Raw genomic sequence first — 56,548 nt, forward strand, 5'->3', positions numbered from 1 at the left:
AACCACGTAGCCGCCAGTGATCGCCACGCTGCCATGTGCCTGCGCCATGCCCCGACCATATAGGACCGACGAGGGCGATTCGCAAGCGCGCAACGCCGCCAGCGGAGAAACGTATAGTCAAAATGTCCAGTGCGCGTCACTTAAGGACATTAGATAGAGTTATGGATACATTGACGACAAGCGGCGCCGGCCTGTGAAACCGGCCCGCATGGCCTGCCCGGATGACAGGTGAGCCACTGCTGGGCAGGTGTCTCGGACGTTGTCGAAGCGACAGACGGGGTTGAGCATGGGCAGGTCAAGCGCGGTTTCGGCGCTAGTCGTCGGGGAGCACGGCGCACCGATAACCGACGTGGCCGTGCGGCAGGACGCTCGCATGCTGGCCAGCGCGTCCTTCGACGGCACCGTGCTGGTCTGGGACCTCGTCGAGCCCGCAAGGGCACTGCCCCGCGCGGCCCTGCTGCACCGCCGCCTGGTCAGCGGGGTGTCCTGGAACCCCAGGCACCTCGATCTGCTGGCCTCATCCTCGGCCGACAAGCTCGTCATGGTCTGGGATATCAACCAGACCAGCCGGCCGCTCTGCGTGCTGGGCCGGCACACCGAAGACATCAACTCGGTCACCTGGCTGCCGGACGGCCGGCGGATGGTGTGTGTCTCCGAGGACGGCGTCGCGTCCCTGTGGGACGCCCTGGCCAGCCGCTACCTGGGCGACGTGGCCTCACACGCCTCGCAGTGCACGGGCGTGTCGATCAGCGACAGCGGCCTGATCGCCACGGTCGGCAAGGACGGAGGGACCACCCTCAGCAGGGTGGTCGAGGAGGCTAGCGTGCTCAGCCTTGCCACCAGGAGCTATGACGAGTCGATCGAGTCCTGCTGCTGGTCGCGATCAGGTGACCGGCTCGCGATCACCACCGAGACCGGCTGGGTCTACGTCCTGGACTCCGCGCTAGGTGACGTGGGCGCCTTCTGGGTGTCGGCCTCGGCGGCCCGCAGCGTCGCATGGCGTGACAAGGACCGCGAGCTGGTCGTGGGCGACTACGACGGGCGAATCCACTTCCTGGACTCGGTCACCGGACGCGCCCGGGCCGTGCATGACAATCCGCAGGCGTGGCCAAGGTCGCTCTCCTGTGTGGGTGACGTCGTCGCGGCCGGCAGCATGGGCAGCATCCCAGAGCTGTTGAGCGTCAGCTGAGGTCCCAGCGGCGCCGCACGATGTGAACCGGGGTCGGCTTGCCCTCTTGCTGGGCGCGCAGCACCCGGCGCCGGGCCAGCAGCCACCAGCGCACCGTCTGCGCCAGGCCGAAGGCCTGCACCGTGACCGCCACGGCGAAGGCGAGCCGGTAACTGCCCAAGCTCGCCGAACCCCGTAGGTCCAGCGTCCAGCCCACACTCAGGCAGGCGACGATCGCGGCCACGAAACCGGCCACGTTGACCACCCCGGTCGCGGTGCCGACGATCGCCGGGCCGTTGTAGTCACGCGCCAGCGCGAAGCCGATCGAGGAGATCGGGCCGCCGGCGGTGGTCACCAGCACCAGCGCCAGCAGCAACCAGTACGGCATCGGGTGCGAGAAGGCGGCCAGCACCGCGTACCAGCCCAGCACCGTCAGCAGGTTGACGCCGATCGCCAGCGGCACCCGGGTGGCCGGGCGCCGGCCGATCAGGTAACCGATCGGCGGCCCGATCACAATGGCCAGCAGCACGCTGAACAGCAGCACCGCGCCGGCGGCGTTGCGGCTCAACCGCTGGCCCTCGACCATGAACGGCACGCCCCACAGCACCCCGAAGGCCAGCGAGGTCGACATCGACGCGAAGTGCAGCCAGAAGCCGACCCTGGTGCCGGCCAGCGACCAGGCGGCGTTGACCCGGCGGCCGACGCTGAGCAGCGAGGCCAGCAGCGCTGTGCCCTGGCGCGAGCCGCGTGGCATCCGGGGCGCGCGGGGCAGCAGCAGGTAGACCGCGGCCCCGCTGACCAGGGACAGCAGCCCGGCGCCGAGGAAGGTCGGTGTCCAGCCGACTCCGTGCAGCAGCGCGGTCAGCGGCAGGGTCGCCACCAGGTTGCCGATCTGGCCCAGCGTGCCGGTGATCGAGACCACCACCGGATACCGGTTCGGCGCGAACTGCCCGGCGGCGAACCGCAGCACGGAGACGAACGTCAGGGCGTCGCCCAGGCCGAGCAGCGCCCTGGCCAGCAGCGCCACCGGGTAGCTCTCGGCCGCCGCGAACAGCAGCTGGGCGACTCCCATCGTGCAGGCGGCCACCACCAGCAGCCGGCGCGGGCCGTAGCGGTCGACCAGGATTCCGGTCGGAATCTGCATCCCGGCGTAGATCCCCAGCTGCAGCAGGACGAAGACACTCAGCTGGCTGGCGCTGATGCTGAACCGGTCCGCTGCCTGCAGGCCGGCCACGCCCAGCGACGTGCGATGGAATACCGCCGCCAGGTACACGGCCACGGCGACCGCCCAGCCACGCAGCGCGATGGCGCGACGCCGCCGCGCGGTTGTCACGGGCGCACCCCTCAGCAGATGACCCGGCCGTCGAGCACGATCCGGCGCGGCTCGTACAAGGTGGCCAGCTCCGTCCGCGGATCGCGGTCGAACACCACCAGGTCGGCCGGCGCACCCTCGGTCAGACCCGCGAATCCCAGCCACTGCCTGCCTTGCCACGATGCCTGGGCGATGACGTCGGCCTGCGGAATGCCGGCCTGCACCAGAGCGGTGATCTCCTCGCGGATCAGGCCGTGCGGCAGCGAGCCACCGGCGTCGGTTCCGGTGTAGATCGGCACGCCGGCTTCGAAGGCGTCACGGATGCGTTGCCGGGAATCGCGGTGCAGCGCCCGCATGTGCGCGGCGTAGGCCGGAAACTTCTCCTGCGCCGCGCTGGCGATCTCGGGAAAGGTGTCGATGTTGATCAGCGTCGGCACCACCGCGATCCCCCGGCGGGCGATCTCGTCCAGCAGGTCGGCGGTGATCCCGGTGCCGTGCTCGATGGAGTCGATGCCGGCCTTGATCAGCCCCGGCAACGCCTGTTCGCTGAAGGTGTGCGCGGCCACCCGCACGCCGAGCTCGTGAGCGCGGGCGATAGCCGCCGCCAGCACGTCATCCGGCCACGTCGGCGCCAGGTCCCCGACCGAGCGGTCGATCCAGTCGGCGGCCAGCTTGATCCAGCCGTCGCCCCGAGCTGCCTGGTGCTCCACCTCGGCCACCAGGTCCTGCGGTTCGACCTCGACGCCGAGGTCGCGGATGTAGCGGCGGGGACGGGCGATGTGGCGCCCGGCCCGCACCAGCCGCGGCAGGTCGGGACGGCGCTGCACGCCGGTGTTGTCCACCGGTGAGCCGGCGTCGCGCAGCAGCAGGGCGCCGGCGTCGCGGTCCAACAGCGCCTGCTCGACCTGGCCCTCATGGTCGACCCAGCCGTCGGTGGTGACGCCGATATGGCAGTGGGCGTCGACGAAACCGGGCAGGATCCAGCCCCCGGTGGCGATGGTCTCGGCGCCGGACACCGGCTCGAAGCTCAGCCTGCCGTCGATGATCCAGGCGTCGCGCTGCTCCTCCTCCGGCAGGAAGACCCCACGCAGGTGCAGCGCGCTCATCGGCGCCGCCGCCGCTTGGCGGTGCCGAACAACGACCGGGTGATCTCGCGACCGAGCACCGTGGCCGCCGACCGCGCGAAGGACTTGAACGCCGTCGAGCCGAGGACGTCAGCGACCGCGCCGCCCGCGCCCGGCTGCGGGGAGTCCGCCGGCGTCCGGTCGGCCGGCCCGGCGCGCCCGGCCGGCTTCTGGCCGGCTTCTGGCTCCTCTGGCTGGGCAGCAGGCTCGTCCGGCTCCAATCGGGCGGCCAGCTTCTCATACGCCGACTCGCGATCGATCGACGCGCCGTACTTGGCCAGCAGCGGCGAGCCGGCGACCGCCTGAGCCTGATCGGCCGGGTCCAGCTGGGCCATCAGCGAGCGCGGAGCCCGCAACCGGGTCCAGGCCACCGGCGTCGGGGCCCCCCGCTCGGACAGCACCGTGACCACCGCCTCGCCGATCCCGAGCTGGGTGAGCAGCTCGGTCAGCTCGTAGTGAGCCGTCTTGGGGTAGGTGCGCACCGCCTTGGCCAGGTCGCTGGCGTCGTCGGGGGTGAAAGCGCGTAGCGCGTGCTGCACCCGGTTGCCCAGTTGGCCCAGCACGCTGTCGGGCACGTCAGCCGGCACCTGGGTGACGAAGAAGATCCCGATGCCCTTGGACCGGATCAGCCGGACGGTCTGGGTGAGCTGCTCCAGAAAGGCCTTGGAGGCGTCGCTGAACAGCAGGTGCGCCTCGTCGAAGAAGAACACCAGCTTCGGCTTGTCGAGGTCACCCACTTCGGGCAGCTCGGAGAACAGCTCGGCCAGCAGCCACATCAAGAAGGTCGAGAACAACCGCGGTTTGTCCTGCACCGCCGACAGCTCCAGGGCCGAGATCACGCCGCGGCCGGCCTCGTCGGTGCGGATCAGGTCAGCGGGCTCCCACTCTGGCTCACCGAAGAACGCCTCGCCGCCGTTGTTCTCCAACGTGATCAGCGACCGCAGGATCACCCCGGCGGTGGCCTTGCTCAGGCCGCCGATGCCGGCCAGCGCGTCCTGGCCCTCCTCCGAGGTCAGGTACTGGATGAGCGCCCGCAGGTCCTTCAGATCCAACAGCGGCAGCCCGGCCGAGTCGGCGTAGTGGAAGATCAGCGCCAACGAAGACTCCTGGGTCTCGTTCAAGTCCAGGATCTTGGCCATCAGCAACGGGCCGAAGGACGTCATGGTGGCGCGTACCGGCACCCCACTGCCCAGTCCGCCCAGTGCCAGGAACTCCACCGGAAAACCGGTCGGCTGCCAGTCGTCGCCGGTGTCGCCGGCGCGTGCGGACACCCGGTCACCGGGCTGGGCCGGTTGAGCGGGGCTGGCCAGGCCGGACAGGTCGCCCTTGATGTCGGCGGCCACCACCGGCACACCCGCGGCCGAGAGCTGCTCGGCCAACAACTGCAGGGTCTTGGTCTTGCCGGTTCCGGTCGCTCCGGCGATCAGTCCGTGCCTGGTCAGCATGCTTAGTGGAATGCGCACCCGGTGAGAGGGATAGGCCGCGCCGTCCAGCACCACCGACCCCAGCTCCAGCGCCGCTGCGCTGAAGGCGTACCCCGCGGCGATGTCGGCTGCGGTCTCGGTTGGCGGCTCGACCATGCGGCACTCCCCGGCGCTGGACTTCGACGATGGCGACCGGTCATGGTCACTGAGGCAGCCTAGCTCCGGCTGCTCCACAGCCCGGGCCACGGGCCGTCGGAAGCGGTGCGAGCCGGCTCAAGGCAGCCTGAGGCGATACCACCGTTTCCAACTGCCGCGCAATGGGTGCAGGTAGGCTGCAGCTGCAGGACCTCGACGCCGCGGGCGTCGCGAGACAGCATCCACGCGGTACTCCAGACCAAGCCCGAACCGGGGGGCGAGCGAATGCCGGACCGTCGATTGTGGCGTCTTCTCGTCACCATCACGATCCTGGACCTGTTGATCGTCGTGACCGGGCCCCTCGTCCTGCTGATCGACCGCGGCCCTCAGTCCGACGGCCCTGGCGGCCTCGTGATCGGGGCCTCGCTGCTGGCTGTGGTGGTGCTGCCGCTGCAATGCCTCGCGCTCTGGAAGGTGCTGGCCCACCAGTTCGGCGAGCAGCGCCGGCTTCGCCAGTTGTTCCGGCGGATCGACGAGGTGATCCGCGCCGGTGACCTGACCATCGCCTTTCAACCCGTGGTCAACGCCCACGACATGCGAGTGGTCGGCGTCGAGGCGCTGGCCCGGTTCGGCGGCGACCCGCTGATCACGCCGCGGCAGTGGTTCAGTGACGCCGAACTGGTGGACCGCGCCCTGCAGCTGGACCTGCTGGCGGTGCGCAGCACGCTTGAGGCCGCTGCCGGCCTGCCACCGGACGTCTACGTCGCGGTCAACGTCTCTCCGGCCACCTTCGCCAGCAACGCCCTGCTCGGTGTGCTCCGCTCGACGCAGATCCGGCCTGACCGGCTGGTGCTCGAAGTCACCGAGCACTCCTCGATCGAGGACTACGCGCCGCTGATCGAGGCCCGCATGCGGCTTCGCGAACACGGCATCCGGCTGGCGGTGGATGACGCCGGGGCCGGTTATGCCTCATTCCGGCACATCGTCGCGCTCGCGCCGGACATCATCAAGATCGACCGGGCGATCGTCTCGGGAGTGGACCAGGACACCGCCCGCAGCGCGCTGGTGGGCGCGATGGTGACCTTCGCCCGCGGCTCCTGCGCCACCGTCGTGGCCGAAGGGGTCGAGACGGCCAGCGAGCTGGCCTGCCTGGCCGGCCTCGGGGTGGACACCCTGCAAGGCCACCTCACCGGCATGCCGACCAGCGCCCCGGCCGACTGGTCGAACTGGGGCAACTCAGCTCCTACCGCCAGCAACCGCTGAGCGGGCAGGCGCGCCGTCGGCGACCGCTGAGCCGGCGGGCGCGCCGTCGGCGACCGCTGAAGGCCGGGCAGCGACCGCTGAGCCGGCGAGAAGGCCGGGCAGCGACCGCTGACAGGGTCAGGCCTTCGGGAACTTGAACTTGGAGATGTCGGGCAGCTCGGTGCCCGGCGGCAGCCCGGGGATCCCGCCTGAGCCGAAGCCGCTGGCTCCCAGGCCGCCCGGCAACCCGCCGGGGAGTCCCCCGGGCAATCCAGCCGGCATCCTGGGCTGGCTCGGGCCGCGTCCGGCCTGCTTGTTCTTGCCCTTCTTGTTCTTGCGGTTGTTCTTGTTGCTGTTGGCCCGCCGGGCGCCGGGCATCCCCATGCCACCGGTCATCTTGGCCATCATCTTGCGGGCTTCGAAGAACCGGTCGACCAGGCTGTTGACCTCGCTCACGGTGACGCCCGAGCCGTTGGCGATCCGCAGGCGGCGGGAGCCGTTGATCAGCTTGGGGTCCTCCCGCTCGGCCGGGGTCATCGACCGGATGATGGCCGCGGTCCGGTCCAGGTCCTTGTCATCGACCTGGGCCAGCGCCTCCTTCATCTGACCGGCGCCGGGCAACATGCCCAGCAGGTTGCCGATCGGGCCCATCCGCCGGATCGCCTGCAGCTGCTCGAGGAAGTCCTCCAGCGTGAACTGGTTGCCGCTGGTGATCTTGGAAGCCATCCGCTCGGCTTCATCGGCGTCAAAGGTCTTCTGGGCCTGCTCGATCAGGGTCAGCATGTCGCCCATGCCCAGGATGCGGGAAGCCATCCGGTCCGGGTGGAAGACGTCGAAGTCTTCGAGCTTCTCGCCGTTGGAGGCGAACATGATCGGCTGGCCGGTCACGTAGCGCACCGACAGCGCCGCGCCACCGCGGGCGTCGCCGTCGAGCTTGGTGAGCACTACGCCGGTGAAGCCGACGCCGTCGCGGAAAGCCTCGGCGGTGTTGACCGCGTCCTGGCCGACCATGGCGTCGAGCACGAACAGGATCTCCTGCGGCTGCACCGCGTCGCGGATGTCGGCGGCCTGGCGCATCAGCTCGGTGTCGATGCCCAGCCGGCCGGCCGTGTCGACGATGACCATGTCGTGCTGGGAGCGCCGGGCGAATTCCAGCGAGTCGCGGGCGACCGAGACCGGGTCGCCCACCCCGTTACCAGGCTGCGGCGCATAGACCGCCACCCCGGCTCGCTCACCGACCACCTGCAGCTGGTTGACCGCGTTGGGGCGCTGCAGGTCACAGGCCACCAGCACCGGGGCGTGGCCCAGGTCGGAGAGGTGGCGGGCCAGCTTTCCGGCCAGGGTGGTCTTACCGGCGCCCTGCAGGCCGGCCAGCATGATCACCGTCGGCGGGTTCTTGGCGTACTGCAGCCGCCGGGTCTGGCCGCCCAGGATCGTGATCAGCTCTTCGTTGACGATCTGGATGACCTGCTGGGCAGGGTTGAGCGCCCGGCTGACCTCCTCACCGGCGGCCCGCTCCTTCACCGCCGAGATGAACTGGCGCACCACCGGCAGCGCGACGTCGGCCTCGAGCAGCGCGATCCGGATCTCACGGGCCACCGAGTCGATGTCGGCCTGGGACAGCCGGCCCTTGCCTCGCAGGCCGGTGAAGACCTTGTTCAGCCGATCAGACAGTGTGTCGAACACGCGAAACCCCTCGGACTGCTCGTACGGCGGAGGCCGGGCGCCACTGGCCCGGGGAACCTAGGGCTTCAGGTTACGTGACCCACTAGCGCTGGCTGCCCTGGCCGCTAGAGCAGGCCGCGACCGCCGTCGACGTAGATGACCTGGCCGGTGACGTAGCCGGACTCCTCGCCCGCGAAGAACGCCGCGGTGTTGGCGATGTCATCCGGCACGCCGCCGCGACGGACCGGCACCGAGGCCGCCACCGCCGCACGCATCGTGTCGATGTCGGTTCCGATCCGTTCGGCGGTGGCCTTGGTCATGGCGGTCTCGATGAAGCCGGGCGCGATGGCGTTGACCGTCACCCCGAACTGGCCCAGCTCGATGGCCAGCGTCTTGGTGAAACCCTGCAGGCCGGCCTTGGCGGTGGCGTAGTTGGCCTGGCCGCGGTTGCCCAGCGCCGACGTCGAGGACATGTTGATGATCCGGCCGTAGTTGGCGGTGACCATGTGCGCCTGGGCCGCCCGGGTGCACAGGAAGGCGCCCTTGAGGTGCACGTTCATCACCGTGTCCCAGTCCTCCTCCGACATCTTGAACAGCATGTTGTCGCGCAGGACGCCGGCGTTGTTGACCAGGATGTGCAGGGCGCCGAACTCGGCCACCACCGCCTCGACCGCGGCCTGCACCTGGTCGGCCTTGCTGACATCGGCGCCGATGCCGATGGCGCCGCGGCCGATCCGCTCGGCGGTGGCCGCCGCGGCGTCGGCGTTGAGGTCCAGCACCGCGACCCTGGCGCCGTCGCCGGCCAGCCGGGTCGCGATCGCCTCGCCGATGCCCTGCGCGCCCCCGGTCACCAGCGCCACCCGATCCTGCACTCCAGCCATGCTCAATCCTTCCCTTGCTCTTTCGCGCGAGCGCTCATCGCCCGTTCGCTCTGATCCCCGCTCGCTGGCGCTCGCTGCGATCCTCACTCGCTGGCGCTCGCTGCGATCCTCACTCGCCATCACCTGCTGTGGCGCCGCTGTGACCGGCCAACCGGGACATGCTGGTCAGCCAGCCTTCGACGTCGGCTGCCTTGGTTGCCCAGAATTTACCCACCTGCGGATGCGGCAGGACCAGGAATGCCTCGTTGGTCACAGCTTCCACGACGGCGTCGGCCACCTCGTCGACGCCGATCACCGGGCCGGAGGCGGCGACCGCCGCCGCGGCCGGGGACCCGGCGGCCAGGCCGTCCATCAGCAGCGGGGTGTCCACGCCCATAGGGCACAGCACGCTGACCCGGATGCCGCGGTCGCGGTAGGTGTAGGCCAGCCATTCGGCCAGCCCCACCGCGGCGTGCTTGCTGGCGGTGTAGGGCGCGTCGCCGGGCGCGCTGAGCAGGCCCGCGGCCGAGGAGGTGTTGAGCAGGTAGCCGCCACCGGCGGCGATCATGGCCGGCAGCACCGCCCGGGCCGCGTGCACATGAGCCATCACGTGCACCTCCCAGGCCCGCTGCCAGACGTCAGACGCCCCGCCTTTGGGTTCAGCGCCGCCTTTGGGTTCAGCGCCGCCCTCGAGCCCGGCGCCGCCCTCGAGCCCGGCGCCGGTCGCGACGCCGGCGTTGGAGCAGAACAGGTCGATCCGGCCGTGCTCGACCAGCACGTCGGCCACCGCTGCGGCCACCGCTGCCTCGTCGGTGACGTCCAGCCCGACCGCCGAGGCCCGGTTGCCCAGCTCGGCGGCGACCGCTTCGGCAGCGGCGAGGTCGCGGTCGGTCAGCACCACCGCGCGGGCGCCCTCGGCGACGAAGCGCCGGGCCAGGCCCGCGCCGATGCCGCTGCCGGCGCCGGTCACCACGATCACCGCGTCGGCGATCCTCACCGGCCACCCTCCGCGGCGCCGCTTTCCACGGCGACTGCCACCGACTTAGCCACGTCCGGCGACTGCGCCAGCCTGGCCGGCCCGAGCTCGGCGAGCACCGCGGCCAGGCCCTGCTGGTCAGCCGCCTCAGGGGTGGGCAGCACCGCGAGCACCGGGATCTGCACGCCGGCCTCGACGTAGCGCAGCGCCTGGTCACGGCAGCTGCGCGGGCTGCCGTGCAGCACCAGCTCGTCGACCACGTCATCGGGCACTGCCTGCGCCGCGCCGGCCCGGTCGCCGTCCTCCCAGAGCTGCCACATCCGCTCCAGCCGGGGCCCGCGGCCCAGCCACCGGTGGAACTCGGCGTAGGCGGGCACGTTGAGGTAGGTCGCGAGCAGTCGGCGGCCCAGCTTCCGCGCGTAGTCGGCGTCCTCTGTCGGGCACACGAAGATCCGCGCCACGACCCGGCTGGCCGGGTTGGCGATAGCGGTCCGGCAGCGGTCGACGTCGGTGGCGGCCAGCCAGTTCAAGATCGCGCCGTCGGCCTCTCGGCCTGCCAGCGCCAGCATCTGCGGGCGCAGCGCCGCGAGCAGGATGGGCACCGGCATCGGCGGCGGCTGCTCCAGCCGGAAGCCCGAGACGGTGAAGGTGTCGAAGTCGGCGCTGACCTTCTCGCCGCTCAACGCCCGGGTGACGAATCGCAGCACGTCACGGGTCCGGCGGTAGGGCTGGTCGAAGGCGACGCCGTTCCACTGCTCGACGATCACCGGGCTTGAGGCGCCCAGCCCCAGGCTGAACCGGCCCGGCGCCAGGGATGCCAGGGTCGCCGCGGACTGCGCGATCAGCGCCGGCCCACGGGTGAACACCGGCACGATCGCGGTGCCCAGGTACAGCCGGGGCTCCCACGCCGCGGCCAGCGCCAGCGGGGTGAAGGCGTCGGCGCCGGCGGTCTCCGAGGACCAGGCGTCGGTGAAGCCCCAGTCCGGCAGCGCTCGCACCAGCTCGGCGTGCGCGGCCAGGTCCAGGCCGGGCAGCGGCAGGGTCAGTCCCCAGCTGCCGGTCATGACCGGCCCGCCTCGGACGGGAAGAACCGCGCCAGCTCAGGCGCCGGCGGCGTGCGACTGCCCAGTTCGGCGGCGTTGTCCGCCGGTTGCGTCACACCGTTGGGCCGGCGCCAGGCCGGCGGCTCGTTGATCACCCGCAAGACCGTACCGCGAGGTCACTGAGACCTCGCGGCGAGCGCGGACCGCGTCTGGCGGGATCTGCCCCACTCGCCCGGAGGCCTCCGCTCAGCTGGTCGCTCAGCTGGCCGCATCCGGCCGCGGAGCGGGGCCGGCCGTCCGGGCCCGGTTGAGCTCGACCCTGGCCAGGCTGCGCAGGTGCACCTCGTCCGGCCCGTCGGCCAGGTGCAGGGTCCGCAGGCCTGCCCACATCTCGGCCAGCGGGGTGTCACCGGACACCCCGGCGGCGCCGAAGACCTGGATCGCCCGGTCCAGCACGTAGGAGGCCGCCCGGGGCGCGGCGACCTTGATGGCGGCGATCTCGACAGCGGCCTGCTTGACGCCGACGGTGTCGATCAGCCAAGCCGCCTTGAGCACCAGCAACCGGGCCTGCTCGATGGCCAGCCGGGACTCGGCGATCCACTCCCGAATCACCCCCTGGTCCGACAGCGGCCCGCCGAACGCCTCGCGCTCGCAGGCCCGGCGGGTCATCAGCTCCAGCGCCCGTTCGGCCATTCCCAGCGATCGCATGCAGTGATGGATCCGACCGGGACCCAGCCGGGCCTGCGCCATCGCGAACCCGCCGCCCTGCGGGCCGAGCAGGTTGTCGGCCGGCACCCGCACCCCGTCGAAGCTGATGTCGGCGTGACCGCCGTGCGGGCCGTCGTCATAGCCGTACACCGTGGTGGAGCGGTGCACGGTGACTCCGGGGGTGTCCAGCGGCACCAGGATCATCGAGTGCCGGGCATGCCGGTCGGCGTCCGGATCGGACACCCCCATCACGATCGCGAGCCGGCACTCTTCGCGCATCGCGCCGGTAGACCACCACTTTCGCCCGTCGATGACGTAGTAATCGCCGTCGCGGACGATCCGGGTGGCGATGTTGGTCGCGTCCGAGGAGGCCACGTCGGGCTCGGTCATCGAGAAGCAGGATCGGATCTCGCCGGCCAGCAGCGGCGCGAGCCACTGCTCGTGCTGGCGCGGGGTGCCGAACATCGCCAGCAGCTCCATGTTGCCGGTGTCGGGCGCCGAGCAGTTCATCGCCTCCGGCGCCAGGCTCGGCGCCCGGCCCGACAGCTCGGCCAGCGGCGCGTAGTCCAGCACCGACAGCCCGGCGCCGTACCGGTCATCGGGCAGGAACAGGTTCCACAGCCCGCGGCGGCGCGCCTCGGCTTTGAGCTCGGTCATCATCGCCGGAGTGCGAAACGGCGTGCCGGCGCGGCGATTCTGTTGCTCCTGCTGGTGAAACTCCGCCTCGGCGGGATAGATGACCTCGGTCAGGAAGGCCGACAGCGCGGCCTGCAGTTCTACCGAGCGGGCGCTGTGCTGAAAGTCCATCTAGAGCTCTCCGAGCTGTGAGTGGGCGGCGGCCAGAGTGGAATCGCGCAGCGCGCCGAAGATCTCAAAACCCTCGCCGACGGTCTTGCCCTGTGCGAAGCGGGCATGGATGCCCGCCGCGATCACGGCGAGCTTGAAGTAACCGAAGGCGATGTACCAGCCCAGGGCGCCGACGTCGATCCCGCTGGCCCGGGCGTAGCGACGCACCATCTCATCGGCGGAGAGAAACCCTTGTGAACTAGGGAAGTCCGGCATCACCCCGCCGGCGGCCCGGGCTTGCTCGTGATAGACGTAGAGCAGGCCGACATCGGTCAGCGGATCGCCCAGCGTCGCCATCTCCCAGTCCACCACCGCCTGGATGACGGCGCGGCCGTCGGTGAAGTCCCGTTCGAACAGGACGTTGGTGAGCCGGTAGTCACCGTGCACGATGCCGGCCCGCGAGGAGGTGGGCAGCTGCGCGCTCAGGCTCTGGACCACGTCGGCCTCCAGCGCGCTGCCTTCGGGAACCGAGGCCTGAAACTGCTTATGCCAGCGGGCCACCTGGCGTCGCAGGAAACCCTCGGCACGGCCGAACTCGGTCAGCCCGACCGCCGTCGGCTCGATCTGGTGCAGCGCGAGCAGGGTGTCCACCAGCGCCTCGGTGCTGCGCCTGGCCGCCGCCGGGCTCGGCAGCAGGCCGGGGTCATCGATCACCACCCCGTCGATGAAGGACATCAGGTAGAACGGCTCCCCCAGCACCTCGCGGTCGGCGCACAGCGCGATCGGCTCGGGCACCGGCACCGCGGAGCCGTGCAGCGCCGAGATCACGGTGAACTCCCGCGCCATGTCGTGCGCGGTGGGCAGCACGTGGCCCATGGGCGGCCGGCGCAGCGCCCACTGCGACGTGCCGTCGGTGAGCCGGTAGGTCAGGTTGGACCGGCCACCCACGATCGGCTCGGCGCTGAGCTCACCGGCTCGCAGGCCGGGCAGGGTGGCGTCGAACCAACCCGTCAGCTGGGACAGGCTCAGCCCGGGCGGCCCGTCCGGCGGGCTGGGGTGGTTGCTCACCCAGCCACTCTAAATCGGGTTGATCGGGCCAGACCGTTCGCCCCGCGTGGCCGCTGTCAACGCCTCAGCCGCTCAGCGCCGTCTCAATGGCCTCGGCGACCCGCTCCTGATGCGCTGGGGACAGCGACTTGCCGTCGGCGTCAGTGAGGTAGAACGCGTCGACCACGTGCGCGCCCAGCGAGGAGATCCGGGCCGAGCGGATGTCGGCCCCGGCCCTCTCCAGCGCGGCGGTCAGCCAGTGCAGCAGGCCGATCGCGTCCCGAGCCCGGACTTCCAGGACGGTGGCGTCGGTGGCCTCGTCGTCGAACCAGAGCAACCGGGGTGGCCGCTGGGCTGTATGCCCGGCGTCCTCAGAATTCCGGTAGGCCCGCTCCTTGACGCGCAACCGCTCATCCAGGGCCAGCGTGCCGGCCAGGATCCGGCGAAGGTCGGCGTTGAGCAGCGCCGGGTCGGGCAGCTGTCCGAACCGCGGCGAGACTGTGAACCGGTTGACCGCCATGCCCCGCACGGTGCGCACCTCGGCGGCCTGCACGTCGAGGGAGTGCAGCGCGAGCAGGCCGGAGGCGTTGGACAGCAACCCGGCGGCGTCCGGCGCCACCACCAGAACGTCGCCGCCCTCGATGAGCACCTCTGTCCCGCCGCGCCGGGCCAGTCGCAGCACCGCCTCCGACGGTGGTTGCGCAGGCGGCAGCTGGCCGCCGCCGAGCACCGCGCCGGCCCGCCGGACGAGCTGGCTGACGAGCGAGGCCTTCCAGTCGCTCCACGCCGCCGGGCCGGTGGCTCCGGCGTCGGCGATCGTCAGGCAATGCAGCAGTTCCAGCAGTTCGACCGAGTTCCCGATCGCCGTCACCACCGACAGCACGGTGGAGGGGTCTTCCAGGTCGCGACGGGTGGCGGTGTCGGGCAGCAGCAGGTGATGCCGGGTGAGGGCGGCCACGGTGGCGGCGTCGGCGGGGGTGAAGCCCATCCGGGTCGCGATCCGGCCGGCCAGCGCCGCGCCGGTCACCGAGTGGTCCCCGGGGTAGCCCTTGCCGATGTCGTGCAGCAGCGCGCCCACCAGGAGCAGGTCCGGGCGGGCCACCTCGGCGGCCAGCGCGCTGGCGCGCACCGCGGTCTCGATCAGGTGGCGGTCGACGGTGAACAGGTGCACCGGGTTGTGCTGGGCCTTGAACCGGACGTTCTCCCACTCCGGCAACAGCCGGCTCAGCAGGCCGTGCTGATCCAGCGCCTCCAGCGCCGACACCGCCTGGGCGCCGGTCCCCAGCAGCGCGACGAACTCATCCCTGGCCGCGGCCGGCCAGGGCTCGGGCAGCGCCGAGCCCTCGGTGGCCAGCCGGCTCAGGGCGTAGGCCGAGATCGGCAGGTCCGCCGTCGCGGCCGCCCGGGCCACCCGCAGCGTCAGCGCCGGGTCGGCCCACGGGTCGGCGTCTCGGGCCAGCACCACCTCGCCGCCCTGGGCGACGACGTCCTTGGCCAGCGGTTTGCGCTCTGAGAGGCCAGGGCCAGAGCCGGACGGCTCCCCCGGTCGCAACCGGCGCAGCAGCGACCGGGACGGCCGGCTGTGCGCGGCAGCCACCCGGCGCCAGGCCACGTCGGTGGCGTAGGCCAGCGTTCGAGCCGCCTCGTGCACCGCCCGCAGCGCCTCGTCCGGGCCCTGCAGGCCCAGCGCCCGGGCGACCGAGTCGCGGTCCTGGGCCCGCAGCACGTCGGCCGAGCGCCCGGACAGGCGGTGCAGCTCGCCCCGCACGTCCAGCAGCACCGTGCCGGCCTGCAGCATCGCCGGCGTCACGTCCAGCAAATGGGCCGAGGCGAGTGCGCGTAGTCCCACCCAATCGCGCAACCCGCCCCGGCTGTCCTTGAGATCGGGCTCCAGCAGAAAGGACGCCTCGCCCCGGCTGGCCCATCGGCTGCGGGCCAGCTCTTGCAGCTGCGCCACCTTCGACGGCGCGCTGCTGCGCCACCGGCTGATCGCCTGCTCGCGCACCAGCCCGGTCAGCGCGGGGTCCCCGGCGATGTGGCGGGCATCGAGCATTCCCAGCAGGGCCTTGAGGTCGTCGGAGGCGACCGCCAACGCCTGCTGCGGCGTGCGCACCGAGTGGTCCAGGCCCACCCCGGCATCCCAAATCGGGTACCACAGCGAGTCCGCGACCGAGGACAGCTCGGCCACCTTGCCGTCGTGCAGCAGCACCAGGTCCAGATCGCCGTACGGGGTGGGCTCACGACGGCCCAGGCCCCCCACTGCCAGCAACGCCACTCCCGGCGTCGGGGGTAGCAAGCCGCCCAACCACGAGTCGAACATCTCGGTCAGGCCGGTCCGCAGCCGCGGACCGGTCAGATCGGCCCGGGCCAGCAGCCGGGCCCGGTCGGACCTGATGGACCGCTCAGACCTGATGGACCGCGCCGACCCGGCGGGTCGCTCAGAGCGCGTCGTCATCCCGTTCGCCGGTCCGCACCCGCACCACGGTCTCGACCTCGGTCACCCAGACCTTGCCATCGCCGATCTTGCCGGTCCGGGCGGCCTCCACCATCGCCTCGACCACCTTGTCGGCGTCGTGCACCAGCACCTCGACCCGCACCTTGGGCACCAGGTCGACGGTGTACTCCGCGCCCCGGTACACCTCGGTGTGCCCGCGCTGGCGGCCGAAGCCCGAGACCTCGCTGACGGTCAGGCCCTGGACGCCGAGGTTCTCCAGGGCGAGCTTGACCTCCTCCAGCTTGAAAGGCTTGATGATCGCGGTCACCAGCTTCATGCCTGCACCCTCTCCCTGCTCGCAGCGGCTGCCGGGGCGAACTGCCCGCTGCCGGAGCCGGTCAGCGTACCGAAGTCATAGGCGGTCTCACCGTGGATGGACTGGTCCAGGCCGGTGGCCTCGTCGTCCTCGGTGACCCGGGTCTTCATCACCAGGCCGATGACCTTGGCGATGATGAAGGTGCCCACGAAGGAGAACACCGTGACCACGCCGGCTGCCTCGGCCTGGTGCAGCAGCAGGTTCCAGCCGCCGTACTGGCCGCCGCCGCCGTAGAAGACGCCGTTGTTGGCCAGGGGGTTGGTGACGTCGGTGGAGAAGAAGCCGAGCGCCAGAGTGCCGATCCAGCCACCGACGAAGTGCACGCCCACCACGTCGAGCGCGTCGTCGTAGCCGAGCCGGTTCTTCAGGGAGATCGCGAAGGCGCAGCCCACCCCGGCCAGCAGGCCGATGACCAGCGCGCCGCTGACGCTGACGAAGCCGGCGCACGGCGTGATCGCCACCAGCCCGGCCACGGCTCCAGAGGCCGCTCCCAGCGCGGTCGACTTGCCGTAGCGCACCTTCTCCACGATCAGCCAGCCCAGCATCGCGGTCGCGGTCGCGGTGTTGGTGTTCACCCAGGCGTAGCCGGCCAGGTTGTTGGCCGCCAGCGCGGAGCCGGCGTTGAAGCCGAACCAGCCGAACCACAGCAGGCCCGCGCCCAGCATCACGAACGGGATGTTGTGCCCGCGCATGTTCTCCCGCGGCCAGCCACGGCGCCGGCCGAGCACCAGCGCCATCGCCAGGCCGGCGGCGCCGGCGTTGATGTGCACCACCGTGCCGCCGGCGAAGTCCTGGGCGAAGAACTTGCCCGCTGACTGCATGGACTGGTTGAGAAATCCGTAGCCGTTGAAGACCCAGTGCGCGACCGGGGCGTAGATCAGGATCGACCAGGCGGAGACGAACGCGATGAACGCGCCGAACTTCCACCGGTCGGCCGTCGAGCCGGTGATCAGGGCCGGGGTGATGATCGCGAACGTCATCTGGAAGGCCACGAAGACCATGGTCGGCATGGTCTGGGCCGATCCCAGGGCGGGCACCACGTCGGTGATGTCGCGCATCAGCAGGTAGTGCAGGTCGCCGATGTAGCGGCCGGTGCCGCCGAAGGCCAGGGTGAAGCCGATGACGACCCAGGTGACGCTGACGATCGCCATCGCGGCGAAGTTCTGCATCAGCATGGCCAGGGTGTGCTTGGCCCGGACCATCCCGCCGTAGAAGAACGCCAACGCCGGGGTCATGAGCAGGACGAGCGATGCCGATGCCAGGACCCACGCCGTGTCGCCCCCGCTGAGGTTCTCAGGGTCGAACGGCACGTAACTGGTAGCGGCGAGGATGGCTTGTGACACTCAGGTCTCCGCTTCTTCTCGGGTGGGTGCGAGCAGGACAGCGCGCTGGAACGAGCGTCGGCTGAGCCTGTTACGGCCGAGGACCCGCGGTGTTTCGGTTCGGTGAACGACCTGGCGCGGCGTTGGGGGCTTGAGCCATCCCGCTGAATGCGCGAAGGGCGCGCGATTAATTAATGTGGTTGTAGTCACCTGGCGTAATTGCGCTGGGGGTGCGAGGTAGCTTCGTGCCATGCCCAGCCTGACCCGCGTCGAAGCCGCTGAGCGCGCCGCACTGCTTACTGTCCGTAGCTACCGGATCGCGCTGGATCTGACCGACGCCGGCCCGGAGTTCAGCTCGGACACCACCATCGAGTTCCAGGCGGCGGACACGGCGGCCAGCACCTTCCTGGACCTGCGCGCGTCGCGGGTGCTGTCGGTGCTGCTCAACGACGAGCCCCTGGATCCGGCCGGCCTCGTCGACGGCCGGCTGCCGCTCACCGGCCTGCGGCCGGAGAACACGCTGCGGGTGCGGGCCCGCATGGCCTACTCGACCGACGGCGAGGGCATGCACCGCCACGTCGACCCGGCCGACGGCCAGACCTACCTGTACGCGATGTCCTTCCTGGACGCCGCGCCGCGCTGGTTCGCCTGCTTCGACCAGCCCGACCTAAAGGCCGGCTTCGACCTCGAGGTCCGCTGCCCGCCCGAGTGGACGGTGATCGGCAACGGCGCGGCGACCCGATCCGAGCCCGGTCACTGGCGGCTGGCGAGCACCCGGCCGCTGGCGACCTACTTCGTCACCCTGGTCGCCGGTCCCTACGCCTCGATCACCACCGAGCACGACGGCATCGCTGTGGGGTTGCACGCCCGCGCGTCGCTGGCCCCGCACCTGCAGGCCGAGGCCGCTGACATCCTCGGGGTCACCACCGCGGCGCTGGACCGCTATCACGAGCTGTTCGGCATCCGGTACCCGTTCGGGGAGTACCACCAGGCCTTCGTGCCCGACTTCAACGCCGGCGCCATGGAGAACCCGGGCTGCGTCACCCTTCGCGACCAGTACATCTTCCGCTCCGCCGCCACCCGCGGTGAGCGCAGCGACCGGGCTTCGACCATCACCCACGAGATGGCGCACATGTGGTTCGGCGATCTGGTCACCATGCGCTGGTGGGATGACCTCTGGCTCAACGAGTCCTTCGCCGAGTACATGGGCTACCGGGTGTGCGCGGAGATGACCGGCGAGCAGAGCGGCCTGGCAGAGCTGGCCTGGATCGATTTCGGCCTGCACCGCAAGGACTGGGGCCGAATCGCCGACCAGGCGCCCTCGACTCACCCGGTGGCCGGCAACGGCTCCTCCGACGCCGCCGCCGCGCTGACCGACTTCGACGGCATCTCCTACGCCAAGGGCGCCTCGGTGCTCAAGCAGCTGGCTGCCCACCTCGGCGACGAGGTCTTCTTCGCGGGCCTGCGCCTGCACTTCCAGCGGCACCAGTTCGGCAACGCCGAGTTCGCCGACCTGATCGCGGCCTGGACCGATGCCGGCGCGGTGGACCTGGGCAGCTGGGCCCAGCGCTGGCTGCGGACCAGCGGGCTGGACACCTTGACCGCCGAGCAGCGCCCCGCCGGCGAGGACGGTCCGACCGCCGAGCAGCGCCCGGACGGCGAGGACGGCCCGGCGGCCGGCGAGGTGTGGCTCAGCCGTAGCTCACCGGACGGCTCGCAGCGTCCGCACACCGTGCGGGTGACCGGCTTCGACGCCCAGGCCCGGCCACGGCTGGACGAGCAGGTCACCCTGCACTCCGACGCCGTCCGGGTGGGCGCCTGCGACAGCGGCCCGCTGCGGCTGGTGGTGGCCGACAGCGCCGACGACAGCTGGGCCAAGATCCGGTTCGGCTCGGCCGGCTGGCAGCCGGTCGCCGAGCTGCTCCCCCGGATCGCCGCGGCGCCGACCAGGGTGGTGCTCTACAACGCCATCCGCGACGCCGTGCGCGACGCCGAGCTCGACCCGGCGCGGGCGCTGGACATGGTGCTGGCGGCGGTGGCCCAGGAGCCGGTGGAGCTGGTGGCCGCCGAGCTGCTGGAGTTCGCCACCGACGAGCTGGCGGGCAGCTACGCCAGGCCCGCGGACCGGCCGGTCCGCCGGGCCCGGGTGGCCGAGCTGGCAGGGCAGTTGCTGGCCGGCTCCGAGGCCGGCAGCGACGCGCAGCTGGCCGCCGGCCGGGCCGGCATCCACGCCAGCGACGACACCGCCTGGCTGCGCGCCTGGTGGGCCGGCCAGCGCCTCCCGGCGGGGCTGGTGATCGACGCCGAGCTCAGGTGGGCGCTGGTCACCCGGCTGGCTGCCCTGGGGGCGCTCTCGGCCGCCGACATCGACGCCGAGCTGGCCCGGGACGAGAGCGCCGCCGGGGTGCTGCACGCCGCCAAAGCCAGGGCGATGCGGCCCGACCCGGCCGCCAAGCAGGCAGCCTGGGCGTTGCTGACCGAGCCCAGCCGGCTGCCGGCCTCCGAGCTGTATTCCAGCGCCGCCGGCTTCTTCGAGCCAAGCCAGACGGAGCTGACCGCCGCTTACCTGCCCCGGTTCTTCACCGAGATGCCGGCCACCGCCGCGCACCGGCACGGCTGGGCGCTGGGCCGGGTCATCCTCACCGCATTCCCCGTGACCGCCGCCTCGCCGCGAGTGCTGGAGCTGGCCGAGGCCGCCCTGGCCAGCCAGTCGCTCGATCCGGCGGTCCGCCGCGCCTTCGTCGACGGCGCCGACGCGCTGCGCCGGGCGGTGCGGTCACTGCGACGTTATGGCGGCTCCGACGAGACGGCAGGGCCTGGACAAGGCGGCCAAAACCCAACCGCTAGGGTCGGGCCATGACCGAGATGAGCGTCCGCGGCCTGACCATCGCCGTACATGCCGGCAACCGGGACGAGGCGCTGGCCTTCTACTGCGCGTTGATCGGGCGCGACCCGGACCTGGGGCCCGACCCCGACTTCTACGAGTGGGAGATCTCCCCCGGCGCCTGGCTTCAGCTGGCCACCGGCCGCACCGACATCAGCCCGTCGTCGTTCCGGCTGCGGTTGCAGGTCGAGGACATCGAGGCCTCCGTGGGCGTGTTGCGCGCCAAGGGCTTCGAGCCCAGCGACGTCAAAGTGCTGCCGGGCCTGGTCGCCTTCTCCAACCTGACCGACCCGTGGGGCAACCCGCTCGGGGTGTACCAGGACCTCGGCGTCGTCGCCGGCCCCTGAGCCCGGCCCTTGAGCCCGGCCCTTAAGCCCGGCGCCGCGATCGCGCCGGGGTCTAGCTAGTCCCGCCGGGCTGGCCGGGACTAGCTGACAGCCGACCGTCCCGCGATGAAGGCCCGCACGCACGCCTCAATGTCTTCGGCCGAATGCGCCGCCGACAGCTGCACCCGGATCCGCGCCTTGCCGACCGGCACCACCGGGTAGCTGAAGGCCACGACGTACACGCCCTCCTCGAGCATGGCGTCGGCGATCCGGGCCGCCAGCGCCGCATCGCCGAACATCACCGGGATGATCGGGTGCTTGCCGGGTAGCAGGTCAAAGCCCTCCTCGGTCATCCGGCGCCGGAAGAGCTCGGCGTTGCGGCGCAGCACCTCCCGCGGCGCGGGATCGTTCTGCAGCACGTCCAGGGCCGCCAGCGCGCCGGCGATCATCGGTGGGGCGACGCTGTTGGAGAACAGGTAGGGCCGCGAGCGCTGCCGCAGCAACGCCACGATCTCGGCGTGCGCGCTGACGTAGCCGCCGGAACCTCCGCCCAGGGCCTTGCCGAAGGTGCCGGTCAGGATGTCGACCCGGTCCATCACGCCGGCCAGCTCCGGGGTGCCGCGACCGCCCTCACCGAGGAAGCCGACGGCGTGGGAGTCATCGACCATCACCAGCGCGTCGTAGCGCTCAGCCAGGTCGCAGATGTCGGCCAGCGGCGCCAGGTAGCCGTCCATCGAGAACACCCCGTCGGTGACGATGATCCGCTGCCGGGCATCGGATGCCGCCTCGAGCTGGGCCTGCAGGTCGGCCATGTCGCGGTTGCGGTAGCGCAGCCGGCGGGCCTTGCACAGCCGGATGCCGTCGATCAACGAGGCGTGGTTCAGCTCGTCGGAGATGATCGCGTCCTCAGCGCCGAACAGCGTCTCGAAAACCCCGCCGTTGGCGTCGAAGCAGGACGAGTACAGGATGGTGGCCTCGGCGCCCAGGAACTGCGACATCCGCTCCTCCAGCGCCACGTGCAGCGTCTGGGTGCCGCAGATGAACCGGACGCTGGCCAGACCGAACCCCCAGTCGGTGAGCGCCTGCCGGGCGGCGGCCAGCACGTCGGGGTGATCGGCCAGGCCGAGGTAGTTGTTGGCGCAGAAGTTGAGCACCGGCCGCCCGCCCGCCACGATGTTGGCCGACTGCGCCGAGGCGATCTGGCGCTCCTTCTTCAGCAGCCCCGCCGAGGTGATCTCGGCCAGCTCCGAACTCATCCGCTCCCGCATCACGCCGTACACGTCAGCTCCTGCCCATATTCAGCGACCTCACACCGTCGACCAGTCGAGGACTACCTTGCCACCGCTGCCCGAACGCGCCCGGGCGAACCCCTCGGCCCAGTCCTCGGCAGCGTAGCGGTCGGTCACCACCGCGGTGACAGCCCGCTTGAGCTCGGCCCCGGACTGCAGCATGGCGCTCATGGCGTACCAGGTCTCGAACATCTCGCGGCCGTAGATCCCCTTGACCGTGATCATGTGGGTGACCACCTTGCCCCAGTCCACGATGATCGGCTGGCTGGGCAGGCCCAGCATCGCGATCCGGCCGCCGTGGTTCATGTTGGAGATCATCTCCGGCAGCGCGCCCGGGTGGCCCGACATCTCCAGGCCGACGTCGAAGCCCTCTCGCATGCCCAGCGCCTGCTGGGCCTCGCTGATGGCGCTGACGCCGACGTTGAGCGCAAGGTCCACGCCCAGCTTGCGGGCCAGCTCCAGGCGCGGCTCGCTGACGTCGGTGATCACCACGTAGCGCGCCCCGACGTGCCGGGCGACCGCCGCGGCCATCAGCCCGATCGGCCCGGCGCCGGTGATCAGCACGTCCTCGCCGACCAGGGGAAAGCTGAGCGCGGTGTGCACCGCATTGCCCAACGGGTCGAAGACCGCCCCCAGGTCGGGCTCGATGTCCTCCTGATGCACCCAGACGTTGCTCTCCGGGATCACGACGTACTCGGCGAACGCGCCGTCACGGTGCACGCCGACGCTCAGCGTGTGGATGCACAGGTGCCGGCGGCCGGCCCGGCAATTGCGGCAGGCGCCGCAGACGATGTGCCCCTCACCGGACACCCGGTCACCGACCTCGACGCCACGGACCGCCGTCCCGACCTCGACCACCTCGCCGTAGAACTCGTGACCGGGGATCAGCGGCGTCTTGATCTCACTCTGCGCCCAGGCGTCCCAGGACTCGATGTGCAGGTCGGTGCCGCACAGCCCGGTTCGCAGCACCCGCACCTTCACCTCGGCCGCCGAGGGCTCAGGCTCGGGCCGCTCGACGAACTCGAATCCAGGCTGGGCTGCCGACTTGAACAACGCCTTCACCGCACCGCTCCTCGCACTGTGTCGCTCTCATCGCCGATCCCGTGTGCCGGGAGCTTGCCAGATATCGGGCCGGCACGGGCGACCGCGGCTGCTCCAGTGGCGTGTCCGCCACTCGCCGGCGCGAGCCGAGGCGGGCCACCGGGGTCCTCAGCCCGCCAGGGCGGCCCGCCCGCCCGAGACTTCGTCTCAACCCGCCAAAGCGTTCTCAGCCCAGCAGGGCGTCGACGAACTCGGCCGGGTTGAAGGGCGCCAGGTCGTCCACGCCCTCGCCAAGGCCGATCAGCTTGACCGGCACTCCCAGCTCGCGCTGCACGCTGATCACGATGCCGCCCTTGGCGGTGCCGTCGAGCTTGGTCAGCACCACGCCGGTCACGTCGGCGACCTCGGTGAACACCCGGGCCTGGGTGAGGCCGTTCTGCCCGGTGGTCGCGTCGAGCACCAGCAGCGTCTCGTTGATCGGGCCATGCTTCTCGACCACCCGCTTGAGCTTGCCGAGCTCGTCCATCAGCCCGACCTTGGTGTGCAGCCGGCCGGCGGTGTCGATCACCACGGCGTCCACTCCGGCCTGCTTGCCGGCCCGGACGGCCTCGAAGGCCACGCTGGCCGGGTCGCCGCCCTCGGGGCCGCGGACGGTCTCGGCGCCCACCCGGGCGCCCCAGGTCTGCAGCTGGTCGGCGGCCGCCGCCCGGAAGGTGTCGGCAGCGCCCAGCAGCACGGTGCGGCCGTCGGCCACCAGCACCCGGGCCAGCTTGCCGCAGGTGGTGGTCTTGCCGGTGCCGTTCACACCCACCACCAGCACCACGGCCGGGCCCTCGCCGGTGCTGATCGTGTGCAGCGTCCGGTCCAGCTCCGGCTGCAGCGCGGTGACCAGCTCCTCGGCCAGCAAGGCCCGCAGCTCGGCCGGGTCCCGGGTTCCCAGCACCTGGGTGCGGGTGCGCAGCCGTTCCACGATCTCGGTGGTGGGCCGCACTCCGACGTCGGCGCTGAGCAACGCCTCCTCGACCTCTTCCCAGGCGTCCTCATCGAGCCGATCGCGGGCCAGCACGGCCAGCAGGCCGCGTCCCAGCACGTTCTGCGACCGGGCGAGCCGGGCCCGCAACCGCCGCATCCGGGTGGCAGTGGGCTCGGGGACGTCCAGCGCCGGGGCGGCCGGCGCCTCGGGCATGACCGTTGCCGAGTGCGGCTCGGGCGGGGCGGGCAGGGTGTCCACCGACCCGAGCGGCGGACCGGCCTGCGGCGGCGTGGTGGGCTGGCCCACCCGCGGCGGCGCGACCTGGCGACGGCGGCCCAACCGGCCGCGCGGCACCACCAGGCTCACGATCAGGCCGAGGGCGACAATGGCGATGGCAATGGCGATCAGCAGGAATTCGAGCACCCTGACAGTCTCTCAGCCGGCTGGACCGACCACCGCCACGGGTTGCGCCGGCCTGGCGCCCTCGTCGACTCCACTCCCGGCCCGCTCGGGCTCCTCGGCCCCGTCACGCAACCGCTGGCTGATCACCTGGCTGATCCCATCACCGCGCATCGCGACTCCGTAGAGGGCGTCGGCGACCTCCATGGTGCGTTTCTGGTGAGTGATCACGATCAGCTGGCTGCTGGCCCGCAGCTCACCGATCAGGCCCACCAACCGTCCGAGGTTGACGTCGTCCAAGGCGGCCTCGACCTCGTCCATGACGTAGAAGGGACTGGGCCGGGCGCGGAAGATCGCCACCAGCATCGCCACCGCCGTGAGCGAGCGCTCACCGCCGGACAGCAGCGACAACCGCTTGACCTTCTTGCCCGGTGGCCGGGCTTCGACCTCGATGCCGGTGCTGAGCATGTCCTCAGGCTCGGTCAGCACAAGCTTGCCCTCACCGCCGGGGAACAGCGTGGAGAAGACGATCTCGAACTCCCTGGCGACGTCGTGATAGGCGGCGGTGAACACCTCCAGGATCCGGTCGTCGACCTCCCTGACGACGGTCAGCAGGTCCCGCCGGGTGTTCTTCAGGTCCTCCAGCTGGGTGGCCAGGAACTGATGGCGTTCCTCCAGCGCGGCGAACTCCTCCAGGGCCAGCGGGTTCACCTTGCCCAGCAGGGCCAGCTCACGCTCGGCGCGGGCGGCGCGCTTCTCGACCATCCGGCGGTCGAAGGGGCCGGGCTGGGGGCTGACCACCTCCTCGCCGCGCTCTGTGGCCAGCGACCACTCGGCCAACTCCTGCGCTGACGGCGGCACGGGCTGGTCGGCGCCGAAGTCGGCCAGCAGGGCGCTGGCCTCCACGCCGAACTCCTCGACCGCCCGGGTCTCCAGCTGCTCGATCCGCAACCGCTGCTCGGCGCGGGCCACCTCGTCACGGTGCACGGCGTCGGTGAGACGGGCCAGCTCGGCGCCGAGCTCACGGGCCGCCGCGCGCGCCGCCTTCAGAGCGGCCTCCCGCTCGGCCCGGGCGACCTGGAGGGCATCGCGCTGCTCAGCGGCCCGGCGCACCGCCCGCTCGAGCTCGGCGAGGGCGCGCGCGGCGGCCGCCTCGACCGCCGCGGCGATCCGGGCGCCCCGGGCCCGAGCCAGCCTCGCGGCCTCCTGACGGGCCCGGGCCTGCCGCTCGGCTTGGGCTGAGCGAAGCAACTGCTCAGCTCGTCCGGCCAGCGCGCGCACCCGCTCCTCCTGGGTCCGCACGCTCAGCCGAGCATCCATCTCAGCCTGCCGGGCGGCGGCGACCCGGGCGGCCCGGGCGTCGCGCTCCTCGACCGGCGGCTCCTGCTCGGTCGGCTCGGCCTCGGCCATCCGCAGCCGTTCCTCCAGCTCCACCAGGCCGGCCAGGTCAGCGTCCCGGGCCTGCTCGGCGGCGTGCCTGGCCAGGTCCAGCCGCTCAGCCTCACCGGTGGCCGAACGTTCGGCCTGGGCCAGCTGCGCCAACCGCTCGGCCACCGCGTTCAACCGGGCGTCGGACTCGTTCAGCGCTGTCAAAGTGCCTTCGACCTCTGCCTGCAAGCCAGCGGTGACTGCCCGCAGCCGGCTGAGCTCGGCCTCCAACCGGTCGAAGGCGCCGGCCGCCTCCGTGGCCCGCAGGTCCGCCTCGTCCACCGCGGCCTGCACCTCCAGGGCGCTGGGCGAGGACGAGGACCCGCCAGCTGCCCAGTCGCGGCCCAGCACGTCGCCTGAACGGGTGACTGCCCGGACCCCGCCGTGCTCGGCGACCAGTCGCTCGGCGGCGTCCAGATCGGGCACCACGGCCACCTGCGCCAGCGCTGTCTCCACAGCGGCTCGCAGCGAGGGCGGGCAGTCGATGACCTCGACCGCCCAGCGCGCCTCGGCCGGCAGCTCAGGCCAACCGGAGCGCTCTGGCCGGTCAGCGCCCCCGCCCACCACCAGCCCGGCACGGCCGGCGTCGGCGCTCTTGAGCAGCTGCAGGGCCGCGCGAGCCTCGGCCGTCGAGCTGACCGCCACCGCGTCGGCGAGCGCGCCCAGCGCGGCGGTCAGGGCGGCCTCGTAGCCGGGCTCGACGCTCAGCAGCGCCGCGATCGAGCCGAGCAGGCCCGGCAGCTGCGAGCCGGCCGCCAGCAGCGCGCCCGCGCCGTCCTTGCGGGTCAGCCCCATGGCCAGCGCCTCGCGGCGGGCGGTCCAGGTGGAGCGCTCACGCTCGGCAGTGCGATGGGCCTCGGTGAGCTGCCGCAGCTGCTCGGCTGCCTCAGCATGGCGAGCCAGCGCCGCCTCGTGCCGGCTGTCCAGGTCCAGCTCGCCCTGGTCCAGGGCGCCGACCTCGCCATGGGCGGTCTCGAGTTCGGAGCGGGCAGCCGCCGCCCGCTCTCGGGCCTGGCTCGCGGCCGCCGCGATCCGGGCAATCTCGTCTCCACCGGCAGAGGCGCGGCTGCGCAAGGCGTTGACCTGACCGGCCAACTTGGCCAGCCCCTCTCGCCGGTCAGCGACCGCCCTGGCCGCGGCCAGCACCGCCCGCTCGGCGTCGGCCAGCTCACGCTCGTCCTGCTGCCGTTGGGCCACCGCGTCCTGCAGCACCTGCCGGGCAGTCTCCAGTTCAGCGGTCAGCGCCTGCTCGGCGGCCCGGACGCCCGCCGCCTCGCGCTCAGACTCCTCGGGGTCGCGACCCAGACGTTCCTGCTCGGCGAACTCCGACAGGTGCCGCAACCGTTGCGCAGCCAGCCGCTGGGTTCCCTGAAAACGCTCCGACAGCGCCGACAGCCCGAAGAAGACGTCCTGGGCCGCGGCGGCGGCAGGCGCGTCGCCGGCCAGCGCTGCCTCGAGCTCGGCCTCGGCGGCGGTGGCCTCGGTCAGCGCCTGCTCCACCTCGGCCCGGCGCTGCCGGACGGCGGTCTCGTCGGCGACGTCTGCCTCCAGGCTGTCGCGCAGGGCGCTCAGGTCATCGGCCAGCAGCCGCAGCCGGGCGTCGCGCAGTTCGGCCTGCACCCCGGCCGCTCGGCGGGCGATCTCGGCCTGCTTGCCCAGCGGCTTGAGCTGGCGGCGCAACTCCCCGGTCAGGTCGGTGAGCCGGGTCAGGTTGGCCTGCATGGCATCGAGCTTGCGAAGCGCCTTCTCCTTGCGCTTGCGGTGCTTGAGCACCCCGGCGGCCTCTTCGATGAAGCCACGCCGGTCCTCCGGGCGTGCCGAGAGGATGGAGTCCAGCTGGCCCTGGCCGACGATGACGTGCATCTCGCGACCGATTCCGGAGTCCGAGAGCAGCTCCTGGATGTCGAGAAGCCGAGCCCCCTCGCCGTTGATCTCGTACTCGCTTGCGCCGTCGCGGAACATCCGGCGGGTGATCGAGACCTCGGCGTACTCGATCGGCAGCGCGCCGTCGGTGTTGTCGATGGTGAGCGTCACCTCGGCACGGCCCAGGGGCGGCCGGCCGGACGTGCCGGCGAAGATGACGTCCTCCATCTTGCCGCCACGCAACGCCTTGGCGCCCTGCTCCCCCAGCACCCAGGCGATGGCGTCGACGACGTTGGACTTGCCCGAGCCGTTGGGGCCGACCACGGCGGTGATGCCTGGTTCGAACCGCAGGGTGGTGGCCGAGGCGAAGGACTTGAAGCCCTTCAAGGTCAGCGACTTGAGATGCACTCAGGCTCCGGACATGACTCGGCGGCACGGCAGGCACGACCGCCGAGAAGCGGCCGGGTCTGATGCAGAGGCTAGCGCGCCGGCTGCCCGGAATCCCTTAGGCGAGCGCGGAGGCGCTGCTGGTGATGCGGTGCAGCTCGTCGAGCAGTTGCTCGGACTCTCGCGAGGCCTTCAGCTCTGCCAGCTCGGCCTCGAGGGCACGTACCCGGCCCTTGAGCCGTGCCACCTCTTCAACGAGGTAGCGGTCTGAGGAGGTGGGAAGGTATCCCAACAGCGCCCTGGCCATGTGCCGACCTTTCACGCACTTGCGGCCGCTCGAGCTACGGGTGGGCGGCGCGTGGTGCGCCGCGGGCGTCTGCGAGCTGGCCGGTGGGTCAACGGTGTATACGCATCTATGGTCGCACCGTCACGGCTTAGAAACAAATCGCGTCCGGGCGGGTGCAAGCCTTGATTTTGGCGGTGATCTATGGACTGAGGCTCACCGTTCGACGAAGCCTGTGAAGCCTCCCTCGGCCGGGGTGAAACGGGCCTGCACGCTGTCTACCTCGCCCGGCGTCTGATCACCGCCGAGCAACTCCACGAGCCGCTCGCAACCGGCGCGAGAGCCTTCGGCGCTGACCTGCACCCGGCCGTCGGGCAGGTTTGCCGCCTGCCCCACCAGTCCGAGCTCCAGGGCCCGGCAGCGGGTCCACCACCGGAACCCCACACCCTGCACCCGACCCGAGACCCATGCTGTCAACCTGACCGCCGGCTCGCTCACGGGCTGGTCCTGCTCTTCGCGCGAGCGCTGCTCGCTGACCCTCGCTGCGCTCCTCGCTCGTGCCTCGCTGCGATGCTCGCTCACGGGCTCGTCCTGCTCTTCGCGCGAGCGCTCATCGCTGTGGCCGCCGGCCGGCGCGGCGGGCGCTGGCAGTGCGGGCAGAAATAGGAGGACCGGTTCATCCACTTCGCCCGCGCGATCGGCCTCCCGCACCGGTTACAGGCCTCACCGACCCGGCCATAGGCGTTCAGCGAGCGGTCGAAGTACCCGCTCTGGCCGTTGACGTTGACGTAGAGGGAGTCAAACGACGTGCCTCCGGCAAGCAGCGCGTCGGCGAACACCAGCCGCAACTGGGCCAGCAGGGTGCTCAGCGCCTGCCGGGACAACCCGGCGGTGGGCCGGTCGCCATGCAGCTTCGCTCGCCACAACGCCTCGTCGGCGTAGATGTTGCCGACCCCTGAGATCGAGGACTGGTCCAGCAGCGCGCGCTTGATGGTGGTGTTGCGGCGCCGGACCGAGCTGATCCAAGCGGCGTCGTCGAAGTGCTCATCCAGCGGATCGCGGGCGATGTGAGCGATTCCGGCCGGCACCCAGGTCGGGCCGTCAGGCCTCAGCTCGTCCAGGTGCAGCCCGCCGAAGGTCCGCTGATCCTGAAAGCGCAACTCGTCGCCGCCGTCGGTGAAGCTGATCCGGGCCCGCAGGTGCGGTCCCGGCTCGACGCCGGGCGCCTGCATCAGCAGCTGCCCGCTCATGCCGAGGTGGCCGATCAGGCAGGACGGCCCGTCGTCCAGCGGCAGCCAGAGGTACTTGCCACGCCGCTGCGCCGAGACGATCCGGCGGCCGACGAGCCGCTGGGTCAGATCCAAGGGGCCGGCCAGGTGCCGACGGATCGCGCGCGGATGCAGCGAGTCCACCTCGGCGATGGTGCGCCCGGCCACCCACCGGGCCAGGCCGGCCCGCACCGTCTCGACCTCGGGAAGCTCGGGCACGTCAGCCGGGAGCGGGCTCGGTCGGCGGGGGGGCCTGCTCGACGCCCAGCGGCTCTGGCGAGAGCGCTCGCCAAGCCGCCTCGGCTGCCGCCTGCTCGGCTTCCTTCTTGTTGCGGCCCAGCCGCACGCCGTAGGTCACGCCGTCCACCACGGCCGCGGCCGTGAAGGACTTCTCGTGGTCCGGGCCGGCAGAGGTGATCACGTAGTCGGGCACTCCCAGCCCGCGCACGGCGGTGAGCTCCTGCAGCGAGGTCTTCCAGTCCAGAGCGGCGCCATAGCCCGGGGCGGCGGCCAGCACGGGGTCGAACAGCCGGTGGACCACCCGGGCGGCGCCCTCGAGGCCGTGCTCGAGGTAGACCGCCCCGAGGATCGCCTCCAGGGTGTCGGCCAGGATCGAGGGCTTGTCCCGGCCGCCGGTGGCGTCCTCGCCCCGGCCCAGCAGGATGTACTTGCCGATGCCGTCGGGGCCGATCTGGCGCGCGACCGACGCCAGCGCGCGCATGTTGACGACCGACGCGCGCAGCTTGGCCAACCGGCCTTCGGCCAGGTCGGGGTGCGCGCGGTAAAGCGACTCGGTGACCACCACGCCCAGCACCGAGTCGCCCAGGAACTCCAGCCGCTCGTTGTGCGGCAGGTCGCCGTTCTCGTAGGCGAAGGATCGATGGGTCAGCGCGCGACGAAAGAGCTCGGGGTCAACCTGCACCCCGAGCTCCGCGGCCAGCTCGGCCGGGTCAGCGGTCTGGACCGGCTTGGTCGCCACCTCTAGCCGCGCCCGCGCTGGTGAGCAGTGCGTGTCATCGCGGGATCATCTAGACGGCGAGAACCTGCCGCCCGTCGTACTGGCCGCAGTTGGCGCAGGCAGTGTGCGGCAGCTTGGGCTGGCCACAGGCGCGGTTGGGGCAGCTGACCAGAGTGGGGGCGCTGGTCTTCCACTGCGAGCGTCGTGCCCGGGTGTTGGCGCGCGACATCTTCCGCTTCGGAACGGCCACGGCAGTTACTCCTGACTCTGGTGTGAACTATCGGAACGTGCTGGATCCTCGGCCGCGCTGAACCGCTCGGCTAGAGCGGCCCAACGCGGATCGAACTGGGTGTGCGCATGGTTCTCAGGCAAATCATCGAGCAGTTCCCCGCACTCGGGGCACAATCCACCGCAGTCCGGCCGGCACAGTGGCGTCAGTGGCAAGCTCAGCACCACCGCGTCACGCACCACCGGTTCGAGATCGAGGTGGTCGCCCTCGAGCCGCGGTATCTCATCAGGATCGGTGGTCTCCTCCGTCGCGCTGTTCGGGTAAGCGAACAGCTCTACGAAATCGACCTCGAGGTCATCGGTGAAGCTGGTCAGGCACCGCCCGCACTCACCGGTGACCGACCCGGTGACAGACCCGGTCACCAGCACACCTTCGGTCACCGACTCGAGCCGGACGTCCATCACGAGTGGCGCGCCTTCTGGCACACCGATCATGTCCAAGCCAAGTTGCGCGGGCGCGGAGACCTCACGCCGGTACTGCCGTTGGGAGCCTGCGCGGCGTCCGACTTCCCTGGTGTCCAGGACGTACGGGCTACGCGGGTTCACTGACGACCTCTACCGGTTGATTCTCAGCGGTTCTGTGAACCGCGCTTCGTGTCGCTAGCTCAAACATGGATTTGGCCGTTGTTCAGAATACCTGAGCCCCCGGCAGCGCGGAAATCGCGGGCAGCGGCCCTAGGTCGCCGGCGGCGATTGCTGGCCGATCGCGTTGCGACCGTTCTCGGCGGTGGCCGCCAGCCGCTGCAGGTTGTCCACCAGCTCCGACAGCGTGGTGTGGGCGTAATCGCGCGCTTGGGAGGTCAGCGACTCCGCCTGCTCGCGAGCCGCTGCCAGCATCGTCTGGCACTGCTCGTCGGTCTCGGCGCGCAGCCGGGCCGCCTCGCTCACCGCCGCCTGGTGCACGCTGGCCGCCGACACCAGTCGGTCCTGCTCGCGCTGGCCGACCTCGACCAACTCGCGCCCCTGCGCCTCGGCCGCCGACACGCTGGTCCGGGCTTGCTGCTCGGCAGCCTCGAGCATCGCCTGCGCCTGCGCCTGGCCCGCCGACACCGCCGCCTGGGCCTGTTCCTGGGCCTGCCGCAGCTGCTGCTCGGCCAGCCCGTCGGCCTCCGACAGCGTCCGCTCCCGCTGGGCCATCACCCGCCGGGCCTCGGCCAGCTCCGGCGGCAGCACCTCGCGCAGCGCGTCCAGCAGGTCCAGGGTGCGCTCCCGCGGCACCACGCAGGAGGAGGACATCGGCAACGTCCGCGCGGTCTCGATCAACTCGACCAGCTCGGTCAGCACCTCCTCGGCTCGCGCCAGGGTGCGGTCGGTCATCGTCGCTCTCCCTCGGGCCGGTGGACTTCATCCAGCCGGCCGAGCAGCCGCTTGTGCACCGAGACCGGCAGCAGGCTGCTGACGTCGCCGCCGTAAGTGGCGATCTCCTTGACCAGGCTGGAGGCGAGGAAGCTGTATTCGGGATTGGTCGGCATGAACACCGTGTCGACGCCGGCCAGGCCACGGTTCATCTGCGCCATCTGCAGCTCGTAGTCGAAGTCGCTGACCGCCCGCAGGCCCTTGATGATCACCGGGATCTGATTGGCGCGGCAGTAATCGACCAGCAACCCGTAGAACGAGTCGACCCGGACGTTGCCGTAGCCCGCGGTCACCTCGGTCAGCATCGCCATCCGCTCCTCGACGGTGAACAGGCTGGACTTGCTGCGGTTGATCAGAACCGCCACCACGACCTCGTCGTAGAGGCCGGCGGCCCGTCCGATGATGTCGAGGTGGCCGTTGGTGACCGGGTCGAAGGACCCCGGGCACGCGACCTTGCGGACTATCGGCTCAGCGCTCATCTCGGCACCTTCAGATGGGGCTCGCCTGCTGGCGGGCCCAGCGAACATCGCACTAGGCGTGGAGGACTGCTATTCCCGGCGACCGTACCAAAGGCAGCCCTCGCCGTAGCGGCGCTGCTTGATGGCCTTGATCTCACTGGGCCAGGGCGGCTGGGCCTCACGCCAGGACCGCTCCACCACCACGACCGCGTCCGAGACCAGCCAGCGGTCGCAGACCAGGGTGGTCAGCAGGTTGCCGATCGCGGTAGAGGCCAGGGCGTACGGCGGGTCGATGAACACCAGGTCGAACGGCTCGGCAGCCCCGACCGCGCTGAGAAACGTCGTGGCCGTGCACCGGTGCACGGTGGCGCCTTCCAGCCGCAGGGCCGTGATGTTCTCCTGCAACACGGTGGCTGCCCGCCGGTCCGACTCGACGAACACCGCGGCGGAGGCGCCCCGTGACAGCGCCTCCAGACCGACAGCTCCGGAACCGGCGTACAGGTCCAACACCCGTGCCCCGACCAGGCCCAGCTCGCCACGCAGCGTGTTGAACAGCGCCTCACGGGCCCGCTCGGAGGTCGGGCGGGTCACTCGGGGCGGCACTGCCAACCGCCGCCCACGCGCCTGACCACCCACGATCCGCGTCACGGTTGCCAAGCGTAGTGCCGGCCCGCGCCGCCGTCGTGTTGGAAGCCCATGCCGCCTCGACCGGCGCTTGCGGGCCTGGAGGCCGCCGGCCGGCACGCTCTGGCCGCCGGTGCGGCGCCGGCCGACTACCAGCCGCAGCCCGACGTCCGCGTCTACCTGGATCCGGCGGGGCGCCCGTTCTGCCTGTTCCTGCCCTGGTGGCTGGCGCCGCCTCGGCGCGCGGGGTGCAGCGGTAGGCGGGGTGCAGCCGGTGGTGGGTGGCGCGCCGACCCCCCGGGGGCTGATGCTTGAGTGGTGCCCTCCGAACCGGATCCGCCGAGCTTCGTCGTGCTGCCTGAGGAGTACGACGAGCCGTCCCCCGCCGATCACGGCGACACCGGCCGGGCGCGGCGGGCGGGCCCCGGATGGCTGACCGGGCTGGCGCGCCACCGGCGGGCCCGCGGCGCGGCTGCGGCACTGGCCTGCGTGGTGGCCGGCGGGTTCATGGCAGTGGCGGTGACCAGCGAACGCTCAGCGGTGCGCACAGCCGCCCCCGCCGCCCAGCCGCCGGCCCCGGCGTCGTCTGCGGTGGCCGCGCCCGGCCCTTGGCCTCGGGCGCCCGGCGCCTGCGGCATCCAGCGCTACCTGCCCATCGTGACCACCGCCCCGTTGCGAGCCAGCACCGGCGTGCGGATCCAGGTCGGCGGGCAGTCGGTGCACACCGCAGACCTCGACGCCAAGTCGGTGACCGCGGCGCCGGGCCTGCAGCTGTCCTCGGGGCATTTCGTGTCGCAACTGGCGCCCGGCAACGGCCTCAGCTACGCCCTGGTGCAGGGGTGTGAGTCCACCGAGACCAGCTCGGTGTTGCGGGTCAACACCGACAGCAGCTCGCTGGTGCTGGCCAGCGATCGGCACATCGAGACCCTGCTGACCGACGGCCGCAACGGCGTGGTGTGGGCCGTGCAGGTGGCAGATATCGCCACCGACGAGCCGATCACCCTGGTGCAGCTGCCCGGCCCCGGGGTGGTGCGGTTGCCTGTCGGGCTGAGCCCGGTCGCGGTCTGGGGCAATCAGCTCATCGCGCTGGCCACCACCGCCGGAGAACGGCGCAGCCCGTCCTCGGGCACGCTGGTCAGATACGACCTGAGCACCCGTCGGATGGGCCCCCGGATCGGCCGCGCGAGCTCGCTGACGGCCGACGCCGGGATGCTGCTGTGGATAGACCAGCCGTGCTCGCTTGTGGCTGCCTGCGCGGTGCACAGCTATGACCTGGCCACCGGCGCGCTCCGGGTGCGCGAGTACACCCTGCCGGTCGAGACCTCCCTCACCGGCGGCGCGATCAGCCCGGACGGCGCCCGGGTGGCCTTCGCCCTGGAACGGGTCTACGAGGGCCAGCGGGTCGACGCCGACGGCTTCGGCCCGCCGTCTGACGTGGCGGTGCTGAACCTGGACACCGGAGCGCTGGAGAAGGTCGGCGGGGTGAAGTTGCCCGCGACCGAGAAGGCGGGGCTGACCTTCTCCTCCCGCGGAGACTGGCTGGTCATCGCCCTGAACCAGCGGCACGGCGCCGAGGTCCTGGTCTGGCGCCAAGGGCAGACCCGGGCTCTGCGCTCCGGCGTGCGCATACCGGACCAGATGTTGGAGGCGCCGCCGGTGCTGGCGCTGTCGTCCTGACCCGGCGCCGCGCTCAGGACTTGTGCAGGAACTCGGTGCGCTCGGAGTCGAAGGAGTCCCAGAGCAGCTCCTGCAGTCCCCGGTGCTGGGCCAGCTCGGGATCAGCCTCGATCACCGACTGCGCCTCGGCCCGAGCGGAGCTGATCAGCTGGGCGTCCTGCAGCAGGGAGAGCAGCTTCAGCTGGGATTTGCGGCCCGACTGGGCGGCGCCGAGCACGTCTCCCTCGCGTCGCTGGCTCAGGTCCAGCTCGGCCAGGGCAAAGCCGTCGGTGGTCTTGGCGACCTCTTCCAGCCGCTGCAACGCCGGATGGCCGAACGGAAGCTGGCTGAGCATCAGGCACAGGCCCGGATGGGCGCCGCGACCGATCCGGCCGCGCAGCTGGTGCAGCTGGGACACCCCGAACCGGTCGGCGTCCATGATCACCATCAGGGTGGCGTTGGGCACGTTGATGCCGACCTCGATGACGGTGGTGGCCACCAGCACGTCGATCTGGCCGGCGGCGAACGCCGACATCACCGAGCTCTTGTCCTCGGCGGGCATCCGGCCGTGCAGCATGGCCAGGCGCAGCCCACGGAGCTGGCTCTGGCTCAGCTCGGCGTAGGCGCCCAGCACCGAGGCGGTCTGCTGCTGGTCATCGGCGGCGGCGCCGAGGTCCTCGGCGTCGGAGTCGTCGCCGATCCGGGGGCAGACCAGGAACACCTGGCGGCTGCCGGCGACTTCCTCCCGGATCCGCTGCCAGACCCGCTCCAGCCAGTCCGGGCGCTCGTTGACCGGCACCACCGTGGTGCTCACCGTGCCCCGGCCGCCGGGCAGCTCGTGCAGCTCGGAGGTCTCCAGATCGCCGAAGACCGTCATGGCGACGGTGCGCGGAATCGGCGTGGCGGTCATCACCAGCAGGTGCGGCGGGGCGGTTGCCTTGCTGCGCAGGGCATCGCGCTGCTCCACGCCGAAGCGGTGCTGCTCGTCGATGACGACCAGGCCCAGCTCGGCGAACTGCACCTGGTCCTGGATCAGGGCATGGGTGCCGATCACGATCCCGGCCGCCCCGGAGGCCAGTTCTCCCAGCGCGGCCCGGCGGGCCGGCGCCGACATCGACCCGGTTAGCAGGACCACCTGGGTCCCACGCTCCGAGCCTCCCAGCCGACCGGCTTGGGCCAGCTCGCCGAGGAGGTCGTTGACGCTGCGCTCGTGTTGGGCGGCCAGCACCTCGGTGGGCGCCAGCAGCGCCGCCTGGGCGCCGGCGTCGACCACCTGCAGCATCGCCCGCAGCGCCAGCACCGTCTTGCCTGATCCGACCTCGCCCTGCAGCAACCGGTGCATCGGGTGGGCCGCGGCCAACTCCTCGGAGATCAGGGCCGCGATCTGGCGCTGCTCGCCGGTGAACTCGAACGGCAGCCGCTCGTCGAAGGCGTCGACCAGGCCGCCTGCGACGCGCGGGCGCGCCAGCGCCGGATTGGCAGCGTTGGCATGCCTGCGCTGAGCCAGCACCAGCTGGACGCCCAGCGCCTCGTCGAAGGCCAGCCGCCGGCGCGCCTGGCGGTACTCGGCCATCGTGTCCGGCCGGTGGATCTTGCGCAGCGCCGCGTCCAGCTCCATCACCGCGGCCCGGGCCCGCACCGGCGCCGGCAGCGGGTCAGGCACCGGGTCCAGAGTGTCCAGAACGAGCCTGACGCAGCGCGCGATCGTCCAGGACGGCAGCCCGGCGGCAGCCGGGTAGACCGGCAGCAGCGCGCCCGCGAAGTCTTGCGCCCGCGGGTCGGCGCCATCGGACTCCGGCCCGGCTCCGACCTCGCCCAGCAGGATGTAGTCCGGGGAGTTCAGCTGCAGCTTGTCGCGAAAGCGGGTCACCTTGCCGGCGAACATGCCGTGCCGGCCGGGCCGCAAGTCCCGCTCCCGCCATGGCTGGTTGAAAAAGCTCAAGGTGGCCCGGTGCCGTCCCGACCGGATCGACACCTCGAGGATGTTCAGCTTGCGCCCCGGAATGCGCCGGGTGCTGGTCGACTCGACCTCGGCCAGCACCGTCACCTCCTCGCCCTCGACCAGCTGGGACAGGTCGGTGAGCTCGCCCCGCTCGTTGAACCGCCGCGGGTAGTGCCGCAGGAGCTGCCCGACCGTGCTCAACCCGAGCGCCTTCTCCACCGCCTTGCTGGACTTGCCGCCCAGCACGTCGCGCAGCAGGGTGTCGCGGGTCACCATGAGGCCACTGTGCCAGAAGCCCGCGAGCGGCTTACTCGACCCCGATCAGCAGCGGGAACCGTGGCTGGCCGCCGGTGAACACCCCCACCTCGACCAGCGGGTGCTCGCTGCGCAAGTAGCCGTGCACCGCCTGCGCCGCCGCCTCGGCCCCCGGATCGGCGCCGGCGAGCACCGTCACCAGCTCGCCGCCGGCGGCCACCAGCCGTCGCACCAGGCTGGTGCCGACCTCGGCGATGTCCGCGCCGATCTCGACCACCTCGCCGTCGATCAGGCCCAGCACGTCACCGGCCGAGCACCGGCCGGCGTAGGTGATGGAGTCATCGACCGCGATGGTGACCTCGGCGAACCGGGTGGCCGCCGCCGCCTCGGCCAGGGCGATCACGTCGTCCTCGAAGCGGCGGGTCTCATCGTGCACCGCGACCGCGGCCAACCCCTGCACCGGCGACTTGGTGGGCACCACCGCGACGCTGACACCCTGCTCGCGGGCCTGGGCGGCGGCTGCCTCGGCCACCTCCCGCACCGTCGAGGCGTTGGGGAGCAGGATCACCTGAGCCGCGCCGGTCCGCAGGATCTCGTCCAGCACCTGGGCCACGGTGGGCACCCCGCTGTCGCTTGAGCCCTCGACCACCGACACCCCCTCGGAACGGAAGAGGTCACCCAACCCGTCCCCGGGCGCGACCGTGACCAGGGCGGTGCCCGAGCGGCCCGTCCCGGTGGGCTGAGCGGCGACCTGGTCGGCGAACCGGACCACGGTGATGCGGTGTGGCCGGCCGGCCTCGACGCCGGCCTCGATCGCCGCGCCCACGTCATTGACGTGGACGTGCACGTTGAACAGGCCGTCGCCGGAGCCGACCACGACCAGCGAGTCACCGAGCTCGGCCAGCGTCGCCTTCAACGGCGCCAGCGCCGTCTCGGGGGCGTGCAACAGGTATTGCACCTCGTAGCCGTACTCGGGGCTGCCCGCCTCGCGCACCATCTCCAGGGCGAGCCGGCTGCGGGCCGGCGTCCGCTGCGCCGGCGCGGGCGAGCCCTGGCCGGTCACCACCGTCGCGAGGGCCTCCAGCAGGACCAACAGGCCGCAGCCGCCGGCGTCGACCACCCCGGCCTCGGCCAGCACCGCAAGCTGCCGCGGCGTGCCGGCCAGCGCGGTGGCGGCGCCGGCTGCGGCGGCCGACACCGCGGCTGCCAGCTCCGGGCACTCGCCGAGCTGCTCGACCGCCTCGGCGCTGGCCCGCACGACCGAGAGCATGGTGCCCTCCACCGGCTCGGCGACCGCGGCGTAGGCGGCGTCGCTGGCCAGCCGCAATCCCTTGACCAGCAACCGGCCGTCAGCCTCCACGGCGCCGTCGAAAGCCTGGGCCAGGCCGGAGATGATCTGCGACACGATCACCCCGGAGTTGCCCCGAGCGCCCAGCAGCGCCCCCTTGGCCATCGCCGCCAGCACTCCGCCGACGGTGCCCGAGCGGTCGGCCGCCACCGAATCGGCGGCGCCGTGCATGGTGAGCGAGAGGTTGGTGCCGGTGTCGCCGTCCGGTATGGGATAGACGTTGAGGTCATCGATCTCGCCCCGGCGAGCGTCCAGGCCTTCCACCGCTGCGCTGCACCAGCGCCGGACCGCCGAGGCATCGAGCAGCGCGAGCATCCAGGCCCCTTCCCGCCGACCCACCGGGCGTTGCGTCTGGCCGACACCTTACTGTGACCGCCCCCGCGGGTCCGGTCCGCGTCGGGGCCGCCCCGCACGGGCGAGGCGGTTTGGACCGCGCCCACGTGGCTGGCTACACTTGGCCGGTTGCCCGAATGTTCATCACCCAAAAAATCCTGAGGAGGCCACTGTGGCCAGCCACTGCGATGTCTGCGGCAAGGGGCCCGGCTTCGGCATGTCCGTCTCGCACTCACACCGTCGCACCCACCGTCGGTGGAACCCGAATGTGCAGACGGTCCGGGCGATCGTCGCGCCAGGCACCCGGCGTCGAGTCACGGTCTGCACCTCCTGCCTGAAAGCCGGCAAGGTCACCCGCGGCTAGTCCAGCTCACCACAGCTGACACCGCGGTTCCCAGCCAACCGGGCCGGTTCCCCCAGGGAGCCGGCCCGTTGCCGTGTCGCAGCCGGCCCGGCTCAGCGGAAGTGCTGGTGGCCGGCATGGGCCCAGCGCAAGCCGTCGACCCGCACCCCCGAGCCCTCGTTGACCATGCCGATCACCTGCCAGGAGTCCGGCAGCCGGGTCTCGTTGGGAAAGCTCGCCACCAGCGCGTAGTCGTCCCCGCCGCCCAGCACCCACATCATGGGGTCGGTGTTCAGCGCCGAGGCGACGTCGCGCAACTTGGCCGCCGGCGCCAGGGCGTCGCGGCGCAGGTCGATCCGCACCCCGCTGGCCTCGGCCAGGTGCCCCAGATCTGAGATCAGGCCGTCGGAGACGTCGGTCATCGCGGTCGCTCCGAGATCGGCGGCCCGGACGCCCTCCTGGTAGGGCGGCTCTGGCCGGCGGTGGGCGTTGACCACCTGCACCGGCGAGCGGAAACCCCGTGACAGCACCGCATAACCCGCCGCGGCCCAGCCGAGCCGGCCGGTGACCGCCACGACGTCGCCGGGCTTGGCGCCGGACATCCGCACCGGCTGGCGACCCTGCAGGTCCCCCAGCGCGGTCACCGCCAGCAGCACCGAGTCAGCGGCGCTGACATCGCCGCCGACCACCGCGGCGCCGACCTCGGCGCACTCCTCGGCGAAGCCGGCCATCAGCGAGTCCAGCCAGCTCAGCTCCAGCTCCGGTGGCGCGGCCAAGCCGACCAGCAGCGCCTTGGGCTGGGCGCCCATCGCGACGATGTCGGCGAAGTTGCGGGCCGCCGCCTTGTGGCCGATGTCGTTGGCGGTGGACCAGTCCCGGCGAAAGTGCCGGTTCTCGATCAGCAGGTCGGTCGAGGCGACCACCCGCCCGTCTGGGCAGGACAGCACCGCGGCGTCGTCACCGGGGCCCACCAGAGCTGACTCGGCCGGCGCCAGCGCGGTGGTGATCCGCCGGATCAGGCCGAACTCACCCAGGTCAGCGATCGTTCTCGGCTCAGAAATTTCGACCAGCCTCCAGTGCCTGCGGTGCTCTTCAGCCGGCCGGGGACGGCCGGCTTCTGCGATGCGCGCGCTCCATGATCCTCGCCCGGCCGGGACCGGCGTCAGCCGCATCCGGGCATTGGGGCCGCACCGGGGTTGCGCTAGGTTTTAGGTGCTCCAACGCCTACGACGAAAGGACGTGCCGTGCCAGATACGGTGAACGCCTACATTCTCATCCAGACCGAGGTCGGCAAGGCCGCCTCGGTGGCGCAGGAGATCTCCGAGCTCCAGGGCGTCACGATGGCCGAGGACGTCACCGGCCCGTACGACGTGATCGTGCGCGCCGAAGCGTCGAGCATGGACGAGCTGGGCCGGATGGTGGTGGCCCGGGTGCAGGGCGTCGCGGGCATCACCCGCACCCTGACCTGCCCGGTGGTCCACATCTAGCAGGAGCCCCGCCACTGCCAGCCGCCAGCGGTGGCCGGCACAGCCTGAGCCGATCCGAGGACGAGCCATCGACCGCGCGCAACGTCGAGCCGCCGTGATCGCCACCGCCATCGCGGTCCCGGTGACGGTCCTGCTGGCGTTCCTGTTGACCGCTGGGCACTCCGAGGACCCTGAGCCGGCGCCCTCGAGCTCGGTGCTGGCCGCGGTGACCCCGCCGGCCCCGCCCACGCCCGACCCCGCCACCCAGGCCGCCTGCGTCAAGGTGTTCGCCGAGCTGCCGGTGCAGCTGGGGCAGCTGGTTCCCCGCCGGACCGACACCGACTCCTCCTTCGTCGCGGCCTGGGGAGAGCCTGCCGTGGTGGTCCGCTGCGGGGTGGCCAAGCCGGCGGTGTTCGGCACGGCCGAGGCCGCTCAGCTGGTGGAGGTCAACTCGGTCCTGTGGCAACCGGATCCGCAGCGGGACCGGACGGTCTACACCACGGTCGACCGCAGCGTCTACATCGACGTCACGGTGCCGGCCGGCGCCGACCAGCCGCTGCCGCTGCTGGCGCCGGCGGTGTCGGCGCTGCCGCCGCTGTGCACCGCCAGCGACGCGGCGGGCAACCCCGGGGCGAAACTGCCGATCTGCAGCGCCGACCGCTAAGCCGGCTCAGTGGCCCCGGCGCGCCAGCGCGGTGGCGATCAGCCGGTCCAGCAGCTCCGGGTAGCTGACCCCGGTCGCTGCCCACATCTTGGGGTACATCGAGATGTCGGTGAACCCGGGCATGGTGTTCACCTCGTTGACCACGAGCCGGCCGCTGTGCTCGAGAAAGAAGTCGACCCGCGCCAGCCCCGCGCAGTCCAGCGCCCGGAACGCCCGGCAGGCCGCGTCCTGGATCGCCTGGACGGCGTCGGCGCCGACATCAGCGGGAATGTCGAACTCCGAGGCGTCATCGAGGTACTTGGCATCGAAGCTGTACCAGTCGAAGTCCGGCCGCAACCGGATCTCGGCAGGCAGCGAGGCCGAGACGGCGCCGTCGGCGTCCTGCAGCACCCCGCACTCGATCTCGCGTCCCGCCACGGCCGCCTCGATCAGCACCTTCGAGTCGTGCTCGAAGGCGAGCTTGAGCGCGGCCGGCAGCTCGTCGTGGGCACGGACCTTGGAGATCCCGATGCTGGACCCGGCCCGGGCGGGCTTGACGAACACCGGCAGGCCCAGCCGCTCCAGTTCCCCGTCATCGACCGGCTCGCCGGACCTGAGCACCAGGTAGCGGCCGACGTCGAGCCCGGCGGCCTGCAGCACGGTCTTGGCGAACGCCTTGTCCATCGCCGCCGCGCTGGCCAGCACCCCTGATCCGACGTAGGCCACGCCGGCCATCTCCAGCAGCCCCTGGATCGTGCCGTCCTCGCCGTAGGCGCCGTGCAGCACCGGAAAGACCAGGTCGACGCTGTCCAGAACGTCGATCGCCGAGGCGCGGTCGAAGACGGCCACCTCGCCGTCACCGGACCGCAGGACGACGTCCGCGTCCGCCGGCAGCACCTCGGGCAGCACCCGGTCGGCGATCCGCAGGCGAGGCGGCTCGACGTCGGTGCGCACCCAGCGGCCGGCTCTGGTGATGCCCAGGGTCAGCACCTCGTACTTGGCCGGGTCCAGCGCGGCCAGCACGCTGCCAGCGCTGAGCACCGAGATCGCGTGCTCGCAGCTTCGCCCGCCGTAGACGACAGCGATCCGTGTCCGTGGGGCCATGGTGTGCGAGGCTAGCCGAGAATCACTCGCTCTTGGTGGACCGGCTCATCAGCAGCCGCGCCGCGTCCACCGGCGCCAGGTTGCCGTAGCAGACCGAGTCCATCACCCGGGTGATCGGGACGTCGATGCCGTGGCGACTGGCCAGCTCCAGCACCGAGCGGCAGGACTTCACCCCTTCGGCGACCTGCCCGTGGGTGGCCTGTTGGGCCTGCTCCAGGCTCTCGCCCTTGCCCAACCGCTCTCCGAAGCTGCGATTGCGTGACAGCGGCGAGGCGCAGGTGGCCACCAGGTCGCCCAGGCCGGCCAGCCCCGCGAAGGTCACCGGATCAGCGCCGAGAGCCATTCCGAGCCGGGACGTCTCAGCCAGCCCGCGGGTGATCAGCGAGGCGATGGTGTTGTTTCCGAAGCCCATTCCCGCGGCCATGCCGCAGGCCAGCGCGATGACGTTCTTGACCGCCCCGCCCAGCTCGGTGCCGACCACGTCGATGTTGGTGTAGGGCCGGAAGTACGGGGCGTTGCAGGCCTGCTGCACCAGGGCGCCGCGTTCGGTGTCGGTGCAGGCCACCACCGTCGCGGTCGGCTGCTCCAGGGCGATCTCGCGCGCCAGGTTCGGGCCCGACACCACCGCCACCCGGTCTGCCTCGGCGCCGGCGACCTCGCTGATCACCTCGCTCATCCGCTTCACGGTGCCCAGCTCGATGCCCTTCATCAGGCTGACCAGAGTGGCCTCGGGCGGGATCAGGCCTGCCCAGCCGGCCAGGTTCTCCCGCAGCGCCTGGGACGGGATCGCCAGCACCACCAGATCAACGCCGTCCAGGGCCTCGGCGGCGTCCGCGGTGGCCAGCAGCGACTGCGGCAGGGCCAGCCCGTCCAGGTAGTCGGGATTGACATGGTCGCGGTTGATGGTCTGAGCCAGCTCAGGCCGGCGGGCCCAGATCACGGTGTCGGTGCCGGCGTCGACGAGCACCTTGGCGAACGTGGTCCCCCACGAGCCGGAGCCCAGCACCGCGGCGCGGATCATCGACGGCCGTCGCGGGCACGCGGGCGCCGCCGGGGGGCGTGCTGGCCCGGGGCGGGGCGGGGGTGGAACTCGGCGGGCGGTTGCTCGCCGCGGGTCTCGGCCACCAGGTCCCGGACTGCGACCATGATGCGGTCGGTCATCTGACGCAGGACCTCGGAGTCCGGCTCGCTGCCGGCGAAGTCGGACAGGTCGACCGGAGCGCCGGCCCGGATGGTGATCTGCTTGCGCGGCCAGGGCCGGAAGCGGCGGGAGTAGACGTCGAGGAACCACTGGGCGCCCCACTGCCCGACCGGCACCACCGGCACCCCGGGCGCCAGCAGCGCCAGCCGGGCCACCCCGGTCTTGGCCTGCATCGGCCAGAAGTCGGGATCTCTGGTCACGGTGCCCTCCGGGTAGATCAGCACGACTTCGCCGCGCCCCAGCGCCGCGACGGCGCCCTGCAGCGCCTGCGCCGCGTCAGCGGTCTCCCGGTGCACCGGGATCTGACCGGCGCCGGTGACGATCCGGCCCAGGAAGAACGGCAGCCTGAACAGGCTCTCCTTGGCCAGGTAACGCGGCACCCGGCCGGCGTCCCAGATGAACCGGGCGAAGATCAGCGGGTCGGCATAGGAGATGTGGTTGACCGCCACGATGGCAGGCCCGGTCGCCGGAATCCGGTCCAGGCCGGCCCAGCGCCGACGGAACAGCAGACTGACCATCGGGTACACCAGGAGCACGGCGAACCGCATGTACGGTCCCACCGTCTCCGCGTGCCGTCGCACCACCGAGTTTCCTTCCACCTGCTTGCTGTTAGCTCATGCCCGGGCAAGCCGCGCCGGTGGGTGCGAGTCTGCCATCGCCGCGCGCTAGTGGCAGCATCTGGAGAGTGCAATGGCGAGTTCTCGTTCCGATCAAGCACGGAGCGCCGGCCAAGACCCGGCTGCGCGCCGCCACCGCCGAGGACGCCCAGCACGCCGAACTGGTCCGCGCGATCCAACTCGACACCTTGGACGCGGTGCTCGCGTTGCGGGCCCATCCCCTGGTGGGCGGGGTGTTCGTAGTCTCCGGGCACGTCTCCGGGCACGTCTCCGGGCACGTCCGCGGAGGGGTTCGCGGGCAGCCGCCGATGGACCTGCCGGCTGAGGTCGAGATCCTCGCCGACGCCGGCGGCGGCCTCAATCCGGCACTCGAAGCCGCGGCCGCTCAGCTGGCCCGGCGGTTTCCCGACGACGGCGTGGTGGCGATGGTCGGTGACCTGCCGGCGTTGCGAGCGGCCGACCTGCTGGCGGTGCTGCGCGGGGCGCCGGTCCTCGGGCGCGGCTTCGTCCGCGACGCCGACGGCAGCGGGACCACCCTGCTGACCGCCGGCCCGGGGTCGGCGCTGGCGCCGCTGTTCGGCCCGGACTCGGCGCGGCGGCACCTGGCCTCCGGCGCCTGCGAGCTCGACGCCGCGGCCAGCCTGCGCTGCGACGTGGACTCGGCCGCGGACCTGCGCCGCTGCCTGGACCTGGGCGTCGGGACGCTGACCTCGCAGCTGACGGCCCGGCTTGGTGTGAGCCGTCCGGCGTGAGCCGCGGCCGAGGGCCAGGCGGCTGATCGGTCGGCTGATCGGGTTCGGGCGGGCAGAATGGCTTCATGACCGAAACACTCGCCTCCGCGCAATCCCCGGCCGACGCCGCTGCCACCCTGCACGCAGCCGAGGACGAGGCTGGGCTGCCCGAGGGCCGGTTCTTCAACCGTGAGATGTCCTGGCTGAACTTCAACGCCCGGGTGCTGGCGCTGGCCGAGGACCGGCGGCAGCCGCTGCTTGAGCGGATGAAGTTCCTCTCGATCTTCGCCAGCAATCTCGACGAGTTCTACATGGTGCGGGTGGCGGGGCTGAAACGGCGCCAGGAGATGGGTTTGGGGGTGGGTGCCCCCGACGGGCTCACCACCCGCGAGACGCTGGTCCTGATCGGTGAGCGCAGCCGCGAGCTGGTGGCCCGGCATGCCCGCTGCTTCGACTCCGACATCGAGCCGGCGCTGGCCGCCGAGGGAATCCGGATCCTGAGCTGGGGGCAGCTGGACGCCGATCAGCAGCGGGAGCTGACCGAGTACTTCCACTCCAAGATCTTTCCGGTGCTCACCCCGCTGGCGGTCGACCCGGCGCACCCCTTCCCCTACATCTCCGGGCTCTCGCTCAACCTGGCGGTGCTGGTGCGCGAGCCCGGCTCGGAGCTGGACAAGTTCGCCCGGGTGAAGGTGCCCAACAACGTGGCCCGGTTCGTGACGGTCCGAAAGACTGCCGAAGAGGCCGGCTTCCTGCCCCTGGAGGAGTTGATCGCGGCGCACCTTTCCGCGCTGTTCCCGGGTATGCAGATCGTCCAGCACCATCTCTTCCGGGTCACCCGGAACACCGACTTCGAGGTGGAGGAGGACCGCGACGAGGATCTGCTGCAGGCTCTGGAGCGCGAGCTCGTCCGGCGCCGGTTCGGGCCCGCGGTCCGGCTCGAGGTGGCCGAGAACATCGCTGACGAAGTGCTCGACCTGCTGACCAGCGAGATCGACGTCCAGCCCGAAGAGGTGATGCGGGTGCCGGGCCTGCTCGATCTCACCGCGCTCTGGCAGGTCTATGACGTCGACCGCCCGGCGTTGAAGGAAAAGCCGTTCGTGCCGGCCACCCACCCGCGTTTCGTCGACGGTGAGATGCCGAAGTCGGTGTTCGCCACCCTGCGCGACGGCGACGTGCTGGTCCACCATCCCTACGAGTCCTTCGCCACCAGCGTCCAGCGCTTCATCGAGCAGGCGGCGGCAGACCCGAACGTCCTGGCCATCAAGCAGACGCTGTACCGGACCTCCGGGGACTCGCCGATCGTGGACGCGCTGATCGACGCCGCCCAGGCCGGCAAGCAGGTGATGGCCCTCGTCGAGATCAAGGCGCGCTTCGACGAGCAGGCCAACATCAAGTGGGCCAGGGCGCTGGAGCGCGCCGGCTGCCACGTCGTCTACGGGTTGGTCGGGCTCAAGACGCACTGCAAGACCTCGCTGGTGGTGCGCCAGGAAGGCAGCTCGCTGCGCCGCTACGCCCATATCGGCACCGGCAACTACCACCCCAAGACCGCGCGGCTGTATGAGGATCTGGGGCTGTTCACCGCCGATGAGAGGATCTGCGCCGACCTGACGGACCTGTTCAACGTGCTGACCGGCTACTCCCGCCAGACCGAGTACCGCACCTTGCTGGTCGCTCCGCAGGGTTTGCGGCCGGGCCTGTTGACCCGGATCGAGCGGGAGATCGCCCACGCCAAGGCCGGCAGGGGCGCGCACATCCAGATCAAGTGCAATCACCTGGTGGACGAGACGTTGATCGACGCGCTGTACCGGGCATCGGCAGCCGGGGTGAAGGTCGAATTGATGGTGCGGACCTTCTGCACCATCAAGGCCGGCGTGCCGGGGCTGAGCGAGAACATCACGGTCCGCTCGATCCTCGGCCGTTTCTTGGAGCACTCCAGGATCTTCTACGTGGCCAATGACGGCGTGCCCGAGTACTGGATCGGTTCGGCGGACCTGATGCACCGCAACCTCGACCGGCGGGTGGAGGTGCTCACCCAGGTCACCGGCGCCAACGCCGATCAGTTGCGCGCCACGCTGGACCTGGCTTTCGATCCCCACACCACCGCCTGGGAATTGCAGGCCGACGATCAGTGGGTGCGCCGGGGCGCAGGCGAGTCGGTGGACTACCAGCAGGTGTTGCTCACGCGGCTGGCCGCGCGGGGCACGTGAGCGACGCGGCTGGAGACCGAGCCACTCCCGCCGCGGGCGGAGTGCTGTGGCGCCAAGACGCTGACCAGGTGCTGGTGGCGGTGGTGCATCGACCGCGCTATGAGGATTGGACGCTGCCCAAAGGCAAGCTCCACCCTGGTGAGCATCCGCTGATCGCGGCCACGCGTGAGGTGCAGGAGGAGACCGGCGCCCAGGTCGAGGTCGGCCGGCGGCTGTCATCGGCGGAGTACCGGTTCGGCGCGGACGCGGTCAAGCGGGTGTCCTATTGGGCGATGCGCTACCGCGGCGGCGAGCACGTCGCCGGTGACGAGGTAGATCAGCTGCGCTGGGCCACGGTGGCCGAGGCGACCCAGCAGTTGAGCTATCCGGTGGACCGCGGTGTGCTGGCTGATTTCGCCCGGCTGCCCAGCGCCACCAGGACGCTGTTGCTGCTCCGGCACGCCAGGGCGGGTAAGCGGTCGCAGTTCTGCGGTGATGACCGGTTACGGCCGCTGGACAAAGCCGGACGCCGGCAGGCCCGCGAGGCGGTGCCGGTGCTGGCGGCGTTCAATCCGCGCCGGGTGCTGGCTGCCGACCGGGTGCGCTGCGAGCAGAGCCTCCAGCCGCTGGCCGATCACCTGGGCCTACGTGTGCTCAGCGTGCCCGCGCTCTCGGATGAGGCCTACGCCGATGACCCGGACGCCGGCCTGGCAGAGGTCCGGCACTTGTCGCAACAGCCAGGCACGACGGTGATCTGCAGCCAGGGAGAGACGATTCCGGCGCTGCTGGAGCAGCTCGGGGCGCCGCCCGGCGGGCCGTATCCAGCCCGCAAGGGGTCGCTGTGGGCGCTGTCTGTCGCTGAGCGAGGTGTGATCGCAGCCGACTACTACCCGCAGCTCAGCGGCTGAGTCTCAGCACCCGATTCCTAAAAGCGCGCACCGCGGGACAGCGGCCCTTGAGAGATCAGCCGGAGCGCTTGGCGGGGGCTCGCCTGGTCGCCTTCTTGGCCGGCTCGCCAGCAGCGGATTTCGTTGCCTTGCTGGCCGTCGCCTTGCTCGCTGTCGCCTTGCTTGCCGGCGTGGACTTGGTGGCGGCGGACCCGGTCGACTTGGCAGCTGCCCGCTTCGTGGGCGCCTTGCTGGCCGTCGCCTTGCTCGCCGTCGCCTTGCTCGCCGTCGCCTTGCTGGCCGTCGCCTTGCTGGCCGTCGCCTTGCTCGCTGCCGCCTTGCTCGCGGGGGCCTTGCTCGCGGGGGCCTTGCTAGCGGCCGCCTTGCTGGCCGGCCGCGCGGGGGTCGAGGTGGCAGCAGTCGACTTGGATGCGGCGGCCTTGCTCGCAGCAGTCGACTTGGTTGCGGCAGCCTTGCTCGCGGCAGTCTTGCTCGGGGCAGCCTTGCTCGCGGCAGCCTTGGTGGCGGCAGCGCCGTTGCTGGCAGAACTACCCGTCGACGCCGCGGCGCTTCGCCTGGCAGGAGCGGCCTTGGCGGCAGCGGCCGCCTTCTTGGCCGGCGGCTTGGGCAACTTCTTCGCGCCACTGATCACAGCCTTGAACTCAGCGCCTGCCCGGAAGGCGGGAACCGAGGTCTTCTTGACCCGGACGCTGGCGCCGGTGGCGGGGTTGCGCGCGACCCGAGCCCCACGGTCGCGCTTCTCGAACGATCCGAAGCCGGTCAGCGCCAGCTTCTCACCTTTGACCACGACGGTGTAGATCTCATCGAGCACGGCGTCGAGTGCGGTGCCGGCTGCCTTCTTGTCGGAGCCGAGACGAGTCGCCAGCGCCTCAATGAACTGAGCCTTGTTCACGTGTCCTCCCAGGACGCCGGTCGGCCACCGTGGCCAACCTCCACGAACGAACGGTAAAGCGTGCTCGCCGCAGAAACAACGCAATCGGCTTGTGTCGCAAGCACTATCTCACCGCGCATCGAGGCCGGTCTCCCGCGCGACCGGCCGTTTTGACCGGCTAGAGCCCGATGTGTATGACCAGCGCGATCCCGCCGCACGAGGCGCCAGCAGCCCGGCAGCAGCCGGTCCGACCCGAGCGGCCATGCTGATCGACGTCGTCGATAAGGCAGGGATTGCAAGGCCAAACTCGACTGGCGGACCTCCTCGTCGGGCCGCCGTGACCAATCCTGACTCAGCTCTGTCGCGCCACCGGCAACCATGGCTTACGACCTTGCTCATAGCGGTCGATGGCCGCGGTGTCGCGCAGCGTCAACGCGATGTCGTCCAAGCCTTCCAGCAGCCGCCAGCGGGTGTGGTCATCGAGGGCGAATCCGTGCCTCTCACCAGGCCAGCGCACCTGTCGCTCCAGCAGGTCGACGGTGACCTCGATCCGGGGGTCGGCGCAGATGTCATCGAGCAGGCGTTGGACGACCTTCTCCGGCAGCACCACGCTCAGCAGTCCGGCCTTGAGTGAATTGCCCCGGAAGATGTCGGCGAAACGCGATGAGATCACCACCCGGAAGCCGTAGTCCCACAGCGCCCAGACGGCGTGCTCACGCGATGACCCGGTGCCGAAGTCAGGGCCGGCGACCAACACCGACGCACCCGCATAGCGTTGTTGGTTCAAGACGAAGTCCGGCTCATCGGCGCGCCAGGCCTGAAAGAGCGCGTCTTGGAAGCCGGTCCTGGTGACCCGCTTGAGATGGGCGGCCGGGATGATCTGATCGGTGTCTACATTGCTCCGCCGCAACGGCACGGCCCGTCCGGTGTGCACGGTGAACCTGTCCATGTCAGTCCTGCCTCACAGATCGGCCGGGCTGGCCAGGCGCCCGGTGACAGCAGTGGCCGCGGCGACCAGCGGTGACACCAGATGGGTGCGCCCGCCCTTGCCCTGCCGCCCTTCGAAGTTCCGGTTCGAGGTCGAGGCGCTGCGCTCGCCGGGGCCGAGCTGATCGGGATTCATCCCCAAGCACATCGAGCAACCCGCCTGGCGCCACTGCGCTCCAGCCGCGATGAACACCGCGTCCAGACCCTCGTGCTCGGCCTGCTCGCGCACCCGCATGGAGCCCGGGACCACCAGCATCCGGACCCCGTCAGCTACCTTGCGACCACGCAGGACGGCCGCGGCGGCTCGCAGGTCCTCGATCCGTCCGTTGGTGCACGAGCCGAGGAACACCGTGTCGACCTTGATCTCACGCAGTGGGGTGCCGGCCGTCAATCCCATGTAGGAGAGGGCCTTCTTCGCCGACTCCCGATCGGACTCCTCGGTGTGATCAGCCGGGTCAGGCACGTTGGCTGACAGCGGAGCTCCCTGGCCGGGGTTGGTCCCCCACGTGACGAACGGGCTGATATCGGCGGCGTCCAGGCGCACCTCGCCGTCGAACTCGGCGTCGTGGTCGGTGACCAGAGTCCTCCAGTACGCCACCGCGGCGTCCCACTCGGCGCCGGCAGGCGCGTGCGGGCGGCCTCGCAGGTAGGCGAAGGTGACCTCATCCGGAGCGATCAGACCTGCCCGGGCGCCCCACTCGACGCTCATGTTGCACACGGTCATCCGGCCTTCCATGCTCATCTGCCGAAAGACCTCGCCGCGGTACTCCACCATGTGCCCTTGGCCGCCGCCAGTCCCGGTCTGGGCTATCACGGCCAGGATGACGTCCTTCGCGGTGACTCCGGGCGCGAGCTCTCCTTCGACCGTCACCGCCATGGTCTTGGGACGATCCAACGGCAGCGTCTGGGTGGCCAGCACGTGCTCCACCTGACTGGTCCCGATGCCGAAGGCCAGCGCGCCGAACGCGCCATGAGTCGAGGTGTGCGAGTCACCGCACACGATGGTCATGCCGGGTTGGGTGATCCCGAGTTGCGGGCCGATCACGTGCACGATGCCCTGCTCGTGATGCCCCATCGGATACAGGGTGAGGCCGAATTCGGCGCAGTTGCGGCGCAAGGTCTCGATCTGGATCCGGCTGACGGGGTCAGCGATCGGGGCGAGAAGGTCGGTGGTGGGCACGTTGTGATCCTCGGTCGCCAGCGTCAGCTCGGGCCGGCGTACCGGGCGTCCGGCCAGTCGCAGGCCGTCGAAGGCCTGGGGGCTGGTGACCTCGTGGATGAGATGCATGTCGATGTAGAGCGAATCTGGCTCACCGGCCGCGCCGCGCACCAGATGGCTTTGCCACAGTTTCTCCGCCAACGTCTTGCCCATTGCTGTCCTCTCCACGCCCCGCGCGGCTGTGCCGGGTCGGTTTGGATCTCATAGAGTGAGAATATAGTATCGTTCTATGGGACAGCATAGTGGCATTGGCGTACTGGACAAGGCAGTGGCCATTCTTGCCGCCGCCGCGACCGAGCCAGCGGCGCTGGCCGAGCTGGTCGAACGGACGACGATTCCCAGAGCGACCGCGCACCGGCTGGCTGTCGCACTCGAGGTGCACCGGCTGCTGGCCCGCGATGCCGACGGACGGTTCACAGCCGGTCCGCGGTTGGCCGAACTGGCCGCAGCCGCAGCCGATCCGCTGCTCGAGCGGGCGAGCGAGGTGCTGGCCTGGGTTCGCGACACCGCGGGTGAGAGCGCCCAGCTCTACCGCCGCGACGGGCTCGAACGGGTCTGCGTGGCAGCCGCCGAGCGGGCCACCGGCCTGCGCACCACAGTGCCGCTGGGCGCCCGGCTGCCACTGACCGCAGGCTCCGGCGCGCAGGTGCTGTGCGCTTGGGAGCCAACCGAGACGATCGCGGCGCTGCTGCGCACCGCCCAGTTCACCGAGCGTTCCCTGGCCGAGGTTCGTCGGCGGGGATGGGCCCAGTCGATCGGCCAGCGAGAGGCGGGCGTCGCTTCGGTGTCAGCGCCGATTTTCGGCCGAGGTCGCCGGGTGATCGCTGCGATCTCCATCTCTGGACCCATCGAGCGACTGGGCCGCTCACCCGGCCAGCGCTTCGCTCCCATCCTCGCAGTCGCCGCCCAGCGCCTGCAGGACCCGCGCCTGGACCCATCAACGCCCTGACACCTGGTCAGCTGGAAAAGCCAAAGGGGGCAACCGCGATGCGGCTGCCCCCTTCGGGCCAGAGGCGGGCTACCGGTTCTGACAGATCGGCGCCCGGATCGCGGCTGGTTCAGCGGCGAACGGCCGAGCGATTTCCGACCCGCATCCAGATCAGCAGCGCGATGACCGAGCCGATGACCGAGCCGATGATGCCCGAGGGCTGGAAGAAGCCCTCGCTGCCGTCCTTGTGGAAGATCAGGTAGCCGAGAAAGCCACCGATGAAGGACCCGACTATGCCGAGCAGGATCGTCCCGGCGATGCCGATGTCCTGCTTGCCGGGAACCAGCAGCCGAGCGAGCGCGCCCGCGATGAGACCGATGACAATAAGGGAGATGATCAAACCGAGCATGAGACGCTCCTTCGTGGGATAGAGATGAGCTGAGGTGGAACGACCCTCGGCGGCGGGTAGGCGGTGCGGATAAAGCGGTGCGAATACGGCAGTGCTGAGGCGCTAGGTACGCCAAGTCCCCGCCGGCAACGCTCCGGCGGGGACAAGCGCTGTCAGTCCTTGAACGCGTCCTTGACCTTTTCGCCGGCCTGCTTGAGGTTGCCCTTGGTCTGGTCGACCTGGCCTTCGGCCCTCATGTCGTCATCGCCAGTCGCTTCGCCTGCCCGCTCCTTGGCCATGCCGCCGACCTCTTCGGCCTTGTTCTTTGCCTTGTCCAGTGCACTCATGAGTACTCCTTATCATCGACGGGATGCCCCAAGGGCATCACCGGATCTTGCCACAGCCAGGACGAAGGCTCAGGTGGGAGCAGCCGCCCGGCCGGGTCTAGGGCTTCACGACAGCACGGTGACTTGGGGCGCCGAGGCCCTGTCCGCGCAAGCCTGGACGAGCCGTTCGAGCCGTTCGTGGGCGAGCCGTTCGGTGAGCTCTGGAAGCGCGCCGACCGGTGAGCCCCGCAGGTGCTGGCGGGATTCTCGTACCACCTCGACGATGGCGGTGAGGGAGAGCCGATCCTCGAATTCGCGGAACAACCGCTCCACTATGTCGGCAAAGGACCGGTCGTGATAGTCAGGCTCGCCGTCCGGCGAGAGTCGGGTATCCGGCAGTGTGGTCATACGGACCTCGGAGATCAACCAGAGGTAAGCGTCAACTGCGGCACCAGCCCTGGAGCCAGACTGGCTCAGCGTGCCCCGCAAGCGACGTCGACCTGCTTTGAACGGGAATCGTTCACGGCTGGCTGTATAGCCGATCTAGGTACTCTAACCGGTGACGGCCTGATGTGGGATAACAATGTCGAACACCATTCCTATTTGCTGGTGTTGACGGTGAATATTCAAACGTTAGGTAGTCGTCAAAGAACTGCGGAAATCGCTTCGGCGACCTCGTCCGTCGACCGGTCAGCGGCCACCTCGCGGAGCAGGCCGCGGGTCCGGTAGTGCTCGACCAGCGGCCTGGTCTCGGCCTCGAACACTCGCAGCCGGTCGGTGATCACCTTAGGCGTGTCGTCGCTGCGCCCGGACGTGGCCGCCCGCTCAGACAAGCGCTTGACAAGCACGGCCTCGGGGACGGCCAGAAAGATCACTCGCTCGGGGCCGGCGCCGGACTCGGCGGCCACCTCCTCAGCTTGGACAGCCTGCGCCACCGACCGGGGAAAGCCGTCCAGGACGTAACCGCCGGCCCTGGCCGCGGCCAGCACCACCGGCACCACCAGCTTGAAGGTCAGCTCATCAGGCACCAGCTGACCGGAGTCGAGATAACCGGCGACCAATCGGCCGAGCTCGGTCCGGTCGCGGACCTCGGCACGCAGCAAGTCCCCGGAGGCGATGTGCGGCACGCCGAGACGGGCGGCCAACCGCTGGCCTTGGGTGCCCTTGCCCGAGCCGGGGGCCCCCAGCAAGATCAATCTCACCGCGGACGCCGCGCGAGCTGACCTTCGGCGTCGGCGAGCAATCGCACCACCGAACGGCCCAACCGCACGTCGCAGGGGTGGCTGGGCGCCGGCTGCCGGGCCGCGGCCGCCAGCTCACGTGCCGCCGTCGCCAGCGCCTGACTGGCATCGCCTGAGGAACCCGGCATCATCGAGCGCCCGGCCGCGCCCCACACCTCCAGGCTCACCTCCGAAGCCGCCTCCGGGGTGTCGATGCTGACCGCGTAGCTGCTGCTCACCCCCGACTCGTGCCGCAGGATCAGGTGCACCAGGTCGCGCCGGCCGGGCCGGGCCGTGATCTCGACGATCGGGCCCAGCGCGCCGGTCAGCATCGCCAGGGCATGCGGGCCCACGTCCCACAGGCCGCCCTTGTCGTGGCGCCAGGGGGTGTCGAAGGGGCTGCCGGCCGCGAAGGCCGAGCCGAGCCAGAGCCCGGCCGCGCCGTCCCAATCCGAGCGCTGCGCGACCTGATCCAGCCACTGCCGCTGGCCGGCGTCGAAGCGAGCGGTGAAGAACACCACCGAGGCGACGCCGGCCTCGGCCACCGCCTCGGCCAACCGGTCGGCCTCAGCCACCGACACGGCGATCGGCTTCTCCAGCAGCAGATGCTTGCCCGCCCGGGCGGCCCGCAGCGCCAACTCGGCCTGCACCTGGGGCGGCACCGAGAAGGCGACCGCGTCCACGTCGGCGAACAGCTGGTCGACCCGTTCGTAGCCGGGGACGCCCAGCTCGGCGGCCAGCGCCGCCGTCTTGGCGCTGTCACGGCCCCAGATCCCACTGAGCTCGACGGACGGTTCGCTTCTCAGACCGGCCGCATGGGTGACCCGTGCCCAGTGACCGTTGCCGACCAGCCCTACCCGCATGCTCATCACCGCCCTCCTCTGGAAGCTGACTCGGTCCGCTAGGGACCGAGCCCAACTCTGCCACTGGCGAATGACCGGCTTGTACCCAGTCGCTGAGAAGGCGGCGCCAGACTGAGGCCATGAGCATCTCCAGCGAACACCCGTTCCTGCCGCCGGAGGCTGAACGCAGCCCGATCCGGCGGCTCCGCGGCCGGTTGCCGTCGCCGGTGACGCTGTGGACCGCAGGCTCGGGTGAGGACCGCTCCGGTCTGACGGTGTCCTCGCTGCTGGTGGCCGACGGCGAGCCGGGTTACGTCGCCGGTGTGCTGGACCCGCTGTCGGAGCTGTGGGACGGCTTGCGGGGCACCGGCGTCGCGGTGGTCACGCTGCTCAGCTGGCAGCATCAGCGACTGGCCGACGCCTTCGGCTACGTCGCGCCCGCGCCCGGAGGGCCGTTCCGACTGGCGGAGTGGACCCAGACCGACTGGGGCCCGGCGCTGCAGGGCGCCGGCGGCTGGGCCGGTTGCCGGCTCAGCGACCGGCCGCCGGTTCAGCTCGGCTGGGGCCTGCTGGTGCAGCTGGAGGTGGCGCACACCGAGTTCGGGGACGAGCAGCCGCCGCTGATCCACCGACGTGGCCGGTACCTCACGCTAGCCCCGGAGCGCGGCGCCCGCGCCCCGGCCGACCCGCAGTCATTCGGCTAGACCTTGGGCTTGTAGAAGGCCAACAGGGCGCGCCAGGTGCGGGCGTCGATGACTCCGTTGGCAGGCAGGCCGTGCCGGACCTTGAACCGGTTGACCGCGCCCACCGTGGCAAGGTCGTAGTTGCCGGTGACCGGCTTGTTGAAGGCGCGCTGGACGGCCGAGATCGGCCCGCCGCGCATGCCGGGGAACGTCGTGGCGCCGGAGAACGTGACCAGGCCCTGCATGGCCACCGAGGAGCGCGCCGGGGCGAGGACCTGGGCGTAGCGGGGGCACCGGTTGGGGTTGTGGGTGCCGTAGTTGCCGGACCAGTTCAGGTCCCGGGGCCGGCAGGGCCCGTAGTCAGTGGCGGCGAAGACGTGCCGGCTCCAGAAGGACGTCCGGCCGATGGCGCCGTTCCAGGACAGCGAGAAGTGCACGTGGTTGCGGTGGCAGGAGCTGTCCAGCGCCGGCGACGGGGTGCTGGCGCAGTTGTGGTACGGCTCCCACTTGCCGCCGCTCCAGGTGCTCCAGATCTTGTTGTTCCAGATGATGTACATGATGCCCATCCGGCGGGCGTTGGCGAACTTGTTGCCCCAGCGGTCGGTGCTGAGCAAGAAGGTGATCACGGAACTGGCCTGCGCGGCCTGGGTCTTGTCGCGAACCGAGTTCATCCAGTCCAGGCCACGCGAGTCGTAGTGCTCGCTGGTGTCAGCGGTGCAGTCGCGGGGGTTGCCGAAGCTGGTGTTGGGGTAGGTCTTGACCAGCAGCCGGCCCAGGGCCAGGGTTCCCGGCCGCCAGACGGGCTGGCAGGCGACCTGCTCGACGTAGGGGGCCAGCGGCTCGATCGGGCTCAGCAGCCCGGCCGGCGCTTTCAGGCTCGGCACCGCGGCCGAGCCGGCCG

General features: G+C 71.1%; 55 protein-coding genes (2 of these 55 running past the window's edge). 13 read left to right on the forward strand and 42 right to left on the reverse strand.

Annotated elements, in window-relative coordinates:
• Positions 1–48, reverse strand: partial view of an amidohydrolase gene (locus tag VGB75_07880; GenBank protein ID HEY0166945.1) — the 5' portion only. 1,167 nt of this gene lie to the left of the window's left edge; the window shows 48 of its 1,215 coding nt (coding positions 1–48); it begins with the start codon at positions 46–48; its stop codon lies off the left edge, out of view.
• A 238-nt stretch (positions 49–286) separates the two neighbouring features.
• Between VGB75_07880 and VGB75_07885 the strand changes: the two genes are divergently transcribed.
• Positions 287–1,189 (forward strand): hypothetical protein, encoded by a 903-nt coding sequence (locus VGB75_07885; GenBank protein HEY0166946.1) that lies wholly within the window; start codon positions 287–289, stop codon positions 1,187–1,189.
• Here the strand turns inward: VGB75_07885 and VGB75_07890 are convergent.
• Genes VGB75_07890 through VGB75_07900 form a run of 3 tightly spaced genes read right to left on the reverse strand, consistent with a single transcriptional unit; the run spans position 1,182 to position 5,184 of the window.
• Complete coding sequence (locus VGB75_07890) at positions 1,182–2,501, reverse strand: MFS transporter (protein HEY0166947.1); 1,320 nt, start codon at positions 2,499–2,501, stop codon at positions 1,182–1,184. The two genes, VGB75_07885 and VGB75_07890, sit on opposite strands and share 8 nt — an antisense overlap.
• An 11-nt stretch (positions 2,502–2,512) precedes the next feature.
• A complete protein-coding gene (locus VGB75_07895) occupies positions 2,513–3,586 on the reverse strand; it encodes an amidohydrolase family protein (GenBank protein ID HEY0166948.1) in 1,074 nt (357 codons plus the stop codon).
• Positions 3,583–5,184 (reverse strand): helicase HerA-like domain-containing protein, encoded by a 1,602-nt coding sequence (locus VGB75_07900; GenBank protein HEY0166949.1) that lies wholly within the window; start codon positions 5,182–5,184, stop codon positions 3,583–3,585. Before VGB75_07900 ends, VGB75_07895 begins: the two co-directional genes overlap by 4 nt.
• A gap of 264 nt (positions 5,185–5,448) precedes the next feature.
• Between VGB75_07900 and VGB75_07905 the strand changes: the two genes are divergently transcribed.
• The gene (locus VGB75_07905; GenBank protein HEY0166950.1) at positions 5,449–6,426 is read left to right on the forward strand and encodes an EAL domain-containing protein; all 978 of its coding nucleotides are present in this window, start codon (positions 5,449–5,451) and stop codon (positions 6,424–6,426) included.
• Positions 6,427–6,543: 117 nt separating this feature from the next.
• Here VGB75_07905 and ffh read toward each other — a convergent pair whose 3' ends face one another.
• The 10 genes from ffh to VGB75_07955 form a co-directional block, all read right to left on the reverse strand.
• On the reverse strand, positions 6,544–8,091 hold the full coding sequence (gene ffh / locus VGB75_07910; GenBank protein ID HEY0166951.1) for a signal recognition particle protein: 1,548 nt from the start codon (positions 8,089–8,091) through the stop codon (positions 6,544–6,546).
• A 104-nt stretch (positions 8,092–8,195) separates the two neighbouring features.
• A complete protein-coding gene (gene fabG, locus VGB75_07915; GenBank protein ID HEY0166952.1) occupies positions 8,196–8,951 on the reverse strand; it encodes a 3-oxoacyl-ACP reductase FabG in 756 nt (251 codons plus the stop codon).
• A gap of 109 nt (positions 8,952–9,060) precedes the next feature.
• Positions 9,061–9,927 carry an SDR family oxidoreductase gene (locus VGB75_07920; protein HEY0166953.1) on the reverse strand — a complete coding sequence of 289 codons (867 nt, stop codon included), beginning with the start codon at positions 9,925–9,927 and terminating at the stop codon, positions 9,061–9,063.
• Entirely contained in the window at positions 9,924–10,970 is a 1,047-nt protein-coding gene (locus tag VGB75_07925) for an LLM class F420-dependent oxidoreductase (protein HEY0166954.1), read from the reverse strand. Before VGB75_07925 ends, VGB75_07920 begins: the two co-directional genes overlap by 4 nt.
• Entirely contained in the window at positions 10,967–11,104 is a 138-nt protein-coding gene (locus tag VGB75_07930) for a hypothetical protein (GenBank protein ID HEY0166955.1), read from the reverse strand. The genes VGB75_07925 and VGB75_07930 overlap by 4 nt, the downstream gene beginning before the upstream one ends.
• 103 nt (positions 11,105–11,207) lie before the next feature.
• Complete coding sequence (locus VGB75_07935; protein ID HEY0166956.1) at positions 11,208–12,464, reverse strand: acyl-CoA dehydrogenase family protein; 1,257 nt, start codon at positions 12,462–12,464, stop codon at positions 11,208–11,210.
• A complete protein-coding gene (locus VGB75_07940) occupies positions 12,465–13,511 on the reverse strand; it encodes a phosphotransferase family protein (protein ID HEY0166957.1) in 1,047 nt (348 codons plus the stop codon).
• A gap of 64 nt (positions 13,512–13,575) precedes the next feature.
• Complete coding sequence (locus VGB75_07945) at positions 13,576–15,945, reverse strand: [protein-PII] uridylyltransferase (GenBank protein HEY0166958.1); 2,370 nt, start codon at positions 15,943–15,945, stop codon at positions 13,576–13,578.
• Positions 15,929–16,261 (reverse strand): P-II family nitrogen regulator, encoded by a 333-nt coding sequence (locus VGB75_07950; GenBank protein ID HEY0166959.1) that lies wholly within the window; start codon positions 16,259–16,261, stop codon positions 15,929–15,931. The genes VGB75_07945 and VGB75_07950 overlap by 17 nt, the downstream gene beginning before the upstream one ends.
• Positions 16,258–17,643, reverse strand: coding sequence for an ammonium transporter (locus tag VGB75_07955; GenBank protein ID HEY0166960.1), 1,386 nt, complete (start codon positions 17,641–17,643; stop codon positions 16,258–16,260). Before VGB75_07955 ends, VGB75_07950 begins: the two co-directional genes overlap by 4 nt.
• 229 nt (positions 17,644–17,872) lie before the next feature.
• Between VGB75_07955 and pepN the strand changes: the two genes are divergently transcribed.
• Entirely contained in the window at positions 17,873–20,482 is a 2,610-nt protein-coding gene (pepN, locus tag VGB75_07960; GenBank protein HEY0166961.1) for an aminopeptidase N, read from the forward strand.
• Positions 20,479–20,853 carry a VOC family protein gene (locus VGB75_07965; protein HEY0166962.1) on the forward strand — a complete coding sequence of 125 codons (375 nt, stop codon included), beginning with the start codon at positions 20,479–20,481 and terminating at the stop codon, positions 20,851–20,853. The genes pepN and VGB75_07965 overlap by 4 nt, the downstream gene beginning before the upstream one ends.
• Positions 20,854–20,933: 80 nt before the next feature.
• Here the strand turns inward: VGB75_07965 and VGB75_07970 are convergent, their stop codons facing one another.
• The 13 genes from VGB75_07970 to rsmD all read right to left on the reverse strand — a co-directional run bounded on the left by VGB75_07970 (position 20,934) and on the right by rsmD (position 33,471).
• Positions 20,934–22,112 (reverse strand): glycine C-acetyltransferase, encoded by a 1,179-nt coding sequence (locus VGB75_07970; GenBank protein ID HEY0166963.1) that lies wholly within the window; start codon positions 22,110–22,112, stop codon positions 20,934–20,936.
• 27 nt (positions 22,113–22,139) lie between these two features.
• Positions 22,140–23,183 (reverse strand): L-threonine 3-dehydrogenase, encoded by a 1,044-nt coding sequence (tdh, locus tag VGB75_07975; protein ID HEY0166964.1) that lies wholly within the window; start codon positions 23,181–23,183, stop codon positions 22,140–22,142.
• 205 nt (positions 23,184–23,388) lie between these two features.
• Positions 23,389–24,558, reverse strand: coding sequence for a signal recognition particle-docking protein FtsY (gene ftsY, locus VGB75_07980; GenBank protein ID HEY0166965.1), 1,170 nt, complete (start codon positions 24,556–24,558; stop codon positions 23,389–23,391).
• Between the two features lie 12 nt (positions 24,559–24,570).
• The gene (gene smc / locus VGB75_07985; GenBank protein HEY0166966.1) at positions 24,571–28,233 is read right to left on the reverse strand and encodes a chromosome segregation protein SMC; all 3,663 of its coding nucleotides are present in this window, start codon (positions 28,231–28,233) and stop codon (positions 24,571–24,573) included.
• Positions 28,234–28,330: 97 nt separating this feature from the next.
• Positions 28,331–28,519 carry a hypothetical protein gene (locus VGB75_07990; GenBank protein HEY0166967.1) on the reverse strand — a complete coding sequence of 63 codons (189 nt, stop codon included), beginning with the start codon at positions 28,517–28,519 and terminating at the stop codon, positions 28,331–28,333.
• A 192-nt stretch (positions 28,520–28,711) separates the two neighbouring features.
• Entirely contained in the window at positions 28,712–28,993 is a 282-nt protein-coding gene (locus VGB75_07995) for an acylphosphatase (protein HEY0166968.1), read from the reverse strand.
• A gap of 80 nt (positions 28,994–29,073) precedes the next feature.
• The gene (gene mutM / locus VGB75_08000; protein ID HEY0166969.1) at positions 29,074–29,982 is read right to left on the reverse strand and encodes a bifunctional DNA-formamidopyrimidine glycosylase/DNA-(apurinic or apyrimidinic site) lyase; all 909 of its coding nucleotides are present in this window, start codon (positions 29,980–29,982) and stop codon (positions 29,074–29,076) included.
• 1 nt (position 29,983) lies between these two features.
• Positions 29,984–30,742: a ribonuclease III gene (gene rnc, locus VGB75_08005; protein HEY0166970.1), complete on the reverse strand. Its 759-nt coding sequence runs from the start codon at positions 30,740–30,742 to the stop codon at positions 29,984–29,986.
• Between the two features lie 49 nt (positions 30,743–30,791).
• The gene (rpmF, locus tag VGB75_08010) at positions 30,792–30,971 is read right to left on the reverse strand and encodes a 50S ribosomal protein L32 (GenBank protein HEY0166971.1); all 180 of its coding nucleotides are present in this window, start codon (positions 30,969–30,971) and stop codon (positions 30,792–30,794) included.
• A 5-nt stretch (positions 30,972–30,976) separates the two neighbouring features.
• Positions 30,977–31,555 carry a YceD family protein gene (locus VGB75_08015; protein ID HEY0166972.1) on the reverse strand — a complete coding sequence of 193 codons (579 nt, stop codon included), beginning with the start codon at positions 31,553–31,555 and terminating at the stop codon, positions 30,977–30,979.
• Positions 31,556–31,684: 129 nt separating this feature from the next.
• Complete coding sequence (locus tag VGB75_08020; protein HEY0166973.1) at positions 31,685–32,326, reverse strand: hypothetical protein; 642 nt, start codon at positions 32,324–32,326, stop codon at positions 31,685–31,687.
• Positions 32,323–32,844 carry a pantetheine-phosphate adenylyltransferase gene (gene coaD, locus VGB75_08025; GenBank protein HEY0166974.1) on the reverse strand — a complete coding sequence of 174 codons (522 nt, stop codon included), beginning with the start codon at positions 32,842–32,844 and terminating at the stop codon, positions 32,323–32,325. Before coaD ends, VGB75_08020 begins: the two co-directional genes overlap by 4 nt.
• 69 nt (positions 32,845–32,913) lie before the next feature.
• Positions 32,914–33,471, reverse strand: a complete 558-nt coding sequence (gene rsmD, locus VGB75_08030; GenBank protein ID HEY0166975.1) for a 16S rRNA (guanine(966)-N(2))-methyltransferase RsmD — start codon at positions 33,469–33,471, stop codon at positions 32,914–32,916.
• Positions 33,472–33,765: 294 nt separating this feature from the next.
• On the opposite strand from rsmD, the gene VGB75_08035 reads away from it, so the two are divergent.
• Complete coding sequence (locus VGB75_08035) at positions 33,766–35,124, forward strand: hypothetical protein (protein HEY0166976.1); 1,359 nt, start codon at positions 33,766–33,768, stop codon at positions 35,122–35,124.
• Between the two features lie 13 nt (positions 35,125–35,137).
• Here VGB75_08035 and recG read toward each other — a convergent pair whose 3' ends face one another.
• Both recG and VGB75_08045 read right to left on the reverse strand, forming a co-directional pair.
• A complete protein-coding gene (recG, locus tag VGB75_08040) occupies positions 35,138–37,321 on the reverse strand; it encodes an ATP-dependent DNA helicase RecG (protein HEY0166977.1) in 2,184 nt (727 codons plus the stop codon).
• A gap of 31 nt (positions 37,322–37,352) precedes the next feature.
• Positions 37,353–38,963: a DAK2 domain-containing protein gene (locus tag VGB75_08045; GenBank protein HEY0166978.1), complete on the reverse strand. Its 1,611-nt coding sequence runs from the start codon at positions 38,961–38,963 to the stop codon at positions 37,353–37,355.
• 190 nt (positions 38,964–39,153) lie between these two features.
• Here VGB75_08045 and rpmB point away from each other — a divergent pair, with 190 nt between their 5' ends.
• A complete protein-coding gene (rpmB, locus tag VGB75_08050) occupies positions 39,154–39,345 on the forward strand; it encodes a 50S ribosomal protein L28 (protein HEY0166979.1) in 192 nt (63 codons plus the stop codon).
• Positions 39,346–39,437: 92 nt separating this feature from the next.
• Here rpmB and VGB75_08055 read toward each other — a convergent pair whose 3' ends face one another.
• A complete protein-coding gene (locus VGB75_08055; GenBank protein HEY0166980.1) occupies positions 39,438–40,496 on the reverse strand; it encodes a thiamine-phosphate kinase in 1,059 nt (352 codons plus the stop codon).
• Positions 40,497–40,568: 72 nt separating this feature from the next.
• Between VGB75_08055 and VGB75_08060 the strand changes: the two genes are divergently transcribed.
• Together VGB75_08060 and VGB75_08065 are read left to right on the forward strand one after the other, a co-directional pair.
• Complete coding sequence (locus VGB75_08060) at positions 40,569–40,811, forward strand: Lrp/AsnC ligand binding domain-containing protein (GenBank protein ID HEY0166981.1); 243 nt, start codon at positions 40,569–40,571, stop codon at positions 40,809–40,811.
• A 94-nt stretch (positions 40,812–40,905) separates the two neighbouring features.
• Positions 40,906–41,454 (forward strand): DUF3515 family protein, encoded by a 549-nt coding sequence (locus VGB75_08065; protein HEY0166982.1) that lies wholly within the window; start codon positions 40,906–40,908, stop codon positions 41,452–41,454.
• 6 nt (positions 41,455–41,460) lie between these two features.
• Here VGB75_08065 and VGB75_08070 read toward each other — a convergent pair whose 3' ends face one another.
• The 3 genes from VGB75_08070 to VGB75_08080 are packed head-to-tail and all read right to left on the reverse strand — an operon-like array spanning position 41,461 to position 44,337.
• Positions 41,461–42,537, reverse strand: a complete 1,077-nt coding sequence (locus tag VGB75_08070) for a D-alanine--D-alanine ligase family protein (GenBank protein ID HEY0166983.1) — start codon at positions 42,535–42,537, stop codon at positions 41,461–41,463.
• A gap of 22 nt (positions 42,538–42,559) precedes the next feature.
• On the reverse strand, positions 42,560–43,558 hold the full coding sequence (locus VGB75_08075) for an NAD(P)H-dependent glycerol-3-phosphate dehydrogenase (GenBank protein HEY0166984.1): 999 nt from the start codon (positions 43,556–43,558) through the stop codon (positions 42,560–42,562).
• Positions 43,555–44,337, reverse strand: coding sequence for a lysophospholipid acyltransferase family protein (locus VGB75_08080; GenBank protein HEY0166985.1), 783 nt, complete (start codon positions 44,335–44,337; stop codon positions 43,555–43,557). The genes VGB75_08075 and VGB75_08080 overlap by 4 nt, the downstream gene beginning before the upstream one ends.
• A gap of 86 nt (positions 44,338–44,423) precedes the next feature.
• Here VGB75_08080 and cofC point away from each other — a divergent pair, with 86 nt between their 5' ends.
• From cofC to VGB75_08095, 3 genes are all read left to right on the forward strand, one after another.
• Positions 44,424–45,107: a 2-phospho-L-lactate guanylyltransferase gene (cofC, locus tag VGB75_08085; GenBank protein ID HEY0166986.1), complete on the forward strand. Its 684-nt coding sequence runs from the start codon at positions 44,424–44,426 to the stop codon at positions 45,105–45,107.
• A gap of 65 nt (positions 45,108–45,172) precedes the next feature.
• Positions 45,173–47,296: an RNA degradosome polyphosphate kinase gene (locus tag VGB75_08090; GenBank protein ID HEY0166987.1), complete on the forward strand. Its 2,124-nt coding sequence runs from the start codon at positions 45,173–45,175 to the stop codon at positions 47,294–47,296.
• Entirely contained in the window at positions 47,293–48,183 is an 891-nt protein-coding gene (locus VGB75_08095) for an NUDIX domain-containing protein (protein HEY0166988.1), read from the forward strand. The genes VGB75_08090 and VGB75_08095 overlap by 4 nt, the downstream gene beginning before the upstream one ends.
• A gap of 55 nt (positions 48,184–48,238) precedes the next feature.
• Here VGB75_08095 and VGB75_08100 read toward each other — a convergent pair whose 3' ends face one another.
• From VGB75_08100 to leuC, 3 genes are all read right to left on the reverse strand, one after another.
• On the reverse strand, positions 48,239–49,075 hold the full coding sequence (locus VGB75_08100) for an HU family DNA-binding protein (protein ID HEY0166989.1): 837 nt from the start codon (positions 49,073–49,075) through the stop codon (positions 48,239–48,241).
• 331 nt (positions 49,076–49,406) lie between these two features.
• A complete protein-coding gene (gene leuD / locus VGB75_08105) occupies positions 49,407–50,003 on the reverse strand; it encodes a 3-isopropylmalate dehydratase small subunit (GenBank protein HEY0166990.1) in 597 nt (198 codons plus the stop codon).
• A gap of 12 nt (positions 50,004–50,015) precedes the next feature.
• On the reverse strand, positions 50,016–51,413 hold the full coding sequence (gene leuC, locus VGB75_08110; GenBank protein ID HEY0166991.1) for a 3-isopropylmalate dehydratase large subunit: 1,398 nt from the start codon (positions 51,411–51,413) through the stop codon (positions 50,016–50,018).
• A gap of 76 nt (positions 51,414–51,489) precedes the next feature.
• Here leuC and VGB75_08115 point away from each other — a divergent pair, with 76 nt between their 5' ends.
• The gene (locus tag VGB75_08115) at positions 51,490–52,209 is read left to right on the forward strand and encodes an IclR family transcriptional regulator (protein HEY0166992.1); all 720 of its coding nucleotides are present in this window, start codon (positions 51,490–51,492) and stop codon (positions 52,207–52,209) included.
• A gap of 109 nt (positions 52,210–52,318) precedes the next feature.
• Here the strand turns inward: VGB75_08115 and VGB75_08120 are convergent, their stop codons facing one another.
• From VGB75_08120 to VGB75_08140, 5 genes are all read right to left on the reverse strand, one after another.
• Positions 52,319–52,597 (reverse strand): GlsB/YeaQ/YmgE family stress response membrane protein, encoded by a 279-nt coding sequence (locus VGB75_08120; GenBank protein ID HEY0166993.1) that lies wholly within the window; start codon positions 52,595–52,597, stop codon positions 52,319–52,321.
• A gap of 152 nt (positions 52,598–52,749) precedes the next feature.
• Positions 52,750–52,923 (reverse strand): CsbD family protein, encoded by a 174-nt coding sequence (locus VGB75_08125; protein HEY0166994.1) that lies wholly within the window; start codon positions 52,921–52,923, stop codon positions 52,750–52,752.
• A 105-nt stretch (positions 52,924–53,028) separates the two neighbouring features.
• A complete protein-coding gene (locus VGB75_08130; protein HEY0166995.1) occupies positions 53,029–53,310 on the reverse strand; it encodes a hypothetical protein in 282 nt (93 codons plus the stop codon).
• A 236-nt stretch (positions 53,311–53,546) separates the two neighbouring features.
• Positions 53,547–54,104, reverse strand: coding sequence for an adenylate kinase (locus tag VGB75_08135; GenBank protein ID HEY0166996.1), 558 nt, complete (start codon positions 54,102–54,104; stop codon positions 53,547–53,549).
• Positions 54,101–54,991: a Gfo/Idh/MocA family oxidoreductase gene (locus VGB75_08140; GenBank protein HEY0166997.1), complete on the reverse strand. Its 891-nt coding sequence runs from the start codon at positions 54,989–54,991 to the stop codon at positions 54,101–54,103. The genes VGB75_08135 and VGB75_08140 overlap by 4 nt, the downstream gene beginning before the upstream one ends.
• A gap of 113 nt (positions 54,992–55,104) precedes the next feature.
• On the opposite strand from VGB75_08140, the gene VGB75_08145 reads away from it, so the two are divergent.
• Positions 55,105–55,668 (forward strand): flavin reductase family protein, encoded by a 564-nt coding sequence (locus VGB75_08145; GenBank protein HEY0166998.1) that lies wholly within the window; start codon positions 55,105–55,107, stop codon positions 55,666–55,668.
• Here VGB75_08145 and VGB75_08150 read toward each other — a convergent pair.
• Positions 55,665–56,548: the 3' portion of a peptidoglycan-binding domain-containing protein gene (locus VGB75_08150; protein ID HEY0166999.1), read on the reverse strand. 106 nt of this gene lie beyond the right edge of the window; only the last 884 of its 990 coding nucleotides appear in the window; its start codon lies off the right edge, out of view; it ends in the stop codon at positions 55,665–55,667. The two genes, VGB75_08145 and VGB75_08150, sit on opposite strands and share 4 nt — an antisense overlap.

Source organism: Jatrophihabitans sp., from assembly GCA_036399055.1.
In the GTDB taxonomy this organism is placed as follows: Bacteria; Actinomycetota; Actinomycetes; order Mycobacteriales; family Jatrophihabitantaceae; genus Jatrophihabitans_A.

Excerpts from the sequence above, each read along its gene's own strand:
- VGB75_07885 (HEY0166946.1), top strand. The coding sequence starts at position 287 with ATGGGCAGGTCAAGCGCGGTTTCGGCGCTAGTCGTCGGGGAGCACGGC.
- VGB75_07895 (HEY0166948.1), bottom strand. The coding sequence starts at position 3,586 with ATGAGCGCGCTGCACCTGCGTGGGGTCTTCCTGCCGGAGGAGGAGCAG.
- VGB75_07900 (HEY0166949.1), bottom strand. The coding sequence starts at position 5,184 with ATGGTCGAGCCGCCAACCGAGACCGCAGCCGACATCGCCGCGGGGTAC.
- VGB75_07905 (HEY0166950.1), top strand. The coding sequence starts at position 5,449 with ATGCCGGACCGTCGATTGTGGCGTCTTCTCGTCACCATCACGATCCTG.
- fabG (HEY0166952.1), bottom strand. The coding sequence starts at position 8,951 with ATGGCTGGAGTGCAGGATCGGGTGGCGCTGGTGACCGGGGGCGCGCAG.
- VGB75_07925 (HEY0166954.1), bottom strand. The coding sequence starts at position 10,970 with ATGACCGGCAGCTGGGGACTGACCCTGCCGCTGCCCGGCCTGGACCTG.
- VGB75_07935 (HEY0166956.1), bottom strand. The coding sequence starts at position 12,464 with ATGGACTTTCAGCACAGCGCCCGCTCGGTAGAACTGCAGGCCGCGCTG.
- VGB75_07945 (HEY0166958.1), bottom strand. The coding sequence starts at position 15,945 with ATGACGACGCGCTCTGAGCGACCCGCCGGGTCGGCGCGGTCCATCAGG.
- VGB75_07950 (HEY0166959.1), bottom strand. The coding sequence starts at position 16,261 with ATGAAGCTGGTGACCGCGATCATCAAGCCTTTCAAGCTGGAGGAGGTC.
- pepN (HEY0166961.1), top strand. The coding sequence starts at position 17,873 with ATGCCCAGCCTGACCCGCGTCGAAGCCGCTGAGCGCGCCGCACTGCTT.
- VGB75_07965 (HEY0166962.1), top strand. The coding sequence starts at position 20,479 with ATGACCGAGATGAGCGTCCGCGGCCTGACCATCGCCGTACATGCCGGC.
- VGB75_07990 (HEY0166967.1), bottom strand. The coding sequence starts at position 28,519 with ATGGCCAGGGCGCTGTTGGGATACCTTCCCACCTCCTCAGACCGCTAC.
- VGB75_08020 (HEY0166973.1), bottom strand. The coding sequence starts at position 32,326 with ATGACCGACCGCACCCTGGCGCGAGCCGAGGAGGTGCTGACCGAGCTG.
- coaD (HEY0166974.1), bottom strand. The coding sequence starts at position 32,844 with ATGAGCGCTGAGCCGATAGTCCGCAAGGTCGCGTGCCCGGGGTCCTTC.
- recG (HEY0166977.1), bottom strand. The coding sequence starts at position 37,321 with ATGGTGACCCGCGACACCCTGCTGCGCGACGTGCTGGGCGGCAAGTCC.
- VGB75_08045 (HEY0166978.1), bottom strand. The coding sequence starts at position 38,963 with ATGCTCGCGCTGCTCGATGCCTCGGCGGTCCGGCGCTGGTGCAGCGCA.
- VGB75_08055 (HEY0166980.1), bottom strand. The coding sequence starts at position 40,496 with ATGCGGCTGACGCCGGTCCCGGCCGGGCGAGGATCATGGAGCGCGCGC.
- VGB75_08070 (HEY0166983.1), bottom strand. The coding sequence starts at position 42,537 with ATGGCCCCACGGACACGGATCGCTGTCGTCTACGGCGGGCGAAGCTGC.
- VGB75_08075 (HEY0166984.1), bottom strand. The coding sequence starts at position 43,558 with ATGATCCGCGCCGCGGTGCTGGGCTCCGGCTCGTGGGGGACCACGTTC.
- VGB75_08090 (HEY0166987.1), top strand. The coding sequence starts at position 45,173 with ATGACCGAAACACTCGCCTCCGCGCAATCCCCGGCCGACGCCGCTGCC.
- leuD (HEY0166990.1), bottom strand. The coding sequence starts at position 50,003 with ATGGACAGGTTCACCGTGCACACCGGACGGGCCGTGCCGTTGCGGCGG.
- leuC (HEY0166991.1), bottom strand. The coding sequence starts at position 51,413 with ATGGGCAAGACGTTGGCGGAGAAACTGTGGCAAAGCCATCTGGTGCGC.
- VGB75_08115 (HEY0166992.1), top strand. The coding sequence starts at position 51,490 with ATGGGACAGCATAGTGGCATTGGCGTACTGGACAAGGCAGTGGCCATT.
- VGB75_08120 (HEY0166993.1), bottom strand. The coding sequence starts at position 52,597 with ATGCTCGGTTTGATCATCTCCCTTATTGTCATCGGTCTCATCGCGGGC.
- VGB75_08125 (HEY0166994.1), bottom strand. The coding sequence starts at position 52,923 with ATGAGTGCACTGGACAAGGCAAAGAACAAGGCCGAAGAGGTCGGCGGC.
- VGB75_08130 (HEY0166995.1), bottom strand. The coding sequence starts at position 53,310 with ATGACCACACTGCCGGATACCCGACTCTCGCCGGACGGCGAGCCTGAC.
- VGB75_08140 (HEY0166997.1), bottom strand. The coding sequence starts at position 54,991 with ATGAGCATGCGGGTAGGGCTGGTCGGCAACGGTCACTGGGCACGGGTC.
- VGB75_08145 (HEY0166998.1), top strand. The coding sequence starts at position 55,105 with ATGAGCATCTCCAGCGAACACCCGTTCCTGCCGCCGGAGGCTGAACGC.